Here is a 57,671-nt window from a genome sequence, read left to right as displayed (position 1 = left end):
GATTAAGCTTCACCAAAGATACTGTCGGCAATGAGCTGGTTGTTGATACCGATTATGGTGTATTCCGTATTGGTTCAGATGGTTCTTACTATTTCCAACCAAGTGACACTGCTCCGACAATTGACGAAGGTAAGGCTGTTGGTTTCGAGATCGTGCTTTTGGTCGAAGATAGCAATGGTCAAACGACTGAACAGTTGGTTACACTGAATGTCAGCCACAATGGTCAGGTCAACCGTGTTGAGTCCTCGTCTTTCACTGCTTCCACTGGCGATGACCAAGTAAGAGGAACTGATGGTGATGACGTCATCCTCGGTCATGCAGGTAATGATGTCCTCGATGGTGGCTTAGGTGATGACTTCCTTATGGGCGGCACTGGTGATGACATCCTAATTGGTGGTTTGGGTAATGATATTCTGACCGGCGGTGCGGATGCGGACTTGTTCAAGTGGGTCGATATGGATAGCTCAACCGATACCGTTACCGACTTTGATTATGATGAAGGTGACCGTATTGATTTAGCTGACTTATTTGCTGACCTCAAGGATGATCAGCAAGAGCTTGCCGACTTGCTTACTTCATTGCAAGATAGTGACCCGCACTCTGGCGAAGGTGGTGGTTACACTGTCACTATTAGTGAGCATAATGACGTAGCAGAGCTGACGATTACGAAAGGTAATCAGACTATGCAAATTGACTTTAATGGAGCGGATACCACGGACATTACCAGCAGTTTGCTGGATAGTTTGAAAACACTAACTAATGATTGACCAGTCAGAGTTTCAGGCGCTTAATCAACGCCTGAACTCGCTTGATTACCCTTGGGCTGTGTTTATCCCACGCTAATATAGCTAGAAGTTCAGTGGTTTAGGCTGGATAAGCCGAAAAGAATAAGACCACCATTTTCAATGGTGGTCTTTTTTATGATAAATGTTTGGCTCGAAAGCTTGAGAGCGAGTCAAGGAACTCGATTACAAGACCTTACAAGCAAAGCCTTTCAGGTAGAAACCTTCTGGGTAGGCTGTGTCTGTTAGGTGGTCGGCTGCTTGTTCGAAGCGCTCGACGAACTTAACAGTTCGGCCTGCGTCTAGTGCTGCATCGGCGATGATCTTTTGGAATAAGTCAGCACCCATTAAACCTGAACAAGAGTAGGTGAGTAGAGTGCCACCTGGTTTCAGGATTTGCATCGCAAGCATGTTAACGTCTTTATAGCCGTTAGCACCTGATGTTAGGTTATTTTTGCTTGAAACAAACTTTGGTGGATCCATGATAACGACGTCAAATTTGGTGCCTTGGTCACGGTATTCACGAAGCAGTTTGAAAACGTCTGCGTTTAGGAATACTGCTCGCTTTTTCGAGATGTCGAACTCATTTAGTTCAGCGTTGAACTTAGCTGTATCAAGAGCTAGCTGCGAGACGTCAGCATTGATTACACGCTTAGCATCACCTTTAAGGGCATACAGACCAAAACCACCGGTGTATGAGAAACAGTTAAGGACATCTTTGCCTTTAACGTATTTCATAGATTCTTTGCGGCTATCACGTTGGTCCATATAGAAGCCCGTTTTATGGCCTTCGATAATGTTTACGCTGATTTTGACGCCGTTTTCTTCAATTATCACTGATTTAGGTGGCTCTTCACCGTGAAGTACGCCAACAACTTGTTCTAAGCCTTCTTTTTTACGGACTGCTACGTCAGAGCGTTCGTAAATGTTGCAGTCGGGGAAGCATTCAACTAAAGCTTCAACAAGAATACTCTTATTAAACTCAGCACCGGCGCTAAGTAGTTGGCAAACTAAGAAGTCTTGATACTTATCGATAGTGATACCGGGTAAACCATCAGACTCTGCTGCTGTTAAGCGGTAGCCCGTTAGACCATCACGTTCAATGATATCTTCACGTAAAGACTGTGCGTCTTGAATTCGTTTTACGAAGAACGCCTTGTTGATTTCTTCTTTTTCAAATGTCCAAACACGAGCTCGAATTTGAGATTCCGGTGAGTAAGCTGCTTTTGCAAGCCACTGACCATTTTGAGCATATACGTCTACAGTTTCACCTTGTTGTGGCTCGCCTTCGACCTTATCGATACCACGTGAAAATACCCAAGGGTGTTTGCGGCGTAGTGATTTATCTCGGCCTTTAGCTAGATGAATTGAAGGAGTCATAATTTACTCTGTTTGTTGAATTTGAAGGAGGGGTATTGTCGGGGAAGTCCAGTTGAAAAGCAAATAAGAAAGGGCTGCAGAAGCAGCCCTAGCAACACTTTTTAATGAATAAAACTTATATCAATGCTACGCCTTAAGACCTGTCAGTAAGCCTTCCATTGTATCGCTCTGCTTGCGCAGTTGATCAACATTGGAGTTACTCTTGCTTATCATATCGCAGATGCTATCTGATTGATGACGAATCTCTTCGACACTTTGAGCTATGTTATCTGCAACAGCACCTTGCTCTTCTGCGGCAGTAGCTATTTGCGTGCTACTGTCTGAAATTGATTGATTCTTTTCCGCTAAAGAGTCGATCTCAACATTCACTTCTGACATTAATGTTTGACCTTCATTAGCGTTGTTAACCGTTACTTCCATCAATTTTGTGAGTGATTGGCTGTTACGTTGTAATGATTCAATCATGCTTTGGATTTCAACCGTCGCTTGCTGTGTTCTTCCTGCAAGAGCACGAACTTCATCGGCAACTACAGCAAAACCACGCCCCTGCTCACCAGCACGAGCAGCTTCAATAGCGGCATTCAACGCGAGTAGGTTAGTTTGTTCTGAAATACCATTGATGGTTGTTACTACTTCATCGATCTGTGCTGCGTTAGCGTCAAGTTCTTCTACCGCTTGTGAGGCGGATTGAATCTCTTGAGATAGACTAGAGATAGATTGCAAAGTATTAGAAACCTTCACTTGACCGTTCTGGGCAACGCCACGAGCATCCATCGTTTGAGAGCTTGAGTCGTGCGCAAGAGTCGCGACTTCACGAATCGTCGCCGCCATTTGTTCGGTTGCACTTGCTAGGCTATTCAGGTGCTCTTGTTGATTGCCTGAAATGTCTGAGCTTTGCTGTGTTGACTGATTTAAATCCGAGCTGATCTGCTGCATGAGTGCCACAGATTCTTGGATTGACTGAACCATGTTTTGTTCACGCTCAGCTACCTTGTCGATAGTAATGGCAATTTCACTGAATTCATCACGGACCAAGAAGTAGTTCATACGGTAAGTTAAGTCTCCGTTCGCAAGTGTGTTCAGCGCTTTGTTTATCGAGAACATGGCACCGCCAATGAAGGTCATGATGTAGTAAACACCCAATGCGATCAGCGTTAGCGTCACCGCGATGATAGAGACTTGAGTGGTAGATAGCGCAGACCAAAGATTTTGATCGTGGTTTGCCACTAAATTAAACGCACCGTTCATGACTGAAACAGAACCTGCTCCGTAGCCTAAAGAGATGGTCTCTGAATTACTAACAAGTTGGGCAACTTGATCTTTCGTGAGTTGACCCGCCTCAATAAGCCCTTTCATCAAGAGCATTTCTTCTTGATAAAGGTGAGCCAGTAATGAATCCGCTGCACTATCTAAAACGAGCGTTAATATAACCAGAGCGAGAAGAGGTAATAAGAAGAGTAGATAGAACTTTTCTTGGATTTTTAGGTGAATGAGATATTTGTCAATCCAACGAAATGGGATTTCTTTCATAATCGTTATACTCGAAGTAAGTCCACCAATAAGCGGTGAATGAATAGAAGCTCGACTATATCATTCATATAATTTATGAGGCAACGTTATGGAAAGTTCACAATATATTTTTGTCGTGTCAGGCGTAGTTCAGTGTGTTGGTTTTCGATATCACACCAGCAGACAAGCGCAAGCTTTGAGTATTTCAGGTTACGCTAAGAACCTAAATGATGGCCGAGTAGAAGTATTAGCGGTTGGAGAGGCTGAACACATTGAGAAGCTATACGAATGGCTAAAAACCGGCCCTAAGAGTGCGGTAGTTGATGGTGTAGCAAAACATCAAGTCGGAGAGAAAGAACGACAAAACGTACGTGCCGGGGAGTTTAAAATACTGTAGCTCAGTCACTACAGTATTTATATTCGGGAATGTTCTAAAGCAGGTTAGTCTTTACAAGCACTTCGCTGGTTTAGGTAGACCTGCGAGCTTGGTCGCTTGTTTTGCAGGGCCTTTCTTGAATAGCTTGAATAGGTACTTGCTGTTGCCTTTTTCTGGGCCGTGCGCCTTTTCCATCGCTTTAACTAGCATGCGAACCGCTGGAGAGGTGTTGAACTCTTCGTAAAAGCTCCTTACAAAGTGTACGACTTCTAAGTGCGCATCCGTAAGTTCAATAGCTTCATCTTGAGCAAGAATTTCAATCATACCTTCTTCCCATTGCGTGTAGTCCAATAGGTAGCCTTGAGCATCGGTTTCGATTTGCTTGCCGTTATATTCAAACATGTTTAATCCAGAATCCAGTTAACTATCCAGATAGGGTAATGACCAAGTTTACTTTTCTCAACAGATTTATAGCGATCTCCAGAAATATTGCAGCTATCTAAAGAATTCTGATACTGATAGATACAAAAAAGCCCAAGAGCTAGGCTCTTGGGCTAGATACCCTTCAGTTATGGGAGTGATTAGTCGTCGCTACCCATGATGCCTAGAATGCTTAGTAGGCTGATGAAGATGTTGTAGATTGATACGTACAAGCTGATCGTTGCTGAGATGTAGTTAGTTTCACCGCCACGAATGATGTTTTGCGTTGTAAGCAAGATAACACCAGTCGAGAATAGGATGAACATACCGCTCATTGCCAATGATAGTAGAGGCATTTGTAGGAAGATGTTTGCAACCATACCTACAAGTAGTACCACGAAACCAGCTAGTAGCATGCCGTTAAGGAATGACAAGTCACGCTTAGTAGTAAGAGCGTAAGCTGAAGCACCCATAAATGCTAATGCGGTACCGCCAAGTGCAGTTAGGATGACATCACCCATGCCTGCTCCGACGTACATATTTAGGATTGGACCGATGGTGTAGCCTAAGAAACCTGTAAATAGGAATGTGAAGACTAGACCCATGCTGTTGTCACGGTTCTTCTCAGTTAAGAAAAGTAGGCCGTAGAAGCCAACTAGCATGATGATAAGACCAGGGCGAGGAAGGTTCATCGCCATCGATACGCCTGCTACAACAGCAGACCAAAGTAGTGTCATAGACAGTAGAGCGTAGGTGTTACGCAACACTTTATTGGTTTGCAGAGCACTTTCTTGAGATGCTGTGCGTGAAAACATAGGGCTGTTCATAATCTTCCTCGTAAGGTGACTTCAATAGTTATTAGTACATTTATGGGGGTGAAAGTTCGAAAAATCAAGTCTTTCATTCCTCTTGTATACGTAAAATAATAATCAAAATAGCCGGTTAAGTGTTTCTGAAGGTGTAACAAAGTATTTCTTTAGACTGCAATTAAGTATACCTAAGATACGATGTTCAACCTTTGGTCGATCTATACAGTTACTTAAAACGTTAAAAACTATCTATAACTTTGAAAAATAAAGAGGCGACCTAAGCCGCCTCTATCGTTTATGCATCATAACACATTAATGGTGTAGGATTTGGCTTAAGAAGTTCTGCGTTCTGTCTGATTGTGGGTTTTCAAAGAAATCGACAGGATTGTTTTCTTCTATGATCTCGCCTGCATCCATGAAGATAACGCGATCTGCGACTTCTTTAGCAAAGCCCATTTCGTGTGTTACACACAACATGGTCATGCCTTCTTCCGCAAGCTCTACCATAACGTCTAACACTTCACGAACCATTTCTGGATCGAGTGCCGACGTTGGTTCATCAAACAGCATGACTTGAGGGTTCATACACAAAGAACGAGCGATAGCTACACGTTGTTGCTGACCACCCGAAAGCTGGCCTGGGAATTTATCCGCTTGCTCTGGGATTTTCACACGTTCTAGGTACTTCATTGCTATCGCTTCGGCTTCGTCTTTAGGCATCTTCTTGACCCAAATAGGAGCTAAAGTACAGTTTTCTAGAACTGTCAAGTGTGGGAAGAGGTTGAAGTGCTGGAAACACATGCCGACATCTCTGCGTACGGCTTCGATGTTTTTCAAATCTTCAGTCAATTCATTCCCTGAAACAAAGATATCGCCTTTTTGGTGTTCTTCCAATCGGTTAATGCAACGGATCATCGTTGATTTACCAGATCCTGAAGGACCACAGATAACGATTTTCTCACCTTTTTTAACTTCTAGATTGATGTTCTTAAGTACGTGGAATTCACCGTACCATTTATTCATGTCTTTCAACTCGATCATAAGACCTTGAGAGTTGTTTTCTGTCTGCTGCGTCATAATACGTCCTTGATCTTGTTAATTATCGTTTGTGACCGGTGTGAAGTCTGTTTTCTAACCATATCGAATATCTCGACATGCCAAAACAAAACACCCAGAACACTAACGCGACAAATACATAACTTTCTGTTGAATACCCAAGCCATTCAGGGTCGGTATTCGCGGCTTGGCCAATTCCTAGTACGTCAAACATACCGATAATTAAGACAAGACTCGTATCTTTAAATAACCCAATGAAGGTATTAACGATTGAAGGGATTGTAATTTTTAATGCTTGAGGAAGGATAATTAATCCCGTCTTCTTCCAATAGCTAAGGCCAAGTGCGTCTGCGGCTTCATATTGCCCTTTTGGTATGGCTTGTAAACCGCCTCTAACTACTTCTGCCATATACGCTGAACTGAATAAAACGACACCGATTAAAGCTCGAATCAATTTGTCTGTTTCAGTTCCTTCAGAGAGGAAAAGCGGAAGCATTACTGAGGCCATGAATAGAACCGTAATTAGCGGTACGCCACGCCAAATTTCGATATAAACAGTACACATACTGCGGATTATTGGCATCTCGGAGCGTCGTCCTAGTGCTAAAGCCACGCCAATTGGCAATGAAACAACGATGCCGACGAGAGCAATGATTAGCGTAACTAGCAATCCTCCCCATTTATGTGTGTCTACGACTTCTAGGCCGAAAACACCACCATATAACAAACCTGCAATAAGGAATGGGTAAATGTTTACAAAGAAAAGCCAAATCCAAGTACGCTTAGGTGTTTTTTCGTAAGCGAGTAAAACGACAAATATAGCTAGTGTGATATAGAAAAGTTGAGGCCGCCAAAGTTCTGCTTCAGGGTAAAAGCCAAACATGAACTGATCCCAGCGAACACTAATGAAAACCCAACAAGCCCCTTCACTTGTGCAAGCATCACGTGTTGTTCCTATCCAATCGGCACTAATGAATGCCCAATCAGCAATTGCCCACAACAGAGTAAAAGCGAAGTAAGCAAGGACAACAGTGACTACGCTGTTAATGGGGCCATTAAATAGATTTTTTCTTAACCAACCGACAGGTCCAACGGTATTCGCTGGAGGCGGAAGATCTGGTTGAAATTGATGTGTACTCATCTTATCTCTCCACCAACGCTACTTTGCGGTTGTATATATTCATTACAGCTGACGTTAACAGACTTAAGGTCAAGTAGACGCCCATAGTCATTGCGATTACTTCAATCGCTTGCCCGGTTTGGTTCAAAGTTGTACCTGCGAAAACAGAAACAAGGTCTGGATAACCAATTGCCATGGCTAGTGACGAGTTTTTGGTCAGATTTAGATATTGACTGGTTAATGGTGGGATAATAATTCTTAACGCTTGAGGAATGATGACAAGCTTAAGAGTACGAGAGCGAGGAATACCAAGGGACATAGCTGCTTCAGTTTGACCGTGACTTACAGCATTGATACCTGATCGTACAATCTCTGCTATAAAAGAAGCTGTATAAATACTTAAGGCAAGCATTAATGCAGCAAGTTCTGGAATTATGCTAATGCCACCTTTAAAGTTAAAACCTTTAAGCTCCGGATATTCGGCCGAAATAGGCATGCCCATAATAAAATATGTCACCAGTGGCAAACCAATAATTAGAGCCATCGCAACGCGTCCCATCGGTGTTTGTTGACCGGTGAGTTTTTGTCTGTTGTTAGCCCAGATATTGATAAAAAATGTGGCAATAATACCAGCAATAAACGCGGTGATAACAATACTACTACCTTGTTCAAAGATAGGCGCAGGAAAATACAAACCACGAACGTTAAGGAAAATCGCTTCACCCAAACTCATACTTTGACGAGTCGACGGAAGAGCTTGAAGCACTGCGAAATACCAAAAAAAGATCTGTAAAAGAAGGGGAATATTTCGAAATATTTCTATGTAAACAGCGGCAAAGCGACTTACTAACCAATTCGAAGAAAGTCGCGCAATGCCCATACTAAAACCAATGACAGTGGCTAATATGATGCCAAGAATAGATACAAGTGCCGTGTTAAGTAAACCCACGAAGAAAGTTCTGCCATAAGAGAACGTTTCATCGTATTCGATAAGTGTTAGGCCAATACCAAAACCAGCTTCTTGGGATAAAAAGTCAAAACCAGTGGCGATGCCACGGGCGTCTAAGTTCGTGAGCGTGTTATTTACAATGGTATAAATTAACGCTGCAAGAGCTCCAACAGCAAGGACTTGGAACACAACAGAGCGGAAAGTCGGATTGTAAAGAAGGTTGGCACTCTTTGCTTTCGGCTTCGCTTGAGATGGCGAAGGAATTTCGTTAGGTTTCATACTGCTATAACCTCAAATCCATTTAATAAAGAGGGCGGAAACCTCCGCCCTAATTGATGTTTATAATTTTATTAACGGATTGGTGGAGCGTACATAAAGCCGCCCGCATTCCATAGTGCATTTACACCGCGAGAAATCTGAAGTGGAGAGCCCGTACCTACAGTGCGCTCAAAGCTCTCACCGTAGTTACCAACTTGCTTAATTACTTGGTAACCCCAGTCATCACGAATGCCAAGGCCTTTGCCTTTAGGACCGTCTACACCAAGAATACGCTTGATGTTTGGATCTTTTGACTTAAGCATTTCATCTGCATTTTTAGAAGAAATACCGTACTCTTCAGCATTAATCATCGTAGAAAGAGTCCACTTAGCTACGTTAAACCACTTGTCGTCATCTTGGCGAACAACAGGACCTAGTGGTTCTTTTGAGATGATTTCAGGAAGTACTTGCGCAGACTTTGGATCTGCTAAATTCAAACGAAGTGCGTAAAGGCCAGATTGGTCAGTGGTAAGCGCATCACAGCGACCAGCATCGAAACCTTTAGAAGTTTGAGCGGCGGTATCAAATACTACAGGCTTATAAGACATACCACTATTTCGGAAGTAATCAGCTAGGTTGAGTTCTGTTGTTGTACCTGACTGAACACACACCGAAGCGCCATCAAGTTCTCGAGCACTCTTAAGACCCAACTCTTTTTTCACCATAAAGCCTTGACCGTCGTAGTAGTTAACACCGACAAAATTTAGACCTAAAGCGGTATCACGATGCAGCGTCCATGTTGTGTTACGAGATAGTACGTCTATTTCACCAGACTGAAGGGCAGTGAAACGCTCTTTTGCAGTTAGGGGGACATACTTAACTTTAGTTTTATCTCCGAGTACAGCCGCTGCAAGAGCTTGACAATACTCAACATCGATTCCTTCCCATTCACCTTTTGAGTTAGGGTTAGAGAAACCTGGAAGACCCGTACTTACGCCACAAGTTAAAAAACCTTGAGATGTGACTTTGTCCAGTGTGCTTTCTGCTGCTGATGCTGATGTTGCCATAAGCGCAGTTGATGCAGCGACTACTGAAGCAAGAAGTGTTAGTTTATTTGTCATTTGTATCCTTCCTTGTTAACCAGGTGACACCTGATACTCGTGCTCGTTTGAGTTTTTCTAGCTGTATTGCTTTTTCTTCTGTGACCTTGTTGTTCAAATCAAGAAAATTGCATTATGCAAATAGAGCTATGTGTGATTTAAACAACTATTCATAAGGTTAGGAAAGGATTCGTAGTTTCACAAATGTATAATTTAAAAAGAATTTTGAAAGAAACCACAAATCCCAACACAATTAGGATGACTAAATGTTAATTAAATGTAAATAGTGCAACGGTTCACACTGTTGGTGCAACGAGATTTAGATTTTAATATTGATAATCATGTAGATAAATATTCTTAATTGAACTATTAACGATGAAATATAAACCTTTAAAAAGATTGAAATTTGGTCAATAAATATTTTTATTACACTTTGATAGTTATTAATATGCTCCAAATTTGGTAGCATGGCTGAATAGTTATTGCAGTACTCTCAAGGAAGAACATGCGTTATTTTCCAATGTTTCTGGATGTAGAAAATAAGCCAATTTTAGTGGTTGGTGGGGGTGAGGTTGCTTGCCGAAAAGTAGATAGCTTATTAAGAGCAGGGGCTAATGTGACTTTGGTGTCTCCCAAGGTTGCACCTTACTTAAAGCAGCTAGTTGACGAGAGTAAGCTTCACTGGGTTCAAAATTTTTACTCGTCACACATTCTTTCGAAAGACTACCTGCAGGTATGGGCCACTACAGATAATCCGAGCCTGAATCATCAAGTATATAATGATGCGAAAAAACTCGGTGTTTTAGTCAATGTGGTTGATGATTTGCCTTACTGTGATTTTATCACTCCATCAATGGTTAATCGTGGGAGAGTTCAGATTGCGATCTCAAGTGGTGGTGCGTCACCTGTTTTGGTGAGAAATATTAGAGAAAAACTCGAAACGGTGCTTCCTCAGAACATCGGTTTAATCGCAGATTTTGGTGCATCAAAACGTAATTCGATAAAAGAATCTCTTCCTACCGTTGATGATCGTCGCAAATTTTGGGAGCGATTCTTGTCATCCAGCCTTATCGAGCAGGTGGCTGACAGGGATCAGTTAGAGTCATACTACCAACAAGCGTTAGCTGAGGGCATTGATAGCGAAGGTCAAGTAACCTGGGTTGAATTCGGGCAAGATGTAGAGCTACTACCGATGAAGGCCTTACGTTTGATGCAAGAGGCAGAGTTAGTGCTTTCCTCGAGCGATTGTCCATTCGAGTTTATTGACTTGTGCCGTCGAGACGCAGAAAGAGAAGGTTATGCTAACAGCGGAGAGTTATCTACCAAACTTGAGAAAGCAAGAGTCGATAGATTGCGAGTGTGTGTTTTTATTCCACCAGCAAGCGTTGAATTTAACCTTTTAGTCGGTAAAGACCTAAAACTTTCTTCTGCTAAAATACTCAGTTGAGGTGAGAGCTTTCTAGTTACTTAAAATCCGCTGGGAGGCTCCAATTAAAATAATCACACAAGTAAAAAGCTACTTCCCATAAGGAAGTGGCTTTTTGATATTTTAAACACCATACTTTGCTGTTTAATCAAGAACAAACAAAGGGTGAATAGCAAACAAAATCCGCTGGATATAACCAGTGTGATTAGTCACGGAAGTTGTCAAACTGGAAAGGTTGACCAAGTTCTCCGTTACGAACTAAAGCCATAACAGCTTGTAGGTCATCACGCTTCTTACCTGTTACACGAACTTTATCACCTTGAATGGAAGCTTGAACTTTTACTTTGTTGTCTTTGATTAGCTTAACGATTTTCTTAGCAACGTCAGTTTCGATGCCCTGTTTAAAGATAACCGTTTGGTGCCAAGTTCGACCTGTTTGATCAGCGGCTTTTGCTTCCATCGCGTTAGGATCAACATTACGCTTTGTCAGGTTGCTACGAAGAATATCGCGCATCTGCTTTAGCTGAAAATCGTCTTGAGCGCTCAGTTTTACTGATTCATCTTTGTAATCAAAGCTAGCCTCTACACCACGGAAATCGAAACGAGTCGATAGTTCTCGGTTAGCATTGTCTACAGCGTTGCGTAGTTCTACTGATTCTACTTCAGAGATAATGTCAAATGATGGCATTGTGTTGTGTCCTTAAGCTAAATTTCTATCTTTAATTGCCGTTGCAAGCATGTCTAGCATTGTTGCGGTATCTTCCCAGCTTAGGCATGGGTCAGTGATAGACTTACCGTATTCTAGGTTATGGATATCTGTCATTGGCTGGTTGCCTCCAACAATGAAGCTTTCCGCCATGATGCCTGCAACTTGATTCTTGTTAGATTTTATCTGTTCACAAATATCTTGCGCAACCTCTAACTGTTTACGGTGCTGCTTTTGACAGTTTGCGTGGCTAAAGTCTACAACTAAGCGCTGAGGCAGATCGAACTCGGCAAGTTGCTTACATGCACTATCTACAGATTCAGCATCGAAGTTAGGGCCTTTATCACCACCACGTAGAATAATATGACCATATGGGTTACCAGCAGTACGATAAACTGTCATGCGGCCATTCTTGTCTGGTGAGTAGAAGTAGTGGGAAGCGTGTGCAGCACGAATCGCATCAATAGCAATCTTGATATTGCCGTTCGTTGCGTTTTTGAAACCCACAGGGCAAGAAAGTGCAGAAGCCATTTCACGGTGAATCTGAGATTCAGTCGTGCGAGCGCCGATTGCGCCCCAAGTAATAAGGTCTGCAATATATTGACCAGTGATCATATCAAGGAATTCAGTCGCAGTAGCAAGGCCAAGCTTATTGATATCAAGTAGAAGTTTGCGAGCTTTGTTTAAGCCTGTTTCAAGTGCGTATGAGCCATCAAGATTGGGATCGGTAATCAAACCTTTCCAACCGACAACAGTACGCGGCTTCTCGAAGTAGGTTCTCATTACAACGAACAATTCATCTTTGTATTGCTCTTGAATCTGACTTAGGCGCTCAGCGTAGTCAAGTGCGGCTTCTGTGTCGTGAACAGAGCAAGGGCCGACGATAACTAATAGGCGGTTATCACGACCCGTTAGGATATCTTCGATTTGGCGGCGAGAATTTTTAATACGCTCAGCAACGTCGTCAGTAATAGGGTGTGCATTGCCTAATTCGGCAGGAGTTGGCATAGGACCCAGAGCTTGGGTTCTCAACTCATCAGTTTTTAATGGCATGTGATAGTTTTTTATTCTATTGCGAAGTGGTTAAGATAACGGAATTGAACAGAGGAATAAACTCTCTAAGTCAAAGTTATCTCCGTTATTGCTAATATTCTTATTTTTATCCGTGGGCCAATGCTAAATAAGGGATTTTCACTTGTATTAACAGGCAGCTATCGGTACTTTCGTTTGAACACAACATAAAAATGCTGGAGCAGCAATGACTCAAAAAAATCAAAGCACTTTGCACCCAGAACTTGTTTTAGGCGATGTGCTGCCTTCTTATAGCGATAATCATAATTCCAATCACTTATACGTTTCACTATCTGAACTGGTCATGGAGCGTGTTTTTTATCATCCAAGCATAGGGTCTCACTTTGAAACACTTTCTGACATTGAGAAAACGTCGTTAAATGCCATTCTTGGTGATAAGAGTGTCGATGAACATTTTGTTTCAACACTCGTTATAGCGATTCAAGCAGCAGTTCAACCCCATCACAAGACGGTACGTATTGCTTTGAGCGATGCGGATAGTTACAGCTTTCGCTCTTTGTTGGGCGGGAATTGCGAAACAGAAGAAATTAACCCAGCGCTTGGTATTCGTGGTGTAGGTCGCTACGCCACACAAGAATATAGTAAGGCATTCGCACTTGAGTGTCAGGTAATCAAAACGTTGCGAGAGCAGGGCATTAACGTTGAAATCGTTGCTCCTTACGTTCGTGCATTAAGTGATGCTGCTAAGATTATCGATTTACTTGCCGAACAAGGGCTACCTCGTGGGTTGAATGGCTTGAAAGTGTTGTTTTCGTGCGATGTGCCATCAGCTGTAATTTTGAGTGAACGATTATTGCATTACTTTGATGGCACGGTAGTGAATATCGATAGTTTAGCGTCTTTCACTTTAGGTGTAGATAAGCAAAATGAAGCACAACAACATGCCTTTGATCCCCAGAACGAAGCGGTTATTACCTTATTGGACATGATTGTTAAAGCAACGCTTCATGTTAAGAAACCAGTATTGCTAGTGACTCAAGGGTTGGTAGATTATCCTCGATTACAAGGTTACATTGCCGATCTTGAAGGTGTTGATACGGTTGTTACCGCATAATTAATAAGCCCAGCGATATAAGTTGGCTTGAAGCGTTAATGCTTCAAGAATGAAAGAGATATTATCGTTAGATGATATCTCTTTTTTGTAACATTTTTTTGACATTGCTATCTTGAGTCTATTAACTGGTCAGATGACTAATAGTGCTAGGTGACTTGGATGCTAACTAATCTACAAAAAGCTAATCTCTACTTAACTATGTTTGGTATGTTTAAAGTGCCGTTAATTTGGTTATGTAGGCCGAAGTTACTCGCTCTTGATGATCAGCATGTCGAGCTTAAGATTCCTCTCAAAAGAAGAACTAAGAACCACTTAAATAGTATGTATTTTGGTGTACTAGCAGTGGGAGCTGATGTCGCGGGAGGCTTTCTTGCTATGAGTAAATCCCAACAGCAAGGAGAGAAGATTTCTCTGGCGTTTAAAGAGGTAACAGGCAACTTTTTGAAACGCCCTGAAGGTGATGTACATTTCACGTGTAATGACGGTGAGCTCATCAATACTATGTTAGCCGAAACGATTTCGACTGGAGCGCGTGTTAACCAACCCGTGACTATTATCGCTACCTGTCCATCTTTGCATGGTGATGAACCGATGGCCGAGTTTCAGTTAACACTTTCTATTAAGAAAGTGCATGCTGGAAAATAGCTTGAAAGTAGAAGGTTATCTTGGAGCAGAGAGTCGGTTGAAATAGGAGATAACATTCGAATAGGAAGAGCGGTATGTGATTTTAATACCCACATACCGTATAACACTATGACTCTTGAGTGATTTGCTCTATATCAACAATTTTTGAGCGGTTCATTACGATTTTCCAACGGTAATATGTTGGATCACTATCGTGGTTGTTCTCTTTGATGATCAGGTTAAGAAGGTGGCGCTTTTCAACGGATTCTCGGCTGACTTGCCCCTCATTCAAGCGATAAATCTTATTTGAACTCTTGTCCATCAAACGTGTCAGTGCTCTTAGGCTGATAGAAAGCGTTTCACGAGTCTCCTCGTAACCACTCATAAATGTCGATGTCGACATTTCTGTGTGCGAACGATAATGTAATACCTGCTCTTCACGCTGCACAACCCGTCTCTTACGGAGCAATTGAATGCGATCAGCTAACTTAGAAAAGTTTGCGTAATCTAACCATTCAAGCTTATGGCCGACTAATTTGTTGGTAGTTGGGTCAAAGTAGCGACGTTTCCATCTCGGCTTGCCTTTACGAAGCCAACGCCAAAGGATATCCCTTAAGTCATCTTTGAATATCTCGCGTAAAGCATAGATGAATGACATAGACACAATAAAAGAAGCGGTAATCTCCCCCAGGAAATCACGAGCCAATATGACGGTTGTGGTAACCACTACCATGACTAAACCTGTAGCTATCCCTTTAACGGCACGCTTTACGTTTTTACCCAGTGATGTGGTCTTCTCTTTGAGAACAATAGGGTGCTCAATCAAGCGGCGCAGTAAGCGCATTTTGTTACTCAGACGAGTAACGTCTTCTCGCACCTTGGCTGAGTTATAACGATTGAGTTGACGGTGAGCCGTTTCCTTATCACAGAGTATTAAGAGACGCTCTTTGATCGTGGAATATTCACTACCGCGTGGCATGTGTGAAACCAGTGATAAGAATTTTTGCTCGGTGTACCAAGAGAGGTAGTTATCAATGTTTTCGTAGTAACGTTTGAGGTTTTCTTCATAAGGAATACTTCGACGAAGCTTCTTCAAAATATCCAACGCTAACTCAATGACTTCGTCGACTTCATCAGCCGTTACATTGTCACTATCAGTTTTATTCAAACTACTGACTGCTTTATCTAAAGCGATGACATATTGATACGCAAACAAACTCAAACTTACACGATATTGTGTGGTGGACAAGCGTCTGCGTTTTGCCAAACGGCTGTGTACCAGTGGCAAGAGTGTTTTATCACTGTAGTAAGCTCGTTGCTGAGTAATTGAACTGTAAAAGAAGGCACTTTCAGACAGTACTTCTGGCGTCAGTCCGAGTTCACCGGGGATGAATAGATAAACGTCCATGTCGAGCTTCTTTGTCTTAGCCATTGCATGGTTAATTTTAAGTGTTATCGCATCTTGTTTATCGACGGTGATCAACGATGTCTCCTAGAATATAAAAATATGAATGAAACTAGCGAAAGCATATCAGAGATCACGTATAATCTCCGCCAAATTTAAAGTAGAGACAATCTTGATGATTAATATTGGTCAAATAAACAATTTAGAAGTAGTAAAACAAGCAGAGTTCGGTGTATTCCTTGATGCTAGTGACTATGGAACTGTGTTGCTTCCGAAACGGTTTACTCCTGAAGATGTGGAAATTGGTCAAAAACTAGATGTTTTCTTATACATTGACTCTGACAACCAGATTGCGGCAACCACAGAAAAGCCTATTGCTCAAGTGGGTCAGTTTGGCTTGATGACTGTCGAAGGTGTCAACAGCACTGGTGCATTCATGAGTTGGGGCGTGAAAGGTAAAGACCTACTGGTTCCTTTCAGTGAGCAACGTGGCCGCTTAAACGAAGGTCAATCAATCTTAGTATATGTGTATATCGATAAAGCATCTAGCCGTATTGTAGGTACAACGAAGTTCAATAAGTGGTTAGACAATACACCTGCTACTTATAAGCAAAACGAGCAAGTGGATCTGATTATCGCTGAACGCACCCAATTGGGTTACAAAGCGATCGTGAATGGTGAACACTGGGGCATGATTTTCCCATCGGAGATTATCGGTAAGTTGTTCATTGGTAAAACGTTGAAAGGTTACATCAAAAACGTTCGTGAAGAAGATGGGAAAATCGATCTGTCACTTCAGAAGATTGGTGTGGAGAAAATGGATGATCTAAGTATTAAGGTTCTTGATCTGCTTGAGAAGAAAGGCGGTTACTTGCCTTTGAATGATAAGTCTTCTCCTGAGGTTATTTTCTCTGCATTTAGAACCAGTAAAGGTACTTTTAAGAAGACAATTGGTGGTTTGTACAAATCTGGTAAAATCACTATCGACAAAGAAGGTATCAGCTTAGTGAAATAAGCGACCCTCTCGGTCAAAAAAAGCCCAAACAATTAATGTTGTTTGGGCTTTTTGTTTATCAATGTGTATTCAGCTCGCAAGCTTTTAGAAAAGGTTCTTATCGCGCACTAGCTCGCGGGGTAAACCGTTCTTCACTCGGTTACCAACCCACTTGCCAAGGCCGATGATTGCACCATTGTACTTCACTAATACTTCGCCTTTACCTGACCAGCCTTCCGGGCGAACATCGCGTCCCATGAACCATTCACGAGCATCTTCAATTTTTAACTCTACAACATTAGATTCGTTGCCAGTCGCGAGGGTGGTTGCTACTTGATGTTGCCAGCGGTAACCCTTTTTATGGGTTTCAGCTATCTTGATGCCCATACGAGAGAAACGGAATTCGCCAATCATCGGCTCTAATGCTTTAGGAAATAGCCAAACGTCTTTTTCACGTGTCCATACCTGAGTGTCACTTGGTAGTTCGATCTCGAGTGAACTCAGTAGTTGTTCTGCGATTTCTTGTTGGGTCTTCTTTGACGCTTTTTCGAATGGGAATTTACCCATACGCTTTTTAACTTCTGGTGGAGTAACAGACGCTAACTTACGGATACGTGCAACAAAGAAACCTTCTGAGTCATACACTTGTGGGAAGATGTGTAGGAAGCCTTCTTCTGTCGTGGTTGCTTTTGCATTGTCGAATAGTGACTCCAGAGATTCGAATTCAACCGCGTCACCAAAGGTCTCTTTTAGGTGATGACACACTTGCTGGTTCTCTTCCGTGCTTAACGTACACGTTGAGTAAACCAGAACCCCATTAGGCTTAAGGGCGTGGAATGCGCTCTCAATCAGGTCTTTTTGGGTATCCGCGATGTCGACTACAGATTGATACGTCCAGTTCTTCATCGCATCAGCGTCTTTACGAATAGTTCCTTCGCCAGAGCAGGGCGCGTCTAACAGTACGGCATCAAACTGTTCTGGTAACCAACCACCGAAAACTCGCCCATCAAAATTGCTCAATGCTGTATTACGCACACCACAACGTTCGATGTTGGCGTGAAGGACTTTCACACGGCTTGCTGCGTATTCATTAGCAACCAACACACCTCGGTTATCCATTAAGGCGGCAATTTGAGTTGTTTTAGACCCTGGTGCAGCCGCGGTGTCTAGCACGGCTTGATAATTCTCTTCACCTTGGAATAGAGCTGAAGGAGGCATCATAGAACTGGCTTCTTGGATGTAGAAAAGACCAGACATGTGCTCCGCTGTATTACCTAATGGTGTTTCACTTTCATCGGCTGTGATCCAAAAACCCGTATCGCACCAAGGCACAGGCTCCAGTTCCCAACTCTTATCTTTAGCACGTATGAGGAAGTCTTCAACACTAACTTTCAGGGTGTTGACTCGAATACTTTTACGAAGCGGTTTTTGGCATGACGCAACAAAAGAAGCCATATCTAGATGACTAGGTATGATTGCTTCGATGTGCGTTAGGAATTCTTCTGGAATATATACGTTAGCGTGCAAAAGAGCATCTCGATTTATTGCATTTAATACGGGGAGTTTAAAGCAAAATGAGGTTGCTCTAAACTATATTTACCGGAAATAATCAAAATGCAGCCTACAGGCTGCATTTTGATGCAGAATTAATCTTAGCGCTGTTCTACGGACAACGTTACGGGCGAGGAATCGCCGTTCTCCATGATTTCCAACCGTCTTCTGCATGAGGATACAAGTAGAAAGATTGATCTTCGCTTGCGATCGGCTGGAGTTCACTCGTTGGCGGAGTGGAAAATGTAATGCCGCCTCTTAATAAACTGTCTACCGTACCGGCTTTAATGTTTGCGCCTGATAATCCAATAGACACATCGACGCCCGACACGTTCCAGAACACGGTGTTTGCGCGAATTAAATAGGCATAATCAGGCTCAATTTGAATTGTAGAGATGATGCGGTCAGCAAACTCACCCAACTGGACATCGATGACACCACCTATTTCTAACTCTCGGAATAGGATAGGTGTGCCTTCAGAGACCGAGCCTCTCGTTTCGCTTTGTAGCTGGAATATCTTTCCTTCAGGCTGCACTGGGCCTTTGCTTAGATTGAATTTCGTGTTTCTTTCACCTTTTCCCGGATCTACGTTGATGTGCTTAGAGAGCAGCGCAGAGACGTTTTTGATGCCGTTAAGGCCGATCTCTGGTTCTGCCAACCAAAAGTGACTGTTCGCCACGGCAATTTTGTCTACATATTCAGGTAAGATACGCGCGGTAATTTCAATGCCGCCCTTATTGAAGTTCGGAATCACCAACGTAACCTCACCAACAGTGACACCTTGATATTTAATCGCCATGCCTTGACTGACTTCTTGATCGCCAGAAGAGGTGATAGTAATAGCACGGCCAAATTTTCTGGCGGATTTGGAATCTTTGTAAAGCTTCCATACATCACCCAGTTTGTTGTCGATGCCTGGCAGTGAGTCAAAGGCTATACCGCCCTGAAGGAGGGTTTTAACCGGTGCAGCTTTAATACTAATACCTGAAAGAGAAGCATCGACCTCAACGCCTGAGCGATTCCAGAAAACAGTGTGTTTGTTGAGTAAGTGCGTGTAACGATTTTCGATCGTGACTTTGATTCTTACACCACCATCAGCAAGCTGAAAATCAGAAATGCTACCCACTTGTAAATTGCGGTAGAGAAGCGGACTTCCTTTAGATATTGAAGGCAATTCACTCGCGAACAACGAAAGAGTTTTGGAGCCAGACTGATTAAATTTAGCAATTTCGGCTAGCGACTTGCTTTGAAAAAGCTGGTAGTCAGCTCGAGCTTCAGGTTTACCTTCGCTCACAAAACTAATTGAGCCAGTAAGTAGCTGTTTTGCTGGTGGAACCGTAACACTGAAGCCAGATTCGGTTAGCTCTGCAGTGGCACTGCCTGTGACGAAGAAACGATTGTGGCTTTTGATAAGGTGCGCGTATTCATTATCGATTAATGCATCCATGAATACTTCGTGCTTATCAGAGCTCGTACCAACACCATCGACTAATCCTACTTGGATGATAGAGCCGACGGCAATACCTTTGTAAAGTAGTTGAGCGCCCACATCTAAGCCAAATGAATTGTTTGACGTCAGGCGAATTGCCACTGATTTCTCTTGTTCTTGGCTGTATTCGGTTTTACGAATAGCGGTAAATCGACGCGCTTTTTTGCCTTCTCCAGGTACTAAGGTCAAGAAATTACCTGTCACTAAGTTGGCGATGTTTTTCATGCCAGTAAGAGATAGCTCGGCTTCTTCAAGAACGAATTTACTGCCACTGTTTAAGAAATCGCTGAATGCTGGTTGTATTGCCGCAGATGCAACAACGTTTTCACGACCTTCACTCAAGGACAAGTCGGTAATTTGACCGATTTCAATACCTCGGTACATAATAGGAGCACCCGTCGAACTGATCTTGTTATCATCAGGTACCGCGATCTTTATTGAGATACCACGTCCTGCAGTCTTTAAATCAGGATAGAGTTTGAACTTGGTGTTCATTTTGACGGGTTGGCCGTCTCCTGGAGAATCGACCGCAATAGAACCACCAAGAAGGGCACTCAAGCTTTCTAAGCGAACGTCAACACCAGAAAAACCAATACTGGCGCCTAAGCCGCTCACGTTCCAAAAGCGGCTTTGGTCTGTGATGATATGGCTATACTCATCTTTGATCGCAGCTTGAATGGTGACAGATTTGGCATTTTTATTGAGTTGGTAATTGTAGACCTCGCCAATTGGGATTTTTCGGTACACGATCTGAGAACCAACAGATACACCACCAAGATCTTCTGTCGTTAGTGAGATATTCAGTCCTTCTGATGCTAATAAATCTGAAGGGGAAGAGTCTAATGCGTAAAACACGGTTTCTGGCTCTTCTTTTGTTTCACTAGGGTGAATCGCGATATAGTTGCCTGAAACTAGCGCGTCTAAACCCGATATACCAGACAAGCTCGCTGTTGGCTTCACCAACCAGAAACGCGTGCCTTTTGATAAGAGCTGTTGTGCTTCAGGGTAAATGTCGGCATCGACGTAAATACTAGACAAATCCTTGGATAGAGTTATGTCTCGCACCATACCCACCTCTAAACCTTGGTAGCGAATAGTGGTTCGACCTGCCACTAAGCCAGCAGCATCCGAGAAGTAAATTTGCACACGTTGTCCAGCATCGTGTATTGACTTCATGACCAGCCAACCAGCCAGAACGACGGTTAAAATTGGTAGAATCCATAAAGGAGAAATACCTTTATTTTTTCTCACTTCTGGTGAATATGATGTTTGTGATTGGTTATCGTTGTTCATTCACTGACTCATCTTTAGAGGTGTAGTTATCCCAAATTAGCCTAGGATCTAAACTTTCGGCTGCTAACATCGTAAGCACGACAACGAAGCCAAAAGCGATAGCACCATAACCTGGTGTAAAGTTTAAAATTTGTCCACGGTCGATCAAGGTCATCATGATCGAAATGACGAATAAGTCCATTACGGACCATTTACCCACCCATTTTACTATGAAATAAATCGTCATACGCTGCCTGTGGTAGACCGCGCGTTTCATTTGGATACAAATTAAGATGTAAGTGAGGCCGAGTATTTTGGCAACTGGCACTACGATACTTGCAATAAATATGATCGCGGCGATGCCATACATATCACTATTAACTAAAGACGCAACTCCAGAAATAATGGTGTCTTCAAGCCTTTGACCGTTCGTTATAAGTATCGATATCGGGATAATATTGGCCGGTATAATTGCGATTGTAGCCGCGAATAACAGTGACCAAGTCTTGTATATAGAGTAGGGCTTGCGATGATATAAGGCGTGGTGACACCGTACGCACACATGTCCATCAGGTTGAGACATGTGGCAGTTGTGGCAATGAACTTTCTTACTGTCAGGGAAAGAGTAGTCCGACTCTTTAGTCCACGCTTCCCAGTAGCGTCGAACGCTGATACGACTTACCAGTAAGACACTGAACAGTTGCAATAAGAGCAAACCTGCCAAGCCTGGGCCGACAAATATGTCTGAATAATCTTGGAGCTTGAAGCATGAGACCGCCACACTCACTAAAAATACATCTAACATCATCCAATGTTTAAGGGTTTGGACAATAGTGAGTGCGTAACGAAACGGAGTGAAAAGTCTGAAGCGAAGCGATAAGTGGGTGACCAGAACAGAGCAGCAGACAAGTAAAGGAGCAATAGAACTACAGAATAGGATAAGTAAGCCAAGTAAAGGGAAACCTTCGCTCATCAACGTAAATACACCGGATGGCAGAGTCGCAGGTATCATTACTCCAATCAGACGGATACTAATGAAATCAAAAAAGTGAGAGGGGATAAATAGCAGCAAGCACGTGAGAGCAATAGCTAAATTTCCAGAGAGACTTGGTGTACCACCACGATATAACTGAGTGCCACATCTTGGACAATACGCTGATTTTCCTTGTGATATCTCCACTTTATCAACAGGAAGCTCGCAGCCTTGGCACAGTCTTACGTCACTGTTATCGCACAAGTGTTTACTTAATAGATGGCTTGTTGTTGGCCTATCTGATGATGGATTGTTGGTAGAGGAGGTCACATGACCTCCGAAGTTAGAACGTAAGTCAGGCCATTAACCTGACTTAAATGTATAGGGCCGCGTACATCAGGCGTGCGATTGCACACTGCCATAAAGTGTTTGATATAGTCCTTGTTGTTCAACCAATTCACCATGTGTTCCCGTCTGTGTGACTTGCCCATCTTCTAAAACATAGATTAGATCGGCCTGTTTCACCGCTGATAATCGATGAGCCACTATCAAAGTTGTGCGATCTTTCAAAAACTCGCTTAGCGCTTTATGCAGCGCTGACTCTGTTGCTGTATCTAGCGCCGATGTCGCCTCATCAAGAATAACAAACTTGGGGTTACTCAGTACCATGCGGGCGATTGCTAAGCGCTGTCGTTGACCGCCAGACAGTCGAACGCCATTCCTACCAATTGGAGTATCCAAACCATTATTCAGTTGCTTGATAACGTCTTGCATTTGAGCGACTTCAAGTGCACGCCACAGTGACATTTCGTCGTATTCTGCACCAAGGGTCAGATTATGCCTTAATGTATCGTTAAAGAGTATAGGTTGCTGTAAAACAACGGCAATTTGATTGCGAATTACATCAAAGCTGATGTCGTCGCTCGTTTCACCGTTATAGCGTATACAGCCAGAGTCCGCTTGATAAACCCCAATTAACAACTGGATCAACGTTGATTTTCCACCACCACTGGCACCCACCAAAGCGACTTTCTTACCAGCCGGAATATGCAGTGATAGTTTATTTAAAACAGTGTTTTCTAACGTGTAAGAGAAGGTAACGTTTTCGATGTCGACTGTCACTTCCTCATGTTCATTAAACGGGTTTACTTTACTAATCGGACGTTTTTCTTCCTCTAACATCAAAAGCTCATTGATACGATGTAATGCTGCTTTCGCGCTATACCAAGAGAATTGAATCCCTAATAACTCCTGCACAGGGCCCAGCATGAACCATAGATAGCCGAATACCGCAAAAATTTGACCGATAGTTAGGTCGCTAAATAGCACCATCAGCATCGCGACTGCGCGGAACAGTTCAAAACCTAGTAGAAAGAGTAAGAATGATAAACGACCAGCGGCTTCAGACTGCCACGCGTATTTGTCCGCATCGACTCTTACTTGGTTAGCTTGGGCCTTAAGTTCGTCTAAGAAAATACGCTCTTTATTAGCAGCGCGAAGTTGATAGATGCCGTCTAACGTTTCAACCAACCGATTCTGAAAGCGTTCGAAAGATTGATTCTCGTACTTTTTAAGGTGTTTAACCTTACTGCCTAGTTTACGAGAAAAGTAAATGACAACAGGATTGACCAGTAATATAAACAAGCCAAGACGCCAATCGAGCCACAATAGAACCATCGCAGTCCCTAATACCGTCAAAAAGCTGATCAGAAACTTAGACAGGGTAGAACCAATGAACTGATCGATAGTCTCTATATCTGTTATTAAGTGGGCGTTAATACCGCCGCTGCCTCTAGTTTCGTATTGTCTAATACTGATACGACCAAGCTTATCTATCATCTTACTGCGCATCTGATAGGTGATCGTTTTAGATACCAGTGTAAACTGACGTCCTTGTAGAATATTCAGCGTTTGGCTTGCCGTACGCATGATAATGACTAACAGTAAAGTCAGGGCGATATAGCCAGTCGGTGTCTGTAACGATGAGGGAAGTAGGTGGTTCATCATTTCTAAGCCAGAAGCGGGCTTATCAAGCAAAACTTCGTCGACCATGAGTGGCATTAGCAAAGGGATAGGAACGCTAATGAGAGTTGCAAAAATGGCAATAATGTTAGCAAACAGTAATTTGGACTTGTGTTTTTTTACTTGAGTTATTAACCAAGAACGGCTAATAGTGTCTTCTGAATTGTTCATTGTAATGAGAATAAGTCCTATTTGTTTTAATGGCCGCATTTTACTGCGTTCTCTTGATAATGGAAGTCTCAATTTAATTGGAAGTTAATATGAAAATAGAACATTACCAACGCTTAACCAAACAAGCTGTTGCATTAATTGAATCAGAAACCGATCTTATTGCTAATCTAGCCAATATCAGCTCATTATTATTCATGGAATTGGATGATCTGAACTGGGCGGGTTTCTATTTAATGAAGCAAACCCCATCTGAGGCACAAGGTGAACTTATACTAGGTCCATTCCAAGGCCAGCCAGCTTGCGTTCGAATCCCGGTAGGGCGTGGTGTATGTGGAACGGCGGTTGCGACAAATACAGTCCAACGTATTCATGATGTTCATGAGTTCGAAGGACATATTGCTTGTGATGCTGCAAGTAACTCAGAAATCGTAATTCCGTTCTCGATTGGTGGAAAAGTCGCGGGCGTTCTAGATATCGATAGCCCAAATGTTGGCCGTTTCTCTCAAATCGACGAGGATGGATTGACATTTTTTATGGAAGAAGTGGAAAAGCTGCTTAATTCGCACGCGAACAAGGTATAAATTATTCTCTTACTGTGGTTTTTCCCAAGCATCTCTTTATAATACGTAAAAATATTTTCTTAATGCTCGCGGAAAACCGCAAAAACCAGGAACCCACATGGAAAACACTGAAAAGTTAAAAAACAGCAAAGAAGTTATCGCATATATTGCTGAATGTTTCCCTAAATGCTTTACTCTAGAAGGTGAAGCTAAACCACTTAAAATTGGTATTTTTCAAGATCTTGCTGAACGTCTAAATGAAGACGAAAAAGTAAGTAAGACTCAGCTTCGTGCAGCGTTAAGACAGTACACATCATCATGGCGTTACCTGCACGGCGTAAAAGCTGGTGCGGAACGTGTTGACCTAGACGGCAACGCGTGTGGCACACTAGAAGAAGAGCATGTAGAGCACGCTAAAGCTACACTTGCAGAAAGCAAAGCGAAAGTTCAAGCTCGTCGTAAAGAACAAGCACAAAAAGCTCGTGAAGAAGGCAAAGCAAAACCTAAGGCGAAGAAAGCTCAACAGCCTCGTCGTCAAGCGCCTAAAGCACCGAAAGTCGAAAAGCCTGTTGAAACTCGCGCTTTGAACGCTGACGAATTTATCGCTGGCAAAGAAGTAAATGTGAACATGGGTAAAGGAAACATGGCTGCGACCATTGTTGAAATCAATAAGGAAGATGTGCGTGTTCAGTTAGCAAACGGCCTACAAATGGTTGTTAAAGCGGAGCACTTGCGCGCTTAAAGGAGATACTCCTACGCATGAAATGCCGTTCAAAATTGACATTGATTGCTGCTAGCTTTTGGCTAGCAGCTTCAACTCAGGCTCTCGAAGCCAAATTATCTCAGGACGATTTACCTCTACTCGTTCCTGAGGCCCAACACGAAACTGCTAGTAAACGTGTGACTTCTCGATTTACTCGTTCTCACTACAAACACTTCAATCTCAACGATGATTTCTCTCAAGCTATCTTTAATCGTTATTTAGAGATGCTGGACTATAATCGTAATATCTTCACTCAAGCTGATATTGACTCTTTTTCATCGTCGTCTAAACAAATCGATGACCAACTGAAAGCGGGCAATAACCAGATTGCTTTCGATATTTATAATTTGTCTATGCAGAAGCGTTTTGAACGTTTTCAATATGCATTGTCTTTGCTAGATACTGAGATTAAGTTTGATACCGATGAGAGCATTGAACTCAATCGTAGTGAAGCTGAATGGCCAAAAGATATCGCTGAAGTGAATGAGCTTTGGAGAAAACGCGTTAAATACGATGCGTTGAATCTAAAACTTACAGGTAAAGAGTGGCCAGAGATTCAAGAAGTTTTGGAAAAGCGTTACAACAATGCGATGAAACGTATTACACAATCGCACAATGAAGACGCTTTCCAAATCTACATGAACGCATTCGCACGTGAAGTTGATCCTCACACCAGTTACCTCTCTCCAAGAAATGCAGAACAATTCCAATCAGAGATGAATCTATCTTTGGAAGGTATTGGTGCAGTGCTTCAGATGACTGAGGACTATACCGTTATTCGCTCGTTAGTTGCTGGTGGCCCTGCGTCAAACAGCAAACAATTGAGTGATGGTGACCGCATTGTCGGTGTAGGCCAAGACGGTGAAGAAGTCGTGGATGTTATCGGCTGGCGTTTAGACGATGTAGTGCAACTGATTAAGGGTCCGAAAGGGACTAAAGTTAAGCTACAGATCTTGCCGGAAGGTAACGATGCAAAAAGTCACGTTGTCACAATTGTACGCGATAAGATTCGTTTAGAAGACCGTGCCGTTAAGTCTGAAGTTATCGAGAAAGATGGTAAGAAGATTGGTGTTCTAGAGGTACCAAGTTTCTATGTTGGCCTTTCTAAAGATACCGATAAATTAATCACTGAGCTTAAACAGCAAGGTGTTGAAGGTATTATCGTTGATCTTCGAAACAACGGTGGTGGTGCATTGACTGAAGCAACCGAACTCTCTGGTTTATTTATCAAAGAGGGGCCGATTGTTCAGGTTCGTGATAGCTACGGCCGTGTCAAAGTGAACAGCGATACTGATGGCGAAATCAGTTACCAAGGCCCATTGACGGTCTTGATAAATCGCTACAGTGCTTCAGCATCTGAAATTTTTGCAGCAGCGATGCAAGATTACGGTCGTGCAATCATCCTGGGAGAGAACTCTTTTGGTAAAGGAACGGTACAACAGCATCGCTCTTTGAATCATATCTATGATTTGTTTGATAAAGAGTTGGGCTACGTTCAATATACAATCCAGAAGTTCTACCGAATCAATGGTGGTAGTACGCAAAACAAGGGTGTAGTGCCTGATATTGCTTACCCAACACCGATTGAGTCAGATGATACGGGGGAAAGCGTTGAAGATAATGCTTTGCCTTGGGACAGTATTGATAAAGCTAATTACTCAATGTTACAACGTAATGATGATCAAATCCTCACTTTAACCGCTAAACACCAAGCTCGTGTTGCTTCTGATATGGAGTTTGGCTTTATCGCGCAAGATATTGAAAAATATAAGGCAGATAAAGATGACAACGACCTTTCTCTCAATGAAAAGGTACGTAAGCAAGAAGGTGATGATGTGGAAGCACTTCGTTTGGAGCGTATCAATCAACGTCAAAAAGTTGCTAAATTAAAAGCTTTTAAATCGTTAGACGATGTTCCTAAAGACTATGAAGCTCCAGATGCTTATCTCGACGAGTCTGTATCAATTATGCTGGATATGATCAAGAAATAGATCGGATAGTTACCGGAAGGTAATGATTCAAAAGTGCAATATTTAAAAAGCGAGCCTAGGCTCGCTTTTTTTCCTTAAATTTTACGTAATCTTTAAATTGTATCCCTCGCTACTTTGCCAAACCGCCCTCTAATAATCTCGACTAATGTAGATACATTCATGCTAATGATGTGTCACTTATGTTACTTCGTATTTAAAATTTAGTGATCTAGCTCGTGTTTTTTCGCTTTCTATGCATTACGGACCTAAGATTAAAAGAAACGAGGGGGCTATTATGAAATGGATTCTATTATTTTTATCTTGTCTAAGCTTTGTTGCTTTTGGTAGCGAAGTTACTTCAGGCGAACAACGATCAAAAAGTGATAGCAATTTATCCTATTTTGACCTTCCTTTATTGCTTGGTGATTGGTATTTGATGAATCCAGATCCCGAGCAAGGCACTGAAAACTTTAGAGCAATCAAGTTGACTCTTGACTCCAACTACTCATTCTCTATTGATATTCAAAAGAAAGATTACAGTGTCGACCATTGGGAAGGTTTGTATAATGCTAATGAAGACACCATTATTTTGGGTTTGAATACTTCTGAACCCCAGGTTTACGCGTACAGCAGTAATCACAATATGCTGAATCTTAACGGTGTTATGTTCACCAAAGCCTTACCCAACGCCCTGGCTGGAATATGGTCAAGCGCCGAACTGTCTGGAAGCGATTTGCGTGCAAGCAACATTCAAAAAATGGATTTAGTGCTTCAACCCGATTTTATCTTCATGTTCCGAGTGTCCGATGAAGAAGGGGGGGAAGTCATTCGTCGTGGTGTGTATTACACCGAGGGCGACCAATTAGTACTACTTTACGAGAACGGTGAACACGGCACTCGTTACACACTGAACAGTGATGTGTTAACACTTCAAGGCGAAGAGGGAGACATGTTTGCGGTGCTTAATCGTATTCGATAAGTACGAGTTTTAGCCCTAAAATTGAACTAGTTGATAATATGATTTGTTGCTTGGTTATTAGGCGTTCCTATCTGATTTGATTGATAAAATAGCAAAACATGGAGGCATTTTCTTACAATGCCTCCTTTTTTCAATATTCCCCTTGTTTTATTGGCGCTCAACCTTTAGAAATATACAGTTAAAAATAATTACGTATAACGATCAAAAGGAACCCGTCATGGCACATACACCTCAAGCCAAGTATCGTAAAGATTATCAATCACCATCTCACACTATTTCTGACATCGATCTTACTTTCGATTTGTACGATTCGGCATCCATCATTACCGCTGTTTCTAGTGTTAAGCAGGAGAAAGAAAGCTCGACATTAGTACTTGATGGTGAAGGCTTGAAGTTAGTGTCTGTTTTGGTTGAAGGCAAAGAGTGGACGCAGTACGAGCTGTCTGAAACTCAACTTACGCTGAATGACCTTCCAAAAGAATTCACATTAACGATCGTGACTGAAGTTGATCCTGAGGGGAACAGTGCACTTGAAGGCCTGTACAAATCGGGTGGTGCGTTTTGTACTCAATGTGAAGCTGAAGGCTTCCGTCGCATTACTTACTACATGGATCGCCCGGATGTATTAGCGAAGTTTACAACAACGGTAATCGCAGACAAATCCGAAAATCCATTTCTACTCAGTAATGGTAATCGTGTAGACGAAGGCGAAGCTGAAAATGGCCGTCACTGGGTGAAATGGCAAGACCCACATCCAAAGCCGGCATACCTGTTTGCTTTAGTTGCGGGTGATTTTGACGTACTTCGTGATGCGTACACTACGCAATCAGGTCGTAAAGTTGACCTAGAAATCTTTGTCGACAAAGGCAACCTAGACCGTGCGAACCATGCGATGGTGTCTTTGATTAACTCAATGAAGTGGGATGAAGAACGCTTCAATCTGGAGTATGACTTAGACATTTACATGATCGTAGCTGTTGATTTCTTTAATATGGGCGCGATGGAAAACAAAGGTTTGAACGTATTTAACTCTAAATTTGTTCTAGCCAACGACCAAACCGCAACGGATACAGATTATCTGGGTATTGAAGCGGTAATTGGTCATGAATACTTCCACAACTGGACGGGTAACCGAGTGACTTGTCGTGATTGGTTCCAATTGAGCTTGAAAGAAGGTTTAACCGTATTCCGCGATCAAGAATTCTCATCAGATCTTGGTTCTCGTGCAGTCAACCGTATCAACAATGTGCGTATCATCCGTGGTCCACAATTCGCTGAAGATGCGAGCCCAATGTCTCACCCAATTCGCCCAGAAAAAGTGATAGAAATGAATAACTTCTACACATTGACCGTGTACGAAAAGGGCTGTGAAGTGATCCGAATGATCCACACATTGTTGGGTGAAGACGGTTTCCAAAAAGGCATGAAGCTGTACTTCGAACGTCACGACGGCACTGCGGCAACGTGTGAAGATTTCGTAGCAGCAATGGAAGACGCATCAGGCGTTGATCTGTCTCAGTTCCGTTTATGGTACAGCCAGTCTGGCACGCCAACGTTGTCTGTTGAAAGCCACTACGACGCAGCGAAAAAACAATACAGGTTGACGGCTCGCCAAGTAACGGCTCCAACTCATGAGCAAACTGAAAAGCAGGCTTTGCATATCCCTTTAGATATCGAGTTGTACACAGCGTCTGGTGATGTGATTGAGTTACAATGTAACGGAAAGCCAGTTCATAACGTATTAGATGTAAAAGAGGCGGAGCAGACTTTTGTATTTGAAAACGTTTCTGAGCAACCAATCCCATCATTGCTTCGTGAATTTTCTGCACCAGTGAAATTGGAGTACGACTATTCAGATGAAGAGCTTATCTTTTTGATGGTGAATGCGCGCAATGAGTTTTCTCGTTGGGATGCTGGCCAAATGCTATTGGCTAAGTACATTCGCAGTAATATTAAGAAGGTTCAGCAGGGTCAAGAGTTCGAACTTTCATCTTCTGTTGTTGATGCATTCCGTGGCGTGTTACTGAGTGACTCGCTAGAACCTGCGTTTATTGCGGAGATGCTTTCTTTACCAAGCCACAATGAAGTGTCTGGTTGGTATGAGCGTGTAGATATCGATGCTATCGCGTTGGTACTAAATAGTATGAAAGTGACGCTAGCGACAGAGCTTGAAGATGAATTGTCGGCGGTTTATCACAGTCATGCATTAAGCGACTACATGATTGATCATGATTCGATTGGTAAGCGTACTCTGCGTAAAGTTTGCCTAAGTTACTTGGCTCATACTGCGCAGGGTAATGATTTGGTTGTTGCAATGTATCAGCAAGCAAACAACATGACAGATACTATGGCAGCAATGGGCGCGGCAAACAGTGCACAACTACCTTGTCGTGAAACCTTGATGGCGGATTACAGTGACAAGTGGAAACACGATGGTCTTGTTATGGATAAGTGGTTTGCTCTTCAAGGTACTAACCCAAGTTCAAATGCGCTTGAAGTGATCAAACAATCTATGTCACATCAAGCATTTAGTTTGAAGAACCCGAACCGAACTCGTAACTTGGTTGGTTCATTTTTAAACATGAACCCGGTACAGTTCCATGACAAGTCTGGTCAAGGGTATGCGTTTGCTGGTGAGATCTTACGTGAGTTAAATAGTAGTAACCCGCAAGTGGCTTCACGTCTGATTGATCCACTTCTTAAATTCCGTAAGTACGATGATGAACGCCAAGCTCTTATCAAACAGGAACTTGAGACATTGAAGAACATGGATAATTTAGCAAAAGACCTATTTGAGAAAGTGACGAAAGCACTAGAGGCTTAAGTTAAGTGTTCTCAAGGTTAACGGTTAATTTATAAGCTGTTTACTGATAAAGAAAAGTCATCAGTGGTAGAGAATATCTGCCACTGATTTTGTGTTTCTGGTTCATCGAATTTTCGATAAACTAGAGCAGTTTCAAGCTCAGTTCCACTGTCAGACATCGTTAAGTGCCAAAGAATACTGGCACTGTATATTTATACAGGTATCGTATGAATCACTATATTTTCCAACTTAACATCTCATATCAACAGTTTTTGGCCAGTTATTCAGGTGTGGCTAGTAAAGTTCAAGTGATAACAACAACCGGTTTACGCTTACAATTACCAGCAACTCGATTCAGACCACTTCTTACACAAACAGGAGTCAGAGGACAGTTTAGGCTTACAACTGACCAAAAAAATAAGTTTATAAAGTTGGAAGCTCTGTAAAGCTCGACATGCCCAGTGACTTAAAAGGAATCTTAATCACATAATCAAACATTTCACCTCTTACCACCTCCAAAACAATTAACTATTTTTCAATAATGCTTTTACAATAAACGAATGCATTACCTTTGCTTAACTCGTTAGTAGAAGTGGGCTTTACAGCGCGAATTCAAACACCAGCTTAAGTGATCCCCCTATAATAAAATACAATTCTAATTGTGGAGTGTGACTATGACCGCACGTGAAACTGTGGTTCCAGTTTTACTTGAAAAAGTGTACAAACTCATTCAAGACAAACTTGACCTTGCTCATCGACCTCTCGTAACTCAACTTGCTCAACATTTGTTTAGTAATGTTTCTCAAGACGATTTAATCCAAAGAAACGAATCTGATTTATATGGTGCTGTAGTTAGCTTATGGCATCACATCAACGAAAAAAAACCTGACGAAATTTCTGTTCGAGTATTTAATCCAACAGTAAGTCGCCAAGGTTGGCAATCTACTCACACTATCGTTGAGATAGTGGTACCAGACAGCCCATTCCTCGTTGATTCTGTAAAAATGGCATTAACACGCCTCGATCTTTCTTCTCACCTTATGCTGCATAACCCAACGCAAATTGATCGTTCTGGCGCCGGAAATGTGGTTGGCGTGAGTAACAATAAAGGCGCTTTCCAGTCGCTTTTTCATATCGAAGTGGATCGTCTTAGCAGTAAAGCTGAAATGACAGCGCTTAAAACGGAACTACTGGATATTTTCACAGATACTAGCTTAGTTGTGAATGACTGGCTTAAAATGGTTGAAAGACTTGAAGAAGTAACGAATAAAGTTGAAAAGCAAAAAGATAGCATACCAGTTGATGGTCAGCGCTTTGATGAAACGTTGGCGTTCCTTCGTTGGTTAGGTGAACACAACTTTACCTTTATGGGCTACAAGGAATATGACCTTGTGACTGTGAATGGTGACACTGAACTGCAACCGACTAAAGAGCAAGGTCTTGGTTTGTTCGCAAATTCAGATCGCGTACGTAATGTTAAGTTGTCGGAGTTTTCTGATTCGGCACGCTTAGAGGCAAAAAAACCTTATGTACTCATTCTCACCAAGGGAAACACGGCTTCACGTATTCATCGCCCTGCTTACAATGATTATATCGGTATTAAGAAGTTTGATAAGAATGGAAAAGTAATCGGTGAGCATCGTTTTACCGGTCTTTATACCTCTGCCGTTTACAATCAAACTGTTGAAACGATTCCACTGGTTCGTGAAAAAGTAGAGCGTATTATAGAGGCGAGTGGTTACCGTGAGGGATCGTACTCTTACAAAGCACTGCATAACATTCTTGAAAATTACCCGCGTGATGAATTGCTTCAAGCTCGTGAAGAAGAGCTACTGGAAGTAGGTACTGGCGTTGTGCAAATGCAAGATCGTGACCTTCTACGCTTGTTTGTTCGTAAAGACCCGTTTGGTCGCTTCTTTAGCTGTATGGTTTATGTAACAAAAGATCGTTACAACACTGAACTTCGTCGTCAAACACAGCGCATCTTGAAGCAGTACTTTGGCTGTGAACAAGAAGTTGAATTTACAACGTATTTCTCTGAAAGCCCGCTGGCGAGAACGCACTATATTGTTCGTGTTGATAACAACAACATGGATGTGGACGTGAAAACAATTGAGCAGAATTTAATGGAAGTATCGTCTACGTGGGATGACCGCTTATCTGAGTCAATCATTGCTAACTTTGGTGAAAGCAAAGGGCTTCCGCTCTCTAAAGAGTACATGCGTGCGTTCCCACGCTCGTACAAAGAAGACATGATGCCTGGTTCTGCGGTGGCCGATATCGAGAGTTTGGAAGCATTAAGCGAAGATAACAGACTTGGTATGCTGTTCTACCGTCCTCAAGAAGAAGCAGCAGATTCGAAAGCCGTTCGTTTGAAACTGTTTTATCACAGTGACGAGCCAATTCACCTTTCTGAAGTAATGCCAATGCTTGAAAACTTTGGTCTACGTGTGATTGGCGAATCTCCTTACGAAGTGCGTAAGACCAATGGTTTAACTTATTGGATCTTGGACTTTTCAATGTTGCATAAGAGCGACAAGACCGTTGATCTTCGTGAAGCTCGTGATCTTTTCCAACAAGCCTTTGCTGCTATCTGGGCAAGAGAGTTAGACAGTGATGGTTTTAACCGCTTAGTACTTGGAGCAGGCCTATCCGGTCGTGAAATCTCAATCCTACGTGCTTATGCTCGTTACATGCGTCAAGTTGGCTTCCCATTCAGCCAACAATACATTGAAGACACATTGTCTCATTACCCTGAGCTAGCGAAAGGGTTAGTGAGCTTGTTCGGCAAGCGTTTCGATCCAAAACTGAAAGGCAGCGCGAAAGGTCAACAAGATCTTATCAAGAAGATTACGGAGCAGCTTGATCATGTAGAAAGTTTGGATGATGATCGTATCATTCGTCGTTACATGGAAATGATCACTGCGACACTTCGTACTAACTATTACCAGTTAGACGAAAACAAACAGTTTAAACCTTGGTTGGCTCTGAAAATGAGACCAAGCGAGATTCCAGATATTCCGGCTCCTGTCCCTGCATTCGAGATTTTTGTTTATGCGCCTGATATAGAAGGTGTGCATTTACGCGCAGGTAAAGTCGCTCGTGGTGGTTTGCGTTGGTCAGATCGTCAAGAAGATTTCCGTACTGAGATTCTAGGCTTAGTTAAAGCACAGCAAGTTAAGAACACAGTAATTGTCCCAGTTGGTGCTAAAGGTGGTTTCGTTTGTAAACGCCAGCACACAATGTCTGGCCGTGATGAAATCTTCGCTGAAGGTCAACGTTGTTACAAACGTTTCATTCGTGCATTACTGGATGTATCTGACAACATCATCGAAGGCGAGGTTATTCCTCCTAAGAGCGTGATTCGCCACGATGAAGATGACCCTTACTTGGTTGTTGCAGCCGATAAAGGTACCGCGACATTCTCAGATATCGCCAACTCAGTAGCTGGAGAGTACAACTTTTGGCTGGGTGATGCATTTGCATCTGGTGGCTCAAACGGTTACGACCATAAAGCAATGGGCATCACGGCTAAAGGTGGCTGGGAATCGGTTAAGCGTCACTTCCGTGAAATGGGTATCAACTGCCAAACGACAGATTTCACTGCAATTGGTGTGGGTGATATGGCGGGCGACGTGTTTGGTAACGGTATGCTGCTATCTAAGCACATTCGTCTGCAAGCTGCGTTTAACCACATGCACATCTTCATTGACCCGAATCCAGATTCAGCATCCAGTTGGGTAGAGCGTGATCGTCTGTTTAATCTGCCTCGTTCAAGCTGGGAAGATTACAATAAGGACCTGATTTCTCAAGGTGGTGGCATCTTCTCTCGTCGCGCGAAATCTATCCCTTTAACGCCTGAAATTCAGAAAATGCTGGGCACCAAAAAAGCATCAATGGCGCCAAATGATTTGATCAAAGCGATCTTGTCTATGAAAGTGGATCTACTTTGGAATGGCGGTATTGGTACTTATGTTAAGTCTTCAAACGAGACTCATACCGATGTAGGTGATCGTGCAAATGACATGCTTCGCATTGATGGCCGCGACCTAAAAGCTAAAGTTGTTGGCGAAGGTGGTAACTTAGGTATGACTCAGCTGGGTCGTATTGAATATGCGCTAACAGGTGGCCGAGTTAATACTGACTTTGTTGATAATGTTGGTGGCGTAGACTGTTCGGATAACGAAGTGAACATTAAAATCTTCTTGAACGGGTTAGTGTCTAATGGTGATCTCACCGTTAAACAACGTAACCAAGTTCTAGAGTCGATGGAAAATGAAGTAGGCGAAATCGTACTCGATGATGCCTACTGCCAAGCTGAATCTATTTCGGTTACTGAGCATCAAGGTGTTGGCTTAGTGAAAGAACAAATCCGCTTCATCCACACAATGGAAAAAGCAGGGTACTTGGATCGTGGTTTGGAATACATTCCTGACGATGAAACTTTGCTAGAGCGTGAGAAGCAAGGCCAAGCGCTAACAAGGCCAGAGCTATCAGTGCTGATTGCTTATGGTAAAATGGTACTGAAAGAAGATCTTGTGAATGATGATATTGCGAATGATGAGTTTCATGCTCAGCAACTGATGCAATACTTCCCAACTGAGTTACGCCGTAACTATCATCAACACATGGATAACCATCCGTTGCGTGCTGAGATCATTGCTACTGCACTTGCAAACCAAATGGTTAATGAGATGGGCTGTAACTTCGTGACTCGCTTGCAAGAAGAGACAGGCGCAAATATTGTTGAGATTGCAAATGCTTACGCGGCATCTCGTGAGATTTACGGTCTAGGCAAAGTTCTGAAAAGCATTCGTGAGTTGGATAACATCTCAAGTTCTGAAGCTCAATATGAGTTGCTTTATCATGTGCGTCGCACGTTGCGCCGTCTAGCGCGTTGGTTGCTAAGAAACCGTAATGGTAAGCAATCAGTGAATGCATTGATTGAACTTTACCAAGGGGATGTGGCTGCTATTACTGAGAAACTGGATGAAAACCTAGTGGCTTCAGAAGTAGAAGAGCACCAGGCAATGGCTCAGGTGTGGATTGATCAGGGAGTAACTGCAGAACTGGCCAATTCGGTGGCTCGTTTGTCTAGCTTGTACTCAGCACTGGATATATCAACAGTAGCTCGAGAAACGGGTAAAACAGTACAACAAGCGTCTAAGCTTTACTTCAACCTTGGTGACCGTTTGTCTCTGCACTGGTTCTTGAAACAAATCAATGGCCAAGCAGTGGACAACAACTGGCAAGCGCTGGCACGTGCGGCATTCAGAGAAGATCTGGACTGGCAGCAACGTCAGCTAACTGGCCAAGTGCTTAATTGCGGTTGTGGTGCCGACCTTGATGTGATTAAAGCGTTGGATGATTGGATGGAAAGTAACTCTGTTTCTCTACATCGTTGGGAAAGTATCTTGAACGAATTCAAAGTCGGTTCGGTTCATGAGTTTGCTAAGTTCTCAGTAGCGTTGCGAGAGTTGATGCTATTGAACTTAAACTGCATGTCGACAGACTAGCGATTAGATAAAAACGAAAAGAAACAAGGGCAGGCCATTAGGTCTGCCTTTTTCGTTTAGCTGGATAATGAATGACGCTCCAATTACTTCGTCGAGTCACTTATGCTTGGTCAAGTTAGCTTCTAATTGGCCGAGTTGACTGATGCTCGTTACATGAATAATAGTCAACTGGATCATTTGTTGGGGGATACGATAACGTTTGCTTAATAGTAAGCCTCTTTCTTTAGCTAACTCGATTAACTTACCTTTACAGGCAGTAATAGATTGAATAGTTGGGTAAATAAGTAAATAATATCGCCCCGTTTACACGGCGCTTTTTTCTATCGGAGGCACAATGCTTTACCGTCTAGCCAGAACTGGCTTTTTCCAACTTGATGCCGAAAAGGCACATGATCTTGCAATTCAAAATTTCAAACGCTTCACCGGTACACCTATTGATCTTTTGTATCGCCAACAATTACCTCACCGACCTGTAGAGTGCATGGGTCTTACTTTTAAAAACCCAGTTGGCCTTGCTGCCGGCCTAGACAAAAACGGCGAATGTATTGATGCATTTGGCGCAATGGGTTTTGGTTTCGTGGAAGTAGGGACTGTTACTCCTCGTCCACAAGCAGGTAATGACAAACCACGTTTGTTCCGTCTTGTTGAAGCCGAAGGTATTATCAACCGCATGGGCTTTAACAACCTTGGTGTCGATAACTTGATTGAGAACGTTAAGAAGTCAAACTACGACGGCATTTTAGGTATCAACATCGGTAAGAACAAAGACACACCAATTGAGAAGGGTGCGGAGGATTACCTGATCTGTATGGAGAAGGTATATCAATACGCAGGTTACATTGCGGTAAATATCTCTTCACCAAATACTCCAGGACTTCGTTCATTACAATATGGTGAAGCTCTTGATGATTTATTGTCTGAATTGAAAACCAAGCAATCTGAATTAGAAGCGAAGCATGGTAAATATGTCCCGCTTGCTCTTAAGATCGCTCCAGATCTAAGTGATGACGAAATCAGCCAGATTTGCGAATCATTGATCAAAAATAAGATCGATGGTGTGATCGCAACCAACACAACATTAGATCGCAGTATTGTTGATGGCATGAAGCATTGCGACGAAGCGGGTGGCCTAAGCGGACGTCCAGTTCAATCTCGCAGTACTGAAGTGGTTCGTAAACTCCACGAAGAGTTGGGTGACCAACTGCCGATCATTGGGGTAGGTGGCGTTGACTCTTATGTTGCTGCAAAAGAGAAAATGATGGCTGGCGCTAAGCTTGTACAAGTTTACTCTGGTTTCATTTACAAAGGTCCAGGCCTTGTAGGCGACATCGTCAAAAATTTATAATCTTCAAAAAGCTTTTATCCTTATAAAAGCGACAATCTGGCATCGTCTTGTTAAAAGAGACACTGTAACTCACTGAGTTGTAGAGAAAAGCGATAAGAAAGAGGAATTCATTTCCTCTTTTTTTTTGCCTATTGCTCAGTAAAATTACTGTAATTGAAGGTAATTTTGCGTTTTACCTAACGGAATGGTTCAACAGTGTGAGACGAAATGATGCTTAAACCTAGCGATACATGGAATTGGTATTATGATGATCAGCAATGTTCATTAATGCTAAACCTCGGAGAGGATATGGTTTTTAAAACGAATCTGGTCCGCAACAAGCTGGTGGACTGCGCGTTTAAAAATAATGAATTCACTGTTGATGATGCATCTGCATACCAAACCTTCAAAGAACAAATTTCTGGCTTAGATCTATCTGAGCCTCGTCAAGCTGAACTGGCACTCTATTGTGTGGCAGCAAAGCGCTTCCATAAGCCTGTACAGCCTAAGAGTTGGTTTTTCGACTCACAAGGCACTGGCCATGAATATCCTCAAGAAGGGGATATTGTACAAATGAATAACGAGCATAGCTTAGGGTATTTCATTGTATTAGAAGTGGGAGAGTGTGCGAGCCTATGTGCATTTGTCGACCTAGAAGAGTTCCTGCTGACGCCTTCAAAAGGGCTGCGCTTTGGAGACTCAATCAAAGTGATGCACGATAGAATGGTAGACGCGAATACTATCCTGCATAAAACACACATAGCGATGGTAGGTTAGCTTCTAATCTAGTATGTCATTTAACGTTCCTCACTAGACAAAACTCACAGAAACCTTCCTCATAATCGGCTTAATAGCCGATTTTTTTGTGCCTAAAAAATCTCATCTTGATAAATACATCACCTCCCAATCATATAAATAGTGAACTTATGGCTATTTTTTCACCTTAATTTCTGCCTATTTCCACTACTAGAAGTGGAAATTGCCTGCCTTTATTCCTTGTTTTAAGTCTTTTGTAACTCAATTTCATCCATAAATCCTTTCTGGTATATACCAATTTTAAGGTGAATATAAATTCACGTCACTACTTTGGTTAATAGATGGTCAGAAATGGAGTTGGTTTGATAGGTCTTGTGTCCTCAGGGGGTGTGGGTAAGCGATCGCTTCAACACTGTGCATTTGCTAGCCAGTTAGTTGAAAGATTCAATGAAAATCCGAGTTTAGTGTGATGCTCTAGTAGCAAATTCAGGTATAATCGAGCTAATTTTTATCAATAAAAGAACACTATGAATCAATATCTAGCGGTTACCTCAAACGGCCTTGAGAATTTATTAGTTGAAGAACTAACCCAACTAGGGATTACAAACGCAAAACCTGTTCAAGCAGGTGTTAAATTCAAAGCGACCAATGAGCAAATTTATCGTTGTTGTTTATGGAGCCGTCTGGCTTCTCGATTTGTACGTGTCCTTTCTGAATTCACTTGTATGGACGACATGGATTTGTACCTATCAACCACTGCGGTTAACTGGGTAAATCAATTTCACAGCTCTAAGCGTTTTGTTGTTGACTTCAATGGTACGAACAACGAAATCCGCAACAGCCAATACGGTGCGATGAAAGTAAAAGATGCCGTTGTCGATTGCTTCGAGAAAAAGTCTTTGCCACGTCCTTCAATCAGCAAAGAGAACCCAGACGTTCGTATTCACGTTCGTCTACACCGCGATAAAGCGATTCTTGGTGTTGATATGGTAGGTAGCGGTCTTCACCAACGTGGTTACCGTCCTGAATCAGGTCGAGCACCATTGCGTGAAACTCTTGCTGCAGCGATTCTTCTTCGTAGTGGTTGGGATGCAACGAAACCTTTCCTTGACCCTATGTGTGGTTCAGGCACGTTAGTGATTGAAGCGGCGATGATGGCTGCAAACATGGCTCCAGGTGTTAAACGTCAGAAGTGGTGTTTTGAATCACTAGAAGATTTTGAACCAGAGCTATGGGCTGAAGTGAAAGCTGAAGCGAATGTTCAAGGCCGTCGTGGTGTTAAGAAAGTGGAATGTAAGTTCTATGGCTACGACAATGATGAACGCATGATCAAAACAGCGCGCGACAATGCTCGTCGTGCCGGTGTTGAAGAGTTGATTGAATTCGAAGTAGGTGATGCAGCAAAACTTAAACGCCCTACAGAATTTAACGATGGTGTGATTGTATCAAACCCACCTTATGGTGAGCGTTTAGGTACAGAGCCGGGCCTAATTGCACTTTACACGGCATTCGGTGCACAGCTTAAAGCGGAATTTGGCGGTTGTAACGCGTCTATCTTCTCTAGTTCAGACGAACTACTTAGCTGCTTACGCATGCGTGCAGACAAACAGTTCAAATTGAACAACGGTGCGTTACCGTGTCACCAAAAAAATTACTCAATCTCAGATCGTCCGATGTCAGAGCGTCCGACAGGCGAGCAAGAACAATTGATTGCGCCTGATTTTGCGAACCGTCTTAAAAAGAATATCGGTAAAATAGGCAAGTGGGCTAAGAAAGAGCAATTAGATTGTTACCGTATCTATGATGCGGATTTACCAGAATACAATGTAGCGATTGACGTATATCCAGGTCACCTAGTGATTCAAGAATACGCAGCTCCTAAAGACGTACCAGAAGATAAAGCAAAACGTCGTCTAACCGATATCATCCGTGCAGCTATTCAAGTGACTGGCGTTGAAGCGAACAACGTTGTGCTTAAAGTGCGTCAGAAACAGAAAGGTCGTTCTCAATATCAAAAAATGGCTCAAGACTCATCGAACCTAGAAGTGAATGAATACGGCGTTAAGTTGATTGTTAATCTTCACGATTACCTAGATACGGGCTTATTCCTAGATCATAAGATCACTCGTCGTCGTATTGGTGAGATGGCCGCAGGTAAAGATTTCCTAAACTTGTTTGCTTACACAGGTAGTGCATCTGTTCATGCTGCTGTGGGCGGCGCACGTTCTACAACAACAGTAGATATGTCTAATACCTATCTAGAGTGGGCAAAACAGAACATGGAGCTTAACGGACGTGTTGGTCGTCAACATCAGTTCGTTCAAGCTGACTGTCTACAATGGCTGGCTAAAGAGCAGGGTTCTTACGATCTGATCTTTATTGATCCACCAACATTCTCGAACTCAAAGCGTATGGATCAATCTTTTGATGTTCAGCGTGATCACATTCAGTTGATGGAAAACCTTAAACGTCTTCTTCGTGAAGAAGGCACGATAGTGTTCTCTAACAACAAACGTCACTTTAAAATGGACGTGGAAGCTCTAGAGGAGTTAGGTCTTAAAGCTCAGAATATTTCAGCTAAAACACTTCCATTGGACTTCTCTCGCAATAAGCACATTCATAACTGCTGGTTGATTACACACAAGTAATCAAAGAGATTGTATAAGGATATAGAGTGCTGACTCTCTACAGTACAGAAGGGTGCCATCTATGTGAGATGGCATTCCAACTCACGGAACAGTTAAACATTAGCCATCACGTCAATGTTGTCGACATAGCATTTGATGATGAGCTATTTTCCCGTTACGGGGTCACTATTCCGGTACTCAAATTTGAAAGCTCTGATTGTACTCAAAGCTCAGAGCTTAACTGGCCATTTGGCTTGTTAGAACTTAATGATTGGTTAAAAAAGAATGGCATTACTTACAATTCATAACGGGCAATTAGCGTTTGGCGATCACCCGTTATTAGATCGTGCGGATTTTGCGTTGCAAGAAAACGAACGTGTGTGTTTAGTAGGGCGCAATGGCGCGGGTAAGTCGACATTGATGAAAATCCTATCTGGGAACATCATCATGGACGACGGCAAGATGCAAATCACGCAAGATGTGGTTGTGTCTCGTCTGGAACAAGATCCACCGCGTAATGAGCAAGGTACCGTTTATGATTACGTTGCTGGTGGCCTAGCGGAAATCGGTGAACAGTTGAAGATCTACCATGATCTTTTGGATCTCATCGGTACTGATCCGAGTGAAAAGAACCTAAACCGTCTTACTCGTGTTCAAGAGCAGTTGGATCATGCCAACGCATGGCGTTTCGAAGATCGAGTAAGTAACGTAATGGCGGCGCTTAATCTAACTGCTGAGACAAAACTGACCGATTTGTCTGGTGGCTGGCAACGTAAAGCGGCCCTTGCTCGTGCACTTGTGTGTGACCCAGACGTTCTACTTCTAGATGAACCGACTAACCACTTGGATGTCGCGACTATTGAATGGTTAGAAGGCTTCCTGAAAGACTTCCGTGGCTCAATCATCTTTATTTCGCATGACCGTGCGTTCATTAAGTCGATGGCAACACGCATCGTCGACCTTGATCGCGGCAAACTGAGCTCGTTTCCTGGCGATTATGAAAACTACCTATTAGAGAAAGAAGAAGCGTTGCGTGTTGAAGAAATGCAGAATGCTGAATTCGATAAAAAGCTTGCTCAAGAAGAAGTTTGGATTCGTCAGGGGATCAAAGCTCGTCGAACTCGTAACGAAGGCCGTGTACGTGCACTGAAGAAGCTGCGAGAAGAACGCATCAATCGTCGTGAAGTGCAGGGTAAAGCGGTTATCCAGATTGATGATAGTCAACGCTCAGGCAAGATTGTATTCGAAGCCGAAAATCTTAACTTTGGCTTTGAAGGCAAAGAAATTGTTAAGGACTTCAACTTCAACATTATGCGTGGCGATCGTATTGCTCTGATTGGCCCGAATGGTTGTGGTAAGAGTACGGTACTTAAGTTGCTTCTTGACCAACTTAAACCTGATTCTGGTCGCTTGCACTGCGGTACTAAACTTGAAGTGGCTTACTTCGACCAATACCGTGAAATCCTAGACCCGGAGAAGTCAGTTATCGATAACTTAGCGGATGGCAAGCAAGAAGTGACAGTCGGTGGCCGTGAGCGCCATGCACTGAGCTATTTACAAGATTTCTTATTCTCTCCTAAACGTGCTCGTACTCCTGTTAAAGCGCTATCTGGTGGTGAGAAAAACCGTCTGTTATTGGCGCGTATTTTCCTTAAGTCGAACAACTTGTTGATTCTCGATGAGCCAACCAATGATCTAGATATCGAAACTTTGGAACTTTTAGAAGATTTGCTTGCCAACTATCAGGGTACGCTTCTTTTAGTAAGCCACGATCGTCAATTTGTAGATAACACAGTGATGACAAGTTGGATCTTTGAAGGTAACGGCGTGATTGAAGAATTTGTTGGTGGCTACCACGATGCTCAGCAGCAAAGAAAGCAGGCATTAGAGTACCGACAGGTTGAAAAGCCATCAAAGCCTGAGAAAGTAGTTGAGGAAACTCCCAAAACTGCCCCAGTTAAGGCTAAACCTAAGAAGTTATCGTATAAGCTACAACGAGAACTCGAAGCGTTACCAATGCGTTTAGAAGAATTGGAAACTCAAATTGAAACTCTTCAGGAAGAAGTCAACGATCCAAGCTTCTTTTCAAAATCTGTAGAGCAGACACAACCAGTATTAGATAAGCTATCTGCAGCAGAGCAGGAGCTTGAAGTTGCTTTTGAGCGCTGGGAAGAGCTCGAGGCACTACAACAGGAAAGTTAAGAAGTAATAATGACTTGTACTAAATTTAAATTAACATCAGTTGCAGCATTGGTTTTTGCCGCAACTAACGCCAACGCTGCGCTTTACAAGGTAGTTGAAGTCACTCCTCCGATTACAGGTGCGTCTGAGATCTTTGGTGTTGCGATTCAACCTGGTGCTGCTACCGATGGAACGAACGACCTTGCATTAGGATGTTTTGACTCTGCAGCGACTAACTGTGAGGACAGTACATTTAAACTGGCTGGCGAGACACGAGATACTGTCGAAGGCATCAGTTATCGCGAAGAAGTCCCTTTCGCTATGGACGCTGCGTTCCAATACCTTCAAGAGTTCGATGACTTTGAAAACTACTGTAACCGTGAATTAAGATATTCAACATGTGAAGCTTGGGCTACAGATCATTGGAACGCTTGGAGCAAAGAGCGGACAGATCTTACTTATGTGAATGCAAAGGCTTTTGTTGAAGGTGGGGATACATTTACAAGCCGAAACACGGTCATTAACTCACTGTATGCTCAATCTGCGACAGAAGTTGAACCTTTGGGTGTTAAATCAGAAGGCGGTATCCGTAATACTGCCCTTCATACTGATTCGGTAGCTCCAGTTGGTTCTTCGGAAACTCGTGCGTGGCGAGCAATTAAAGCGAGCAATGGTACCGTTTATAATGTAGGTAGTGTTTCCGAAGACCGTGGTACGACAGATACCTCTAAACCCGATAAAGTATTTAGTTCTAAAGCTGCGATTTGGGATGGTACGACGACTAAACTAATCGATTGGGATAACAACTCTGCTTTTCCAGCGAAAACGGGTGACTTCTTTGCTCAAGGTAGTATGCGTTCTATCGCAGAGTCAAATTCCGTTTTTTATGGTGTAGGTTATAACACTACAGATGGTAGTGGTGACCTACAAGATATGGATGCGGCGGTTTTTATCAGTAAATCTCTGGACTTGTCTGATAGCAGTAACACATGGGTAACTAAATCGATTAGTGGTGCAGCGGTTAACTCGAACTCATCTGATGACTATAAGTACAGTAACTCAGTAGCGACCGATATTAACGATAGTTTGTTCGCTGTTGGTTACTCGAAGCGTAACGGCTATGTACCAGAGAGTGGTAGCGCAGGTAACAAGATGTTCGTTGTGACAGATGCGTCTGCATCTACTCCTACTGCAACATATCTTTCTGGTGGTATCTTCTTCGGTGGCTCAAGTGGTGAAGCTAAAGCTGTGAACAACTTCAATGAGTTTGTGGGTCAGATTGACGCAGAAACGACTCGTGAGGTTGATGGTAGTGAGCGTAGGCATCGTGGTTTTATCTACCCGTACAATGTCGATTCCTCGAAAGATGAGCGTCGTGTAGACATCTTTAACGGCCAAGCTTGGTGGTTAGATGATCTAACCAATGATGGTAACGTTTCTGGAAGTAACAACCAGTTCCGAATTATTGACGCAACTGACATTAATGATGCAGGTGTGATTTCAGCAACAGCTATCAAATGTACCGTTGGTGGTAAAGTTCAAGCGTATGATACAACATCTCATAACTCTTATTGTGGTGGCGCTGCATCTAACGCAGTAGAAGAAGTTGTTGCGGTTAAACTGGTTCCAATAGCTGGTGCTACTAAAGATGATATTCAAACTCGTAGTGCCGACTCAGAGAAAGTAGATCGCCAAGGTGGTAGCCTAGGCTGGTTAACTTTGACTGTGTTTGCTCTGTTAGGGTTCCGTAGAAAATTTAAATAATTTCACCTCATGAGCCCGAGTTCACAATTCTGAACTCGGGCTTTTTTTCGCCTTGAGAAAAGTGAAAAATTGATCGATTCTTAAAGTTGGAGTTACAAAAACTCCTCAAAGTTGTAATCATTATATGTTAGTAAATCAACACCCGTATGAGGACTGCACGATGAAGAGACAGAAGCGAGATCGACTAGAACGAGCACAATCTCAAGGCTACAAGGCTGGTTTGAATGGTAGGTCGCAAGAAGCTTGCCCATACAGCCAAATGGATTCTAGATCGTATTGGTTAGGTGGCTGGCGAGATGCTAAAGATGATAAGCATTCAGGTCTCTATAAGTAGATAGGGCGTAACGTATTCCAAAATCAAGGCTCCATTGCCTGTTGTTAACTACAACAGCTGGGGCTTTGTTAGTTTCTGAAAGAGATATTTAAAATGATACAGATACTAGAGGCGGGCTAGTAACTCTGAGCGCGTTATCTAGAGTCTTACTATAGCTGGTGGACATATATAGGTTTAATAAGTTCTCAGCATATTTTAATGCACTATAACTAAACTTATTGAGGTAAAAATAAAGCGGTCAGCGACCACTTTATTATAACTTTAACGATTCGATTAGAATGCTGACGTATCTTGGAAAAGGCCAACTTTCAAATCTTTAGCAACATAGATCTCTTTACCATCAACAAGTACGCGACCATCAGCAAGACCCATCACCAAGCGGCGGTTAACAACGCGTTTCATGTGGATCTCATAAGTGACTTTTTTCGCTGTAGGTAGAATTTGACCTGTGAATTTCACTTCGCCAACACCTAGAGCACGGCCTTTACCTTTGCCGCCAACCCAACCAAGGTAGAACCCAACAAGCTGCCACATTGCGTCAAGGCCTAGGCAACCAGGCATTACTGGATCGCCAGGGAAGTGACAGTCAAAGAACCATAGGTCAGGAGTAATATCCAGCTCAGCAAGAATCAACCCTTTACCGAAATCACCTTCAGTCTCAGACATTTTTGTGATGCGATCCATCATCAACATGTTCGGTGCTGGTAGTTGAGGACCTTCTGGCCATAGTTCGCCCTGGCTTGATGCTAGAAGATCTTCGCGAGTGTAAGAATCACGTTTGTTTTGCATTATCAATTACTCCGATTTTTGATAGGTGCATATTAGTGAACAGGTGTACGCTAAACAAGTCCGATCAGTACTAGACAAACCAGTTTTTAATGCGTCCAACAATTCCAATACGGTGTTCATGTCTTTCAAAGTTTTCAATACGTTCTGCTATTTTGCTCAGTACGTTTTCTTGTTCATCGTCTCTAAATGGTTTGTTCATAATCAGAGGAATAGCTTCATCTACATTAGACACAGACCAAATATGGAATTCTTCATTTTTGATGCTTTCAATGAGATCAGGTTTCAGAGCCAGATGCCTTAAGTTAGATCTTGGAAGGATCACGCCTTGTTCGCCAGTTAAGCCATTGTGTTTACACACATGATAGAAGCCTTCAATTTTTTCGTTTAGACCGCCTACCGCTTGTACGCGACCGAATTGGTCAACAGCGCCTGTAACCGCTATTTGCTGGTTAATAGGGTACTCAGAAAGCGCACTTACTAACGAGCATAACTCAGCTAGAGAAGCGCTATCTCCGTCGACTTCGCAATACGACTGTTCAAATACCACGGAAGCTGCATATGGCAGGGGATCTTCTAAGTTGAGCGAACTGCTCAAAAACGCTTGCATGATCATCATGCCTTTCGCATGAAGGTTACCACCAAGTTCGGCTTTACGCTCAACATCGGCAATATCACCATCACCAAAATGAATGACACATGAAATACGTGCAGGTTCACCATACGATATAGGGTGTCCCGGTACATCAATAACAGTCAGACCATTAACTTGACCTACTTGTTCACCCTTTGTTTCGATAATGACTTGGCCATCTCGAATATCATCAAGAGCACGCTCAGGCAGATATGATTCACGGTTGTACTTGTGTTGCTGAGCTTGTTGAACATGGTGAAGGTCAATTTCTCCGTTATTAGCTTCAATCACAGCTTCGTTCAGCAATGCGTTGTGCCAAATAGGGCACAACGGAATATAGCTTTGATCTTCGGTCTCCCTGGCGCCAGCGCTAAGAATTCCAATTAGCGCCTGTTGCGTAATTGTTGGCAAGCTATAACGTTGCTGAAGCCATTTTAGATAACCAAGATATTGAGTCAAAGTGTCGTGTGAAAGCTTGATGTCTTGTTCAATTTCACTGAATAGGCAAAAACCGGTTTGAATATCACTATCTAGATAATCAAGGTCCCCTAATTGAGATCTGTCTCCAACAACAATCAGCTTAATGTCATAAGTGAGAGGTAAAACCGGAGATTGGTTTAAGTGTTCAGGGTTACTACTGATTGGTTCTACCGCATCACCAAGGAGCGCAGACTTTAACAATAGCCAGCTTCCCGGGTTTGCCAAGATCAAGTTTGCTGAAACGATCAGGTAGCCGTTGTTTGCTCTAGCCAGTAAGCCGGGTTTTGTCGCAACAACTTTACCGTCTTTTGATTGAACCTGGTTAAACAAAGAAATAGCATTTAACGATTCAGTTTTTATTACAGGCTGTGTTTGATCATCTAAAGCAGTAACTAAAGATTCGACAATCATCTGACGATAGATAGAATTGTCTGGAGCGTTTACAAGTAAAACACGCGAAAGGTTAGATAAGCGAGTAAAACGGGTTAAGGCGTCTCTAAATCTATGTTGAATGTTTGAAAACGGGAAAGGCGAGATGTCAGGGAATTGCTCTAATTGAGCGTTATATTCGTCGTACTGAGGCGTAACATGTCGCCAATCTACTTGAGTCATTTAATTTTCTGATTACGATAATGAGGTAGGGATTATATAGAAAAACCGATCTCGCTTGTAGCTCTATGTTGTAGTTACAGTTCACTATGCCAAAATAAGTATTATCTTGGTCTATTCTTACAAGACAATAATTGTTAAACAGCCCATTATGGGTTACGCTGTCACTAGGATTAACTCTCGAGATTAGACATGAAATATCAGCAACTTGAAAATCTAGAATGTGGTTGGAAATGGAACTATCTGGTCAAAAAATGGAAAGAAGGTGAAGTGATCACCTGCCATATTGATTCAAGTGAAGCTGAGGTTGCTGTACAAGCCTTATTGAAGCTCGAACACCAACCCACAGGTGTTCTTGAGTGGATATCTAATAATATCTCTCCAGAGCTCGATAACAAGCTTAAACAAGCGATCAGAGCCAAGCGAAAGCGTCACTTCAACGCAGAACAAGTTCACACGAAGAAAAAGTCGATCGACCTTGATTATCGTGTATGGGAGAAACTTTCCCAACGAGCTAACGAGCTTGGTTGCACGCTATCTGATGCCATCGAGTACTTAGTCAGTGAAGCATCTCGTAGTGAACAAGCGAGTAAGACAGTAACCAGTCTTAAAGAAGACCTGAGTAAACTCCTTTCTGACGATAAATAATCATCAACTGTAGTGGTGACATTATGATGTACGTAATCTTAATTGGTGCAATATTGGTTTTTTGGTTGGTCGCAATTGATAGGCCAGTATTAAAAATCAAATTTAACAATGGGGCGATCGAACAAGTTAAAGGTCATCTTTCACCCAGTTTTAAACACAACCTTGAAGAAATTGGTCATAAAAATCTCTTCAAGGGAGAACTTAAAGTATATGCCAAACGCTCTGGTTATAATCTCAAGTTCACTAAAGATGTACCTAAAAGCGTTCAGCAGCGCATTCGCAACGTATTCCCGCACAATGGATTTAAATCTAAAGGTTCAAAGAGGGCGTAATTGTCGAGAACTACGCCTTACCTAGTAAACTGTCATACTAAGTTAATTCTCAACCTATCTTAACTATTAGCATACTGTTCTTAACTTCCACTAGAGAGAACAGTATGAGATATTTAGTATTCTTATTGTGTTTTTTACCTCCGACCGCATTTTCCGATGATTCACTGATTAATCCTGTAGCAAAAAAGATCAAAGCTAGCGTCATTAAAGGGCTAAACAAGAGCAATACTGATATGTATGGCTATTGTGACCTAATGATCGAGATGAAGCACTCGAAGGGATACACAAGAATCAAAAAGGTGAGGACATCGGGTGATAGCAAAGTTTGCAAACAGGCTAAAAAGCATTTACCGAAAAAGAAAAAGTTCAAATACAGTTTTCCTGAAAAGTATATCCGCCTTCATATCACGGATTGATAACCTAGAGCACTATAACTAAAATTCTGTAAATTTATTGAAACAATTTCGTGAACCAATATCTAATTTCTATTAATATTCGTTTTGTTATCAAGGCAAGATATGCCAGAAAATAAATCTTAGGGCAAAGGAAAGTCACGGTTGTTGTTAGTAAATAAAAGTTATTCCCCTGAAGTCATAGAAATCTCTAGGAAAGTCTCGATGAACGTCGAGGCTCGTTTTACCAAATGGTTAATATCGCCACAATATAAACTAGAACAATCTACGGTTGATACGCTGCTGAGTTTAGAAAATAGATATTGTGATAGTGTCATTTTTGATGAAGCCGACCGTATTTCACATAACCAACGTATTTTATTACGTTGCGAACAAGACAGAGTGAATGCACATCGCGAGAAAGTCGTCGCGAAGCAACAAACACTACGATACGTTATTGATGATGTTAGCAATGCAGCCTCGGATCTAATGCTTGATAAGCTCCAAAGCACCTTAATAAGTTCGTTGTTTTCAGAATTACCAGATTACAATCAGCTTGCTAGCGTTGCTTATTCGCCATCTTTAAACTTTGCTAAACTCCATGAAATATCAGCTAAAAGTAGGTCATTGAGTTCAAGTTTAATCGAATTTGTTTCCAATCAAGAGTTTGCCGAGAAGTATGGAAAGAAATCTAAAGTCATTCTTGATCCTAAAGTTGCAGTTCGGCAGATAGGAATAGAAAATTGTCGTTTATTGTTTCCTTTGTTAATGAGCCAGCAACTGATTAAGTGGAATGATGGCAACATTAAACATATTGTTCCTAAGGTTTGGCAACACCTAGTCGTAACTTCAAACGTTACGCGGCTTAGACTTCAAGAAACCTCTGTAAAAGATCCTAATGTTGGTATCCTGCTTGGTGTGATACGAGTTTTGCCTTTATTCTTAATTTGTAACCACTTTTCTTCAACGTTTGAAGATGCACTGGTGAAAACCATGCTGGATTACCGAGATGCAAGTGATAGGCATGATGAATATTACGCTTGTACTGAAGTTCTACCCAATACACAGTTTCTTGAAGCAATGGTCAAGCCATTGGAACTCAAGTTACTTAAAAAACTTGTCGAATTTATTGATTGGAGCCCGGACAACCAATACATAAAGCACGCACTTCTTGAGGAAGTGAATGATATTCCAACTCTTGAACGAACCGTTTGTGGTGCAGCACTGGCTCAAGGTAGAAAATTCTCTGTGTATGAATCGTTAGATAATAGTAATTTATTTAACGCCAAACATCGGTCGTATTGGTTCTCTACAGTACAAATGGCGGCTGAGACGATAGGGCAAATACAACGTAAAGTTCCTGGCAAACTGACCACAGATATGTAGAAATAGAGAGAGTCACATTTAATGTGACTCTTTTTTTGTTGCAGTGTAACTTTTAATAATATGTTTTTTGTTAACGATTTAAGCTTCGCTAACCACTTGAAAAGTAAATGAGTCTTGCTTAGCACTCGCATGTTTAACGGGAATGCCTAGCTCTTGACAAGTCATTAGGACTTTCAGCTTTCTATCAACAGGGGCGTGTTCTGAAAGAATCACTGACCTCAAGCACTCTCTATTCAGATATAATTTATGCCCAACGATCTCTTCATCAGGCAATACCCATCGATATTCTTGCTCGAAACGCCAATTTGAATGTTTGATTTTAAATAATTCGGTACCTACCTTAGTCGTTTTATCATCTTTGGGAGGTGAATTAAAAACGGTGATGTCATCTTCATATTGGACTTTAAAACAGTTAAGGTCAGCTTTGCCGTTATAATAATTAAGATCATACTCGATACACATACCCCTGAAATTATCGCCATACTGTGACCACAATATTGGGTGATCACTAGATTGAGAAAAGCACATTACTTTGAAATCGTTTTGAAGGTTTTCGTTTAGCGCGAGGTTAGATTCAAAAGGGTTATTAAAAGTTTTTGCGTAATCAAACCACAACGAGCACTCAGATATTGACTGTATATTTCTATCGTGAAGAGATCTGAACTTATAAAGCCTAGGTAACATATCAAACACCTATCTCACAAAATTGCCTGATGTTAGCACTTATAATTACAATAAGAGTGAGAATGTATTGCATTTGATTGCTTAATCACCTTGTTTATTCATGTAACTGATTGATAGATCAAAGTTTAAACAAAAATAGTAGCTTGTTTAACTGTGTGGAACTAATTAAAGCTTCTCAGATTTTTTAATAAGATACAACGTAACTTTAATCATAGAGCAAGTTACGACTATAAAATCGAAGTCGAGTAGGGAACCTGAAGATTTAAAAGCCGAACTCGAAAAGAACGGCTTAATTTGAAATAAAGCTTACGATTGAATTGAGATTAGAAATGGTACCTTGCACCGATGTAAGCCGTTTGAGATGAAACATCGACGGAGTCTATTTCCACGCGGGCATTTCGGTAACCAAGATGAATGTCGATGTTGTCTGTAAGGATCGCACCAAGCTCACCGCCAACCTGATAAGCCGCTTCAGATTTAGAGCCTGACACTCCGAATGCTTTTGCTTCCATATCCATAGAACCAACGCCAGCTAATAGAGACACATACAGATCTAATACGTCACCTTTAACAATAAACTTAGGTTTAATATTTACGAAGAAAGCTTGGCCTTCAACATCCATTATGTCGCTATAATTAACTTTTCCAATTTTGCGGTACTCGGCCTCTAATCCCAGTTTGACAGCATCGTGCGTATTGAATTCGTAGCCACCAACTAAGTTATAGCTGAAGTCTGATAGATCAGATGAATCTTCAATTGCGCTACCACGGTATTCTAATTCAGTTTCATTATAAAATCCGGCATCGATGCCAGCGTAAAAATTACCAAGGTCTTTAGAATCGGTTTCATTGTTACTAGCAAGTGTGTATGTGTTCATCCCAAAAATGGTGAATAGTGATAGGGCGATTGTACTAATTTTCATATTAAGCCTTTTATATTATTGATTTAGAGAATATCTTAACAAAACAAAGGTCTTTGAACTATTAAAAGTTATATCTAACCACCTGATTTAAAAGATTATTATAGAACTCGCCGATTTTATGCGTTCTCCAACGTAGTCGAGGCAGTGGTTTAGGTTGACGTCTGATTTCAAGTTTCTTTAAAACAATAGGTTAAAGTTATAGTTATTCGCACTTGTGTTACTTTTTCTTCAAAAAGATATTGGTGTTCAGGAACTACGAACGTGATAGCTCAAGCTTTACCGTGAATAACTTCGGTGGACTGGAATTAAAACGCTTCGGCATTAAGCTCGTGAGGTTGATGAAATAATGGAAGATCAAGTCATGAAATCTGATGAACTCCAAGAAGTCATTAACTGGTTACACAACGATGTAGATAAAGCCGTTGATGATATTCCAATGATGTAGTAGCCAAGCGTCAGTACAAAAAAGTCTTCGACAGCTTAGAGTTATTAAAAGACATGCTGCTCATGAGTGAGTCCAACAATAACTATGTACAAATGCTCGGTTATCGAGATGACACAGACCAAGTTCAATGTATGGTGTCGAATGTTGTTGGCTTAAACTTCCAAGAAGTGAATGAACTTGCTGATGAGATATTCTTGGTTGGTGACTGGTTCATGTCAGTTACAAGCGTTGATAAAGATGAAAACCACAACGTAAAAATCTATGGGCCATATGAGACAGACCAACAAGCAATGGAACATGCACGTAAAACCTTGTCAGTAACAACGTTCAGAATCTCTGTATGAGCCCAGAAAGCCCCTCAAAATCAAACTAGCCTAAGTGCGTATTATGGGTTTGAATTATGTTGAGGGTTTGCTTTGCTTAACTGAATAAGAACGTGGGTGACTAACATGCTCAATGAGGAGGTCCGCTTGTCGGGCCTTTTTGATGCTCGTTAGGAAAATCGTTGTTAGAAGTTAACCCGTAACATAATTTGCACAATACGCATTTAGAACATTCTACTAGTTACCTCTCGTTCAATATCTCAAAATCGGTCTATTGAGCATGAACCGGTAATTATATTATGCTGAAAAACTTGCCCTGGGACAGGGGGGTTGCAGAATAATATAAATTGAACCACCCCTGTATTCGCAAGCATAGCGCGCCAGTGTTTGAGCGTTAGCGAGTTTGTTATCCAATGACATACCAGTTTGTTAAAAAATAACATACTTCCACCTTTTCAAATCTCTTTATTCGTTTGTTCTCGACCTTGAGTGATGACGACGAGCGGAGCTAGCGTAGGAGGAAGAACGATAGGGAGAGTACACTATCTTTAATAGTGTACTCTTGTCCGAATTTCGGAATATTTAACGGTCTATTCTTTTTCTTTTAGCTTCAAGTTTCCTGCCTCATCTAGCTCAACTTGTATCTTACCTTCGGCAAACTGCATCAGTAAAAAGTGAACTATGTCAGGTTCTCGAACAAAATCTTTTTTTTGCATTGTTAGCTCAAAGGATCTCTCTTTTAGTGCTTCTGCTTCTATGGTTTTGATTCTAATATTTTCAATTAATGCCTTTTTCATCAGTAACTTACCCTTAAAAAATTTTCTATAACTGACGTTTTTTTACTTTTTATTTTATCTTCTACGATCATATACAAAAGCTTAGTCTATACAATAGAACTGTTGACATGAAATATGTATACAATATACGCTTGGTTTCAATGTTATTTGATAACTGTATACATACTGGTTTTTTCTATGATAGATATGCTGAAAATATCGATACCTTTTAAGCGTGAATTTGTTACTAACACTCGTGTTTCTAAGACTGGCGAATGTATTGAGTACGTTAATATTATTGAATGCTCTCGTCGTGGTATTGGTCTCGAAGCTAAGTCTGTTCACTACAAGGGTGGGGAGCTAGATAACAAATATGAAGTAGCTGATTTACGTCACCCTTATGAGTCTCTTCCTACTCACTTTACTGGTATAGCTTTTAAGATTTTTCAAGGCACGTTACATAGGGCTCCTTGCATTGAGTTAAAGGGGTCTCCCGCAAAAATTATCCAAGGCCATAACGTTTTTGGGTCTACTTCTATAGCTCTCGGCTCTGACGAAATGCTTTCAGCTTTTGTTGCTAACTATCCTGATGTTTGGGACATGCTAGAACATACTCAAGCTACTCTTGATAGCCTTGATGCTACTTATTCTGCTCGTGTTGAAAATGAAAATAAGGCAAAGCAAGTTATCCATTGCCTTAAAAATGTATCGAATAATCAGATGAGAAAAAGTGTTCGAAATGAACATGAAACGACTTGTTACTTTACTCAAAATTCACGTCATTGTGATCGCAAAGCCTATTTGAAATATCCAGAATTTAACAATCAACTTTCTAAATTGAGAGCATTACAGGCTTCTGGTGTGACTGAATATGATCGTGTTCTAGATGTTATGTCTAACCCTCGTTTAATCAACTTTGCTCGGAACCTTGTGCGTTTTGAAGCTAGTGCTCATCGTCGTTATCTCGATGCAATGGAAATACCTAAGAATTTATTACAAGCAATTAGATACCAACAAAACTACGAAAAAGACGGAAAATCACTAATTCAAGATATTTGGTTAAAAGCATTTACCCCATTACTGCAAGCTCTGGAGGGACAAAGAATGAACATATTTAATGATGAAGAAATACATAAGAAGTTAAAGCAGATTTATTTTAGAACAACCCCTAAAGGTAATGTTAGCTATTCCAAAGCTGATAGGGTTTTTCGTTTCTATCGCTCTTTGGTTGCTGATGGTTACGAATCTGTAAAATCTTCTTACTCATCAACTAGTTCCTTTTATGACCACTTAAAAGAGCTTTTAAATGCAGGTTTTAGTAAGGCTCAGATACAAAACTTACAAGGCAACGGAAAAGATAACGTAATTCCTTTGCTTCAAGTTATAGAGGTTGATTTTTCTAATCAGCGTCCTGATTGGTACGTCGAGCCAGAAATCGGCATCTTAAGTAAACAACATGGTTTTGATACTTCAAACGTAATTAGATTAAGCGCATAGGAATAAAAAATGAAAAACGGTTTATTAGTTGAAATTTTCAAAGAGAACGAAGTCATTGACCCTCGAACTGTCCCTACCAAAAATGGGCCTATGACTTTTTATAGTCAAATTGGTTATGTTGATTTAGGCGGTAAATTTCCTGTTGAGTTTCAAATCCCTTTGCAAGAGGGTCAGCCTTTTTATACGGCAGGGAAGTATAACGTTCTGATGTCTAAATCGTGTTCAGTTAGTAAGCATGGCCGTCTTGAGTTTGCTCGTGAAATGTTTTTGATTCCTGCTAATTCTTAGGTCATTTGATGGATATTGATGAGGTGATGCGTTTGCTAGATGAAAGAATAGAGTTGCTAACCAAGCGTGCTGTTTTGGATGGGAATATCCCTAAGCATGCTGCTGGTATCTTAGCGCTTTACGAATTCAAGCAAAGCATTACACCAAAAAATCAATAGGTAATATTTATGTCTATTTGTGTGACTGTTATTGATGGGATTTTGCAACAATCGTCTGGTGATGTTTGTGAATATGTCTTGGTCTCTAAAGAGCAGTTAACGCACTTGGTTGATGGTCAATTTGATTGGTCATTACTTGAATTCGACAAATCTCTTTATGAGTTCGTCGTACAACAAAGCTTAATCACGTTCATTGGTGGACATGTGTTAGGCCGAGTATTAAAACACTTTCGTTAATCCATTTAGGAAAATTATTATGATTAAACTACGTCAATTGGTTAGCAATAAAATTCTTGTTGCTTCTGTCGCTCTTACTTCTGGCTCTGCGTTCGCTGAAGGTGCAAACGAAACCGCTATCACAGCAGCTGTCGATGCGGGTAAATCTATGGTTAGTCTTACCACTTCTGGTGTAATTGGTATCGCTGCCCTTGGTTTTGGTTTGGGTATGGTTGTCGCTTGGCTCCGTAAGTAATGATTGTCTCCGTTGTTCTTGGCTCTTTAATGTGCGCCTCATTCCTTTATGGGGTTTATACCGGAGTCATAGCAGGTTGATTGATTGGGAGCTTCGGCTCCCTTTTTTCATAAGGGATATATTGTGTTTCGTCTTATTGCTCTATTATTCTTTGCTTTCACTTCTAACGCTTTTGCACTTTCTAGCGTTTATCGTTCTCAAGTTTCAACTGTACCAGTAGGTACTGTGGGGACTAGTAGTGGTCTCCTTTCGCTAGCTAAGTCAGCCGAACCTAAGCGCATTACTTCTGGTAACTGGCCCGGCAAATATATTTGTTATACCTCTTTTGCTCTTAGTAGTACCAACATTCGCGCTAACTACAATATTCACCAAGACGCTGACTGTTCTGGCTCTCGTGTTTCTAGTTCTTATCATAGGATCACTTTTGAATCGACTAGCTCTTGTCCTGCAAATAAAGAGATGAATCCAAGTACAGGACTTTGTGAAAATCCATGCGAAAAAATGGAAGGTAACGAGTTAGGTACTGTTTCTTTTCCAGAGGGTACGAGTGACGTTGTAAATATTTGTCGTAATTCTTGCCGCGCTAAGTCTGATATGTTTTTCCCTGCTGCAACTCCTCCATATGGCATCTTTACCTATACGGGTGAATCATGTGATGGTTCGGAAACTGGCGGTGGTGATACTGGTGGTGGTGATACTGGCGGTGGTGATACTGGTGGTGGT

The 57,671-nt window shown here is 41.9% G+C and carries 52 protein-coding genes (1 of these 52 running past the window's edge); 31 read left to right on the top strand and 21 right to left on the bottom strand.

Annotation, left to right across the window (positions count from 1 at the left end; genetic code table 11):
• Nucleotides 1–767 carry the 3' end of an Ig-like domain-containing protein gene (locus OCT63_RS16190; protein ID WP_269984062.1) on the top strand. 5,947 nt of this gene lie to the left of the window's left edge, so 767 of the gene's 6,714 nt are visible here — the last part of the coding sequence; its start codon lies beyond the left edge, outside the window; its stop codon occupies nucleotides 765–767.
• Nucleotides 768–968: 201 nt separating this feature from the next.
• On the opposite strand, the gene OCT63_RS16185 is transcribed toward OCT63_RS16190, so the two are convergent.
• The gene (locus tag OCT63_RS16185) at nucleotides 969–2,162 is read right to left on the bottom strand and encodes a class I SAM-dependent methyltransferase (protein WP_269984061.1); all 1,194 of its coding nucleotides are present in this window, start codon (nucleotides 2,160–2,162) and stop codon (nucleotides 969–971) included.
• 126 nt (nucleotides 2,163–2,288) lie between these two features.
• Nucleotides 2,289–3,692 carry a methyl-accepting chemotaxis protein gene (locus OCT63_RS16180; RefSeq protein ID WP_269984060.1) on the bottom strand — a complete coding sequence of 468 codons (1,404 nt, stop codon included), beginning with the start codon at nucleotides 3,690–3,692 and terminating at the stop codon, nucleotides 2,289–2,291.
• 88 nt (nucleotides 3,693–3,780) lie between these two features.
• Between OCT63_RS16180 and yccX the strand changes: the two genes are divergently transcribed.
• Nucleotides 3,781–4,068: an acylphosphatase gene (yccX, locus tag OCT63_RS16175; protein WP_060467625.1), complete on the top strand. Its 288-nt coding sequence runs from the start codon at nucleotides 3,781–3,783 to the stop codon at nucleotides 4,066–4,068.
• 51 nt (nucleotides 4,069–4,119) lie between these two features.
• Here yccX and OCT63_RS16170 read toward each other — a convergent pair whose 3' ends face one another.
• The 6 genes from OCT63_RS16170 to OCT63_RS16145 all read right to left on the bottom strand — a co-directional run bounded on the left by OCT63_RS16170 (nucleotide 4,120) and on the right by OCT63_RS16145 (nucleotide 9,780).
• A complete protein-coding gene (locus tag OCT63_RS16170) occupies nucleotides 4,120–4,449 on the bottom strand; it encodes a TusE/DsrC/DsvC family sulfur relay protein (RefSeq protein WP_017057205.1) in 330 nt (109 codons plus the stop codon).
• Between the two features lie 179 nt (nucleotides 4,450–4,628).
• Nucleotides 4,629–5,294, bottom strand: coding sequence for a Bax inhibitor-1/YccA family protein (locus OCT63_RS16165; RefSeq protein ID WP_017057206.1), 666 nt, complete (start codon nucleotides 5,292–5,294; stop codon nucleotides 4,629–4,631).
• A gap of 294 nt (nucleotides 5,295–5,588) precedes the next feature.
• Entirely contained in the window at nucleotides 5,589–6,353 is a 765-nt protein-coding gene (locus tag OCT63_RS16160; protein WP_060467627.1) for an amino acid ABC transporter ATP-binding protein, read from the bottom strand.
• A 22-nt stretch (nucleotides 6,354–6,375) separates the two neighbouring features.
• Nucleotides 6,376–7,473 (bottom strand): amino acid ABC transporter permease, encoded by a 1,098-nt coding sequence (locus OCT63_RS16155; RefSeq protein ID WP_161687569.1) that lies wholly within the window; start codon nucleotides 7,471–7,473, stop codon nucleotides 6,376–6,378.
• A 1-nt stretch (nucleotide 7,474) separates the two neighbouring features.
• Entirely contained in the window at nucleotides 7,475–8,680 is a 1,206-nt protein-coding gene (locus OCT63_RS16150; RefSeq protein ID WP_161675017.1) for an amino acid ABC transporter permease, read from the bottom strand.
• A 71-nt stretch (nucleotides 8,681–8,751) separates the two neighbouring features.
• On the bottom strand, nucleotides 8,752–9,780 hold the full coding sequence (locus tag OCT63_RS16145; protein ID WP_060467629.1) for an amino acid ABC transporter substrate-binding protein: 1,029 nt from the start codon (nucleotides 9,778–9,780) through the stop codon (nucleotides 8,752–8,754).
• 484 nt (nucleotides 9,781–10,264) lie between these two features.
• Between OCT63_RS16145 and OCT63_RS16140 the strand changes: the two genes are divergently transcribed.
• On the top strand, nucleotides 10,265–11,206 hold the full coding sequence (locus tag OCT63_RS16140) for a precorrin-2 dehydrogenase/sirohydrochlorin ferrochelatase family protein (protein ID WP_161675019.1): 942 nt from the start codon (nucleotides 10,265–10,267) through the stop codon (nucleotides 11,204–11,206).
• 184 nt (nucleotides 11,207–11,390) lie between these two features.
• Here the strand turns inward: OCT63_RS16140 and OCT63_RS16135 are convergent, their stop codons facing one another.
• Nucleotides 11,391–11,873, bottom strand: coding sequence for a YajQ family cyclic di-GMP-binding protein (locus OCT63_RS16135; protein ID WP_017057212.1), 483 nt, complete (start codon nucleotides 11,871–11,873; stop codon nucleotides 11,391–11,393).
• 12 nt (nucleotides 11,874–11,885) lie between these two features.
• Complete coding sequence (locus OCT63_RS16130; protein ID WP_161680205.1) at nucleotides 11,886–12,944, bottom strand: 3-deoxy-7-phosphoheptulonate synthase; 1,059 nt, start codon at nucleotides 12,942–12,944, stop codon at nucleotides 11,886–11,888.
• Nucleotides 12,945–13,149: 205 nt separating this feature from the next.
• On the opposite strand from OCT63_RS16130, the gene OCT63_RS16125 reads away from it, so the two are divergent.
• Nucleotides 13,150–14,037, top strand: coding sequence for a putative PEP-binding protein (locus OCT63_RS16125; protein ID WP_161675023.1), 888 nt, complete (start codon nucleotides 13,150–13,152; stop codon nucleotides 14,035–14,037).
• Between the two features lie 159 nt (nucleotides 14,038–14,196).
• Nucleotides 14,197–14,682: a PaaI family thioesterase gene (locus OCT63_RS16120; RefSeq protein WP_046224337.1), complete on the top strand. Its 486-nt coding sequence runs from the start codon at nucleotides 14,197–14,199 to the stop codon at nucleotides 14,680–14,682.
• 106 nt (nucleotides 14,683–14,788) lie between these two features.
• On the opposite strand, the gene OCT63_RS16115 is transcribed toward OCT63_RS16120, so the two are convergent.
• Nucleotides 14,789–16,144, bottom strand: coding sequence for a hypothetical protein (locus tag OCT63_RS16115; RefSeq protein ID WP_046224336.1), 1,356 nt, complete (start codon nucleotides 16,142–16,144; stop codon nucleotides 14,789–14,791).
• 28 nt (nucleotides 16,145–16,172) lie between these two features.
• Between OCT63_RS16115 and OCT63_RS16110 the strand changes: the two genes are divergently transcribed.
• On the top strand, nucleotides 16,173–17,081 hold the full coding sequence (locus tag OCT63_RS16110; RefSeq protein ID WP_269984059.1) for a CvfB family protein: 909 nt from the start codon (nucleotides 16,173–16,175) through the stop codon (nucleotides 17,079–17,081).
• 84 nt (nucleotides 17,082–17,165) lie between these two features.
• On the opposite strand, the gene rsmF is transcribed toward OCT63_RS16110, so the two are convergent.
• From rsmF to OCT63_RS16090, 4 genes are all read right to left on the bottom strand, one after another.
• On the bottom strand, nucleotides 17,166–18,587 hold the full coding sequence (gene rsmF, locus OCT63_RS16105; protein ID WP_269984058.1) for a 16S rRNA (cytosine(1407)-C(5))-methyltransferase RsmF: 1,422 nt from the start codon (nucleotides 18,585–18,587) through the stop codon (nucleotides 17,166–17,168).
• 148 nt (nucleotides 18,588–18,735) lie between these two features.
• Nucleotides 18,736–21,393, bottom strand: a complete 2,658-nt coding sequence (locus OCT63_RS16100) for an MlaD family protein (RefSeq protein WP_269984057.1) — start codon at nucleotides 21,391–21,393, stop codon at nucleotides 18,736–18,738.
• Nucleotides 21,380–22,675, bottom strand: a complete 1,296-nt coding sequence (locus tag OCT63_RS16095) for a paraquat-inducible protein A (RefSeq protein ID WP_046224333.1) — start codon at nucleotides 22,673–22,675, stop codon at nucleotides 21,380–21,382. Before OCT63_RS16095 ends, OCT63_RS16100 begins: the two co-directional genes overlap by 14 nt.
• Before the next feature lie 66 nt (nucleotides 22,676–22,741).
• The gene (locus OCT63_RS16090; protein ID WP_046224332.1) at nucleotides 22,742–24,538 is read right to left on the bottom strand and encodes an ABC transporter ATP-binding protein; all 1,797 of its coding nucleotides are present in this window, start codon (nucleotides 24,536–24,538) and stop codon (nucleotides 22,742–22,744) included.
• 89 nt (nucleotides 24,539–24,627) lie between these two features.
• Here OCT63_RS16090 and OCT63_RS16085 point away from each other — a divergent pair, with 89 nt between their 5' ends.
• From OCT63_RS16085 to pepN, 5 genes are all read left to right on the top strand, one after another.
• Entirely contained in the window at nucleotides 24,628–25,119 is a 492-nt protein-coding gene (locus tag OCT63_RS16085) for a GAF domain-containing protein (RefSeq protein ID WP_060467637.1), read from the top strand.
• 97 nt (nucleotides 25,120–25,216) lie between these two features.
• Nucleotides 25,217–25,840, top strand: a complete 624-nt coding sequence (gene proQ, locus OCT63_RS16080; protein WP_017057223.1) for an RNA chaperone ProQ — start codon at nucleotides 25,217–25,219, stop codon at nucleotides 25,838–25,840.
• Nucleotides 25,841–25,857: 17 nt separating this feature from the next.
• Nucleotides 25,858–27,852 (top strand): carboxy terminal-processing peptidase, encoded by a 1,995-nt coding sequence (prc, locus tag OCT63_RS16075; RefSeq protein ID WP_161687561.1) that lies wholly within the window; start codon nucleotides 25,858–25,860, stop codon nucleotides 27,850–27,852.
• A gap of 274 nt (nucleotides 27,853–28,126) precedes the next feature.
• Nucleotides 28,127–28,810, top strand: a complete 684-nt coding sequence (locus OCT63_RS16070; RefSeq protein ID WP_161680215.1) for a hypothetical protein — start codon at nucleotides 28,127–28,129, stop codon at nucleotides 28,808–28,810.
• Between the two features lie 217 nt (nucleotides 28,811–29,027).
• Nucleotides 29,028–31,634, top strand: coding sequence for an aminopeptidase N (pepN, locus tag OCT63_RS16065; protein ID WP_060467638.1), 2,607 nt, complete (start codon nucleotides 29,028–29,030; stop codon nucleotides 31,632–31,634).
• A 29-nt stretch (nucleotides 31,635–31,663) separates the two neighbouring features.
• Here pepN and OCT63_RS16060 read toward each other — a convergent pair whose 3' ends face one another.
• Nucleotides 31,664–31,792, bottom strand: a complete 129-nt coding sequence (locus OCT63_RS16060) for a hypothetical protein (RefSeq protein WP_261809200.1) — start codon at nucleotides 31,790–31,792, stop codon at nucleotides 31,664–31,666.
• A gap of 48 nt (nucleotides 31,793–31,840) precedes the next feature.
• Here OCT63_RS16060 and OCT63_RS16055 point away from each other — a divergent pair, with 48 nt between their 5' ends.
• The 9 genes from OCT63_RS16055 to rmf all read left to right on the top strand — a co-directional run bounded on the left by OCT63_RS16055 (nucleotide 31,841) and on the right by rmf (nucleotide 46,115).
• Entirely contained in the window at nucleotides 31,841–32,059 is a 219-nt protein-coding gene (locus OCT63_RS16055; protein ID WP_161687559.1) for a DUF2835 domain-containing protein, read from the top strand.
• Nucleotides 32,060–32,287: 228 nt separating this feature from the next.
• Complete coding sequence (locus OCT63_RS16050) at nucleotides 32,288–37,129, top strand: NAD-glutamate dehydrogenase (RefSeq protein WP_161675037.1); 4,842 nt, start codon at nucleotides 32,288–32,290, stop codon at nucleotides 37,127–37,129.
• A 334-nt stretch (nucleotides 37,130–37,463) separates the two neighbouring features.
• A complete protein-coding gene (pyrD, locus tag OCT63_RS16045) occupies nucleotides 37,464–38,474 on the top strand; it encodes a quinone-dependent dihydroorotate dehydrogenase (protein WP_060467640.1) in 1,011 nt (336 codons plus the stop codon).
• 207 nt (nucleotides 38,475–38,681) lie between these two features.
• Complete coding sequence (locus tag OCT63_RS16040) at nucleotides 38,682–39,230, top strand: cell division protein ZapC (protein WP_269984056.1); 549 nt, start codon at nucleotides 38,682–38,684, stop codon at nucleotides 39,228–39,230.
• A gap of 506 nt (nucleotides 39,231–39,736) precedes the next feature.
• Nucleotides 39,737–41,857, top strand: coding sequence for a bifunctional 23S rRNA (guanine(2069)-N(7))-methyltransferase RlmK/23S rRNA (guanine(2445)-N(2))-methyltransferase RlmL (gene rlmKL, locus OCT63_RS16035; RefSeq protein ID WP_046224325.1), 2,121 nt, complete (start codon nucleotides 39,737–39,739; stop codon nucleotides 41,855–41,857).
• Nucleotides 41,858–41,883: 26 nt separating this feature from the next.
• Nucleotides 41,884–42,144 carry a glutaredoxin family protein gene (locus tag OCT63_RS16030; protein ID WP_082082779.1) on the top strand — a complete coding sequence of 87 codons (261 nt, stop codon included), beginning with the start codon at nucleotides 41,884–41,886 and terminating at the stop codon, nucleotides 42,142–42,144.
• Nucleotides 42,122–44,038 (top strand): ABC transporter ATP-binding protein, encoded by a 1,917-nt coding sequence (locus OCT63_RS16025; RefSeq protein ID WP_060467642.1) that lies wholly within the window; start codon nucleotides 42,122–42,124, stop codon nucleotides 44,036–44,038. The genes OCT63_RS16030 and OCT63_RS16025 overlap by 23 nt, the downstream gene beginning before the upstream one ends.
• 9 nt (nucleotides 44,039–44,047) lie before the next feature.
• Complete coding sequence (locus tag OCT63_RS16020; RefSeq protein WP_269984055.1) at nucleotides 44,048–45,781, top strand: DUF3466 family protein; 1,734 nt, start codon at nucleotides 44,048–44,050, stop codon at nucleotides 45,779–45,781.
• Nucleotides 45,782–45,941: 160 nt separating this feature from the next.
• Nucleotides 45,942–46,115 carry a ribosome modulation factor gene (rmf, locus tag OCT63_RS16015; RefSeq protein ID WP_017057234.1) on the top strand — a complete coding sequence of 58 codons (174 nt, stop codon included), beginning with the start codon at nucleotides 45,942–45,944 and terminating at the stop codon, nucleotides 46,113–46,115.
• A 273-nt stretch (nucleotides 46,116–46,388) separates the two neighbouring features.
• Here rmf and fabA read toward each other — a convergent pair whose 3' ends face one another.
• Together fabA and OCT63_RS16005 are read right to left on the bottom strand one after the other, a co-directional pair.
• A complete protein-coding gene (gene fabA / locus OCT63_RS16010) occupies nucleotides 46,389–46,904 on the bottom strand; it encodes a bifunctional 3-hydroxydecanoyl-ACP dehydratase/trans-2-decenoyl-ACP isomerase (protein ID WP_010440782.1) in 516 nt (171 codons plus the stop codon).
• Nucleotides 46,905–46,974: 70 nt separating this feature from the next.
• Nucleotides 46,975–48,627 carry an AAA family ATPase gene (locus OCT63_RS16005; RefSeq protein WP_060467644.1) on the bottom strand — a complete coding sequence of 551 codons (1,653 nt, stop codon included), beginning with the start codon at nucleotides 48,625–48,627 and terminating at the stop codon, nucleotides 46,975–46,977.
• A 189-nt stretch (nucleotides 48,628–48,816) separates the two neighbouring features.
• Here OCT63_RS16005 and matP point away from each other — a divergent pair, with 189 nt between their 5' ends.
• From matP to OCT63_RS15985, 4 genes are all read left to right on the top strand, one after another.
• Nucleotides 48,817–49,272, top strand: coding sequence for a macrodomain Ter protein MatP (gene matP / locus OCT63_RS16000; protein ID WP_046224320.1), 456 nt, complete (start codon nucleotides 48,817–48,819; stop codon nucleotides 49,270–49,272).
• A gap of 23 nt (nucleotides 49,273–49,295) precedes the next feature.
• Entirely contained in the window at nucleotides 49,296–49,604 is a 309-nt protein-coding gene (locus OCT63_RS15995; RefSeq protein ID WP_060467645.1) for a DUF3634 family protein, read from the top strand.
• A 104-nt stretch (nucleotides 49,605–49,708) separates the two neighbouring features.
• Nucleotides 49,709–50,020, top strand: coding sequence for a hypothetical protein (locus OCT63_RS15990; protein WP_060467646.1), 312 nt, complete (start codon nucleotides 49,709–49,711; stop codon nucleotides 50,018–50,020).
• 141 nt (nucleotides 50,021–50,161) lie between these two features.
• Nucleotides 50,162–51,382, top strand: coding sequence for a hypothetical protein (locus OCT63_RS15985; protein WP_060467647.1), 1,221 nt, complete (start codon nucleotides 50,162–50,164; stop codon nucleotides 51,380–51,382).
• Between the two features lie 78 nt (nucleotides 51,383–51,460).
• Here the strand turns inward: OCT63_RS15985 and OCT63_RS15980 are convergent, their stop codons facing one another.
• The gene (locus OCT63_RS15980) at nucleotides 51,461–52,066 is read right to left on the bottom strand and encodes a DUF2971 domain-containing protein (protein WP_060467648.1); all 606 of its coding nucleotides are present in this window, start codon (nucleotides 52,064–52,066) and stop codon (nucleotides 51,461–51,463) included.
• A 323-nt stretch (nucleotides 52,067–52,389) separates the two neighbouring features.
• Entirely contained in the window at nucleotides 52,390–52,989 is a 600-nt protein-coding gene (locus tag OCT63_RS15975) for an outer membrane beta-barrel protein (RefSeq protein ID WP_060467649.1), read from the bottom strand.
• Nucleotides 52,990–53,496: 507 nt separating this feature from the next.
• Between OCT63_RS15975 and OCT63_RS15970 the strand changes: the two genes are divergently transcribed.
• Nucleotides 53,497–53,778, top strand: a complete 282-nt coding sequence (locus tag OCT63_RS15970) for a hypothetical protein (RefSeq protein WP_269984054.1) — start codon at nucleotides 53,497–53,499, stop codon at nucleotides 53,776–53,778.
• A 569-nt stretch (nucleotides 53,779–54,347) separates the two neighbouring features.
• Here the strand turns inward: OCT63_RS15970 and OCT63_RS15965 are convergent.
• Nucleotides 54,348–54,554 (bottom strand): hypothetical protein, encoded by a 207-nt coding sequence (locus OCT63_RS15965; protein ID WP_269984053.1) that lies wholly within the window; start codon nucleotides 54,552–54,554, stop codon nucleotides 54,348–54,350.
• Between the two features lie 177 nt (nucleotides 54,555–54,731).
• Here OCT63_RS15965 and OCT63_RS15960 point away from each other — a divergent pair, with 177 nt between their 5' ends.
• The 6 genes from OCT63_RS15960 to OCT63_RS15935 all read left to right on the top strand — a co-directional run.
• Nucleotides 54,732–56,030: a phage/plasmid replication protein, II/X family gene (locus tag OCT63_RS15960; protein ID WP_269984052.1), complete on the top strand. Its 1,299-nt coding sequence runs from the start codon at nucleotides 54,732–54,734 to the stop codon at nucleotides 56,028–56,030.
• Nucleotides 56,031–56,039: 9 nt separating this feature from the next.
• Complete coding sequence (locus OCT63_RS15955) at nucleotides 56,040–56,318, top strand: single-stranded DNA-binding protein (RefSeq protein WP_269984051.1); 279 nt, start codon at nucleotides 56,040–56,042, stop codon at nucleotides 56,316–56,318.
• Between the two features lie 8 nt (nucleotides 56,319–56,326).
• The gene (locus OCT63_RS15950) at nucleotides 56,327–56,476 is read left to right on the top strand and encodes a hypothetical protein (protein WP_269984050.1); all 150 of its coding nucleotides are present in this window, start codon (nucleotides 56,327–56,329) and stop codon (nucleotides 56,474–56,476) included.
• A gap of 9 nt (nucleotides 56,477–56,485) precedes the next feature.
• Complete coding sequence (locus OCT63_RS15945; protein WP_061033427.1) at nucleotides 56,486–56,713, top strand: hypothetical protein; 228 nt, start codon at nucleotides 56,486–56,488, stop codon at nucleotides 56,711–56,713.
• 19 nt (nucleotides 56,714–56,732) lie between these two features.
• Entirely contained in the window at nucleotides 56,733–56,948 is a 216-nt protein-coding gene (locus OCT63_RS15940; protein ID WP_061033428.1) for a hypothetical protein, read from the top strand.
• A 123-nt stretch (nucleotides 56,949–57,071) separates the two neighbouring features.
• Nucleotides 57,072–57,671, top strand: a 600-nt coding sequence (locus OCT63_RS15935) for a hypothetical protein (RefSeq protein ID WP_269984049.1), incomplete at its 3' end; no start/stop codon positions are given.

This window comes from Vibrio sp. RW, from assembly GCF_027587105.1.
In the GTDB taxonomy this organism is placed as follows: domain Bacteria; phylum Pseudomonadota; class Gammaproteobacteria; order Enterobacterales; family Vibrionaceae; genus Vibrio; species Vibrio toranzoniae.
This window is presented reverse-complemented; position numbering and strand designations above follow the sequence as displayed.

What these genes read in the sequence shown, in the direction of transcription:
- OCT63_RS16185 (WP_269984061.1), bottom strand. Translation starts at nt 2,162, where the DNA reads ATGACTCCTTCAATTCATCTAGCTAAAGGCCGAGATAAATCACTACGC.
- OCT63_RS16180 (WP_269984060.1), bottom strand. Translation starts at nt 3,692, where the DNA reads ATGAAAGAAATCCCATTTCGTTGGATTGACAAATATCTCATTCACCTA.
- yccX (WP_060467625.1), top strand. Translation starts at nt 3,781, where the DNA reads ATGGAAAGTTCACAATATATTTTTGTCGTGTCAGGCGTAGTTCAGTGT.
- OCT63_RS16170 (WP_017057205.1), bottom strand. Translation starts at nt 4,449, where the DNA reads ATGTTTGAATATAACGGCAAGCAAATCGAAACCGATGCTCAAGGCTAC.
- OCT63_RS16165 (WP_017057206.1), bottom strand. Translation starts at nt 5,294, where the DNA reads ATGAACAGCCCTATGTTTTCACGCACAGCATCTCAAGAAAGTGCTCTG.
- OCT63_RS16160 (WP_060467627.1), bottom strand. Translation starts at nt 6,353, where the DNA reads ATGACGCAGCAGACAGAAAACAACTCTCAAGGTCTTATGATCGAGTTG.
- OCT63_RS16155 (WP_161687569.1), bottom strand. Translation starts at nt 7,473, where the DNA reads ATGAGTACACATCAATTTCAACCAGATCTTCCGCCTCCAGCGAATACC.
- OCT63_RS16150 (WP_161675017.1), bottom strand. Translation starts at nt 8,680, where the DNA reads ATGAAACCTAACGAAATTCCTTCGCCATCTCAAGCGAAGCCGAAAGCA.
- OCT63_RS16145 (WP_060467629.1), bottom strand. Translation starts at nt 9,780, where the DNA reads ATGACAAATAAACTAACACTTCTTGCTTCAGTAGTCGCTGCATCAACT.
- OCT63_RS16140 (WP_161675019.1), top strand. Translation starts at nt 10,265, where the DNA reads ATGCGTTATTTTCCAATGTTTCTGGATGTAGAAAATAAGCCAATTTTA.
- OCT63_RS16135 (WP_017057212.1), bottom strand. Translation starts at nt 11,873, where the DNA reads ATGCCATCATTTGACATTATCTCTGAAGTAGAATCAGTAGAACTACGC.
- OCT63_RS16130 (WP_161680205.1), bottom strand. Translation starts at nt 12,944, where the DNA reads ATGCCATTAAAAACTGATGAGTTGAGAACCCAAGCTCTGGGTCCTATG.
- OCT63_RS16125 (WP_161675023.1), top strand. Translation starts at nt 13,150, where the DNA reads ATGACTCAAAAAAATCAAAGCACTTTGCACCCAGAACTTGTTTTAGGC.
- OCT63_RS16120 (WP_046224337.1), top strand. Translation starts at nt 14,197, where the DNA reads ATGCTAACTAATCTACAAAAAGCTAATCTCTACTTAACTATGTTTGGT.
- OCT63_RS16110 (WP_269984059.1), top strand. Translation starts at nt 16,173, where the DNA reads ATGAAACTAGCGAAAGCATATCAGAGATCACGTATAATCTCCGCCAAA.
- OCT63_RS16100 (WP_269984057.1), bottom strand. Translation starts at nt 21,393, where the DNA reads ATGAACAACGATAACCAATCACAAACATCATATTCACCAGAAGTGAGA.
- OCT63_RS16090 (WP_046224332.1), bottom strand. Translation starts at nt 24,538, where the DNA reads ATGAACAATTCAGAAGACACTATTAGCCGTTCTTGGTTAATAACTCAA.
- OCT63_RS16085 (WP_060467637.1), top strand. Translation starts at nt 24,628, where the DNA reads ATGAAAATAGAACATTACCAACGCTTAACCAAACAAGCTGTTGCATTA.
- proQ (WP_017057223.1), top strand. Translation starts at nt 25,217, where the DNA reads ATGGAAAACACTGAAAAGTTAAAAAACAGCAAAGAAGTTATCGCATAT.
- prc (WP_161687561.1), top strand. Translation starts at nt 25,858, where the DNA reads ATGAAATGCCGTTCAAAATTGACATTGATTGCTGCTAGCTTTTGGCTA.
- OCT63_RS16070 (WP_161680215.1), top strand. Translation starts at nt 28,127, where the DNA reads ATGAAATGGATTCTATTATTTTTATCTTGTCTAAGCTTTGTTGCTTTT.
- pepN (WP_060467638.1), top strand. Translation starts at nt 29,028, where the DNA reads ATGGCACATACACCTCAAGCCAAGTATCGTAAAGATTATCAATCACCA.
- OCT63_RS16060 (WP_261809200.1), bottom strand. Translation starts at nt 31,792, where the DNA reads ATGTCTGACAGTGGAACTGAGCTTGAAACTGCTCTAGTTTATCGAAAA.
- OCT63_RS16055 (WP_161687559.1), top strand. Translation starts at nt 31,841, where the DNA reads ATGAATCACTATATTTTCCAACTTAACATCTCATATCAACAGTTTTTG.
- OCT63_RS16050 (WP_161675037.1), top strand. Translation starts at nt 32,288, where the DNA reads ATGACCGCACGTGAAACTGTGGTTCCAGTTTTACTTGAAAAAGTGTAC.
- pyrD (WP_060467640.1), top strand. Translation starts at nt 37,464, where the DNA reads ATGCTTTACCGTCTAGCCAGAACTGGCTTTTTCCAACTTGATGCCGAA.
- OCT63_RS16040 (WP_269984056.1), top strand. Translation starts at nt 38,682, where the DNA reads ATGATGCTTAAACCTAGCGATACATGGAATTGGTATTATGATGATCAG.
- rlmKL (WP_046224325.1), top strand. Translation starts at nt 39,737, where the DNA reads ATGAATCAATATCTAGCGGTTACCTCAAACGGCCTTGAGAATTTATTA.
- OCT63_RS16025 (WP_060467642.1), top strand. Translation starts at nt 42,122, where the DNA reads ATGGCATTACTTACAATTCATAACGGGCAATTAGCGTTTGGCGATCAC.
- OCT63_RS16020 (WP_269984055.1), top strand. Translation starts at nt 44,048, where the DNA reads ATGACTTGTACTAAATTTAAATTAACATCAGTTGCAGCATTGGTTTTT.
- rmf (WP_017057234.1), top strand. Translation starts at nt 45,942, where the DNA reads ATGAAGAGACAGAAGCGAGATCGACTAGAACGAGCACAATCTCAAGGC.
- fabA (WP_010440782.1), bottom strand. Translation starts at nt 46,904, where the DNA reads ATGCAAAACAAACGTGATTCTTACACTCGCGAAGATCTTCTAGCATCA.
- OCT63_RS16005 (WP_060467644.1), bottom strand. Translation starts at nt 48,627, where the DNA reads ATGACTCAAGTAGATTGGCGACATGTTACGCCTCAGTACGACGAATAT.
- matP (WP_046224320.1), top strand. Translation starts at nt 48,817, where the DNA reads ATGAAATATCAGCAACTTGAAAATCTAGAATGTGGTTGGAAATGGAAC.
- OCT63_RS15995 (WP_060467645.1), top strand. Translation starts at nt 49,296, where the DNA reads ATGATGTACGTAATCTTAATTGGTGCAATATTGGTTTTTTGGTTGGTC.
- OCT63_RS15990 (WP_060467646.1), top strand. Translation starts at nt 49,709, where the DNA reads ATGAGATATTTAGTATTCTTATTGTGTTTTTTACCTCCGACCGCATTT.
- OCT63_RS15980 (WP_060467648.1), bottom strand. Translation starts at nt 52,066, where the DNA reads ATGTTACCTAGGCTTTATAAGTTCAGATCTCTTCACGATAGAAATATA.
- OCT63_RS15975 (WP_060467649.1), bottom strand. Translation starts at nt 52,989, where the DNA reads ATGAAAATTAGTACAATCGCCCTATCACTATTCACCATTTTTGGGATG.
- OCT63_RS15970 (WP_269984054.1), top strand. Translation starts at nt 53,497, where the DNA reads ATGAGTGAGTCCAACAATAACTATGTACAAATGCTCGGTTATCGAGAT.
- OCT63_RS15965 (WP_269984053.1), bottom strand. Translation starts at nt 54,554, where the DNA reads ATGAAAAAGGCATTAATTGAAAATATTAGAATCAAAACCATAGAAGCA.
- OCT63_RS15960 (WP_269984052.1), top strand. Translation starts at nt 54,732, where the DNA reads ATGATAGATATGCTGAAAATATCGATACCTTTTAAGCGTGAATTTGTT.
- OCT63_RS15955 (WP_269984051.1), top strand. Translation starts at nt 56,040, where the DNA reads ATGAAAAACGGTTTATTAGTTGAAATTTTCAAAGAGAACGAAGTCATT.
- OCT63_RS15950 (WP_269984050.1), top strand. Translation starts at nt 56,327, where the DNA reads ATGGATATTGATGAGGTGATGCGTTTGCTAGATGAAAGAATAGAGTTG.
- OCT63_RS15945 (WP_061033427.1), top strand. Translation starts at nt 56,486, where the DNA reads ATGTCTATTTGTGTGACTGTTATTGATGGGATTTTGCAACAATCGTCT.
- OCT63_RS15940 (WP_061033428.1), top strand. Translation starts at nt 56,733, where the DNA reads ATGATTAAACTACGTCAATTGGTTAGCAATAAAATTCTTGTTGCTTCT.